Genomic DNA, 57,671 nt, shown 5'->3' on the forward strand with positions numbered 1-57,671 from the left:
GTATGCGTGCGCCCGGTGATCATCGAACGGGCGAGCGGATTCGAACGGTAGCCGAGCTGCTCGACCGCCTCCTTGAGCCGCGCCTCGACGGCCGGAGTGAAGCGCTGGGTCCCATTCATGTACTTCGAGACGGTCGCGACCGATACGCCTGCTGCAGCGGCGACGTCGCGAATGGTGGCACCCTTCTTCATCGGCGGAGCATGGCCTTTTTGAATGATCTGTCGATCATATCGGTTATCGCAATAGCGGTAAAGGCGAGCGCCTTGCGGGGCGTGTGAGCGGCGCTCAGTGCATGCCTCGCGGCAATCGTTTGCGCTTAGCGCAATTGCAGATGCATGTCGAAGGTCGCCGGCGTGTTCGGCAGCGCGATGTGATGAGCCGGGTCGAGTCGCCCCGCAAGGTGGGTGCACGGTTCGACGCACAGAAAGCGCTCGCCGGCGCGGTGATGAACCACCACGTGATCTGCTTGCGAGCTCGTCAGTGTGATTTGTCGACCTGTGTCCGGATAGTCGATCACTGCTCGCGCGGGCGCTTCGGTTTCGCAGAACCATGTGAAGGTTTCGCTCGGTAGCGCGTCGGGTTTCAGCTCGACGTGCAACTCGCCCGCGAGACTTTCGCGGTGTCGTGGCAGGCCATCGCTGGTTTCGTCCGCATGCCATCGCGCCGTGGCTCGCGTGGTTGCGCTGACGGTGCCGTTCAGCGCGAAGTACGGATGAAACCCGACGCCCAACGGCATCGGCTCGCACGATTCGTTGAGCACGGTGAGCGTCAACGCGATGCCGTCAGCGTGTAGATCGAACGTCAAATGCGCGCGATAGCGCCACGGCCAAGCGCTCGTGGCGTCGAACGCATGTGTCATCGTGCAACGCGTGGCCGATGCGCTTTCGACCTGCCATGCCGAGCGCAAACCCCAGCCATGCAGGAAAGCCGAGGTGTCGGGCGCGGCGAGTTCGAGCGCCGCATCGCGCCACGCGAGCGTATTGCGCGCGAACCTGTTCGTGAACGGCAGCATCGGAAAACAGCCCGCGCGTTGCCAGCGCTGCAACGCGAAGCCGCGCGGTTCGACGGGAACGAGGTAGTCGAATGGCGCGGCGTCGGCGCAGTGGCGGCGCAGACCGCCGATTCGCGCGCCGAGTGACGGAAGCAATTGGGCTTCGATTTCGCCGCAACGCAGCGTCACGACAGCGGTGTTGGCGCTGCCGAGCGACATCAATAACGCGGCTTCTTCGCGATCCATTCCGGACGCAGCTTGCGCATTTGCGCGGCGTCGTTGCGCTGCGTAATGCCGCATTCCAGGTAGCGCTCGTGCAGCGCGCGCAGCGCGTCGCGATCGAGTTCGACACCGAGCCCCGGCGCGTCGGTCACCGTCACGCAGCCGCCTTCGATGTTGATCTTGCCGCCCTTCAGCACCTCGTCGTCTTGCCACGGGTAGTGCGTGTCGCACGCGTACGTGAGGTTCGGCACCGCCGCCGCCAGATGCGACATCGCCATCAGACTGATGCCGAGGTGCGAGTTCGAATGCATCGACAGGCCGAGGCCGAATGTGTCGCACATCGCGGCGAGCGTTTGTGTCGCGCGCAAACCGCCCCAGTAGTGATGGTCCGACAGCACGATCTGTACGCCATTCAGCGCGACGTTGCGGCGGAACTCGTCCATGCCGGTGACGACCATGTTGGTCGCGAGCGGCAGGCCCGTCGCGCGGTGCAACTGGGCCATGCCTTCGAGGCCCGGCGTCGGATCTTCGTAGTATTCGAGATCGCCCTCGAGTTCCCTCGCAATTCTGATGGAGGTGTCGAGCGACCAGTTCGCGTTCGGATCGATTCGCAAAGGATGATTCGGGAATGCGCGCTTGAGCGCCTTCAGGCTCGCCACCTCGACATCCGGTTCGAGCGCGCCAGCCTTCAGCTTGATGCTGCCGAAGCCGTAACGATCGATCATCGTGCGTGCCTGCCCGACGATCTGCTCCGGCGTTAGCACCTCACCCCAACTGTCGGGACGATACGAAGGATCGACGTCGCTGGCGAACTTGAAGAACAGGTACGCCGAAAACGGCACCTGGCGACGTACGGCGCCGCCGAGCAACTCGTGCAGCGGTACGCCGAGCGAGCGGGCCTGCAGATCGAGCAGCGCGACTTCGAACGCGCCGAACAGCTTCTGCTCGGCCTTGTCGAGTTGCGAGCCCGGCGCGAGATCGATTTCGACCGCGTTGGCGGGCGCCGCGCCCGACGACTGCGCCGCGTGTACCGCGCGCGCCGCGCCGTTCAGATCGAACGGGCTGAGTCCGACGAGGTGGTCCTTCACCTGCAGCAGGCCGTCGAGCACCGGTTTGTCGCCGTAGGTTTCGCCGAGGCCGATCAGGCCGTTGTCGGCCTCGATCTCGATGATCGAGCGCAGCGCGAAGGGTTCGTGCACGCCGCTCGCGTTCAGAAGCGGCGGGTCGCTGATGGCGATGGGCGTGACGCGGACGGAAACGATCTTCATGGGTACGGGTTCCTTCATCGATGAGCGGCGCGAATGCTGTCGGCTGCTGGGAGGATAACGATTTCGCATTCTAGCGAAATGAGCGTGGCACGTAAATGCGGTCGAGCGGCTGCGGCGTGGGATCGGACGCGGGTGGGAAAAGCCACGGAGCGGCCTTGGGTTTTGGGTTTGTGAGCCGCTATGCACAAGGGCTCAGCCTGTTTCCCAGTATTTACCCTAAGCGCCCCATGACTGAAAGCTGTTTGACTTGTCGCGCTGTTATCCTTAAAGTTGAGTAAAACGTTTTCCTTCAGCCGCGTTTCTCACGCGGCAACTCAACGGACAGCACTATGCAGATTCAATTCGATTTCAGCGGCAAGGTCGTGGTGGTGACAGGCGCGAGCGGCGCCATCGGCATGGCGATCGCGAAGCGCTTTCATCGTGCCGGCGCGCACGTGATCGCGGCAGGACGCCGCGCCGACGCGCTCGATTCGCTCGCGGCACAACTCGGCGAACGCTGCGAGATCGTGATCGGCGATCTCGCGCTCGCCGAGCATCGGCAGGAGATCCTCGATCGCGCGCGGCGGCACGGCGGCATCGACATCCTGATCAACAATGCGGGCATGACCCAGACCAAGGTGCCGTCGCTCGATACGAGCCTCGACGACTTCGACCGCATTTTCAACGTCAACCTGCGCGCGACCTGGGCGCTGAGCCTCGAGGCGATTCGCGACTGGATTGCGCGCGAGTACCGGGGCGTGATCGTCAACGTGTCGTCGCCGGGGGCGCAGCGCGCGCATCGCAACAACGCGATCTACGACATGACGAAGGGCGGCATCGACGCGCTCACACGCTGCCTCGCGACCGACTTCGGCCGCCACGGCATTCGCGTCAACGCGATCGCGCCCGCGCAGATTCCGCATTCGCACGTGCGCGAGGTCGATCCCGCGGCCGCGCGCGGCTTGCCGCTGCCGCGTCACGCGGACCCCGACGAAGCGGCGAGTCCGGTGCTGTTCCTCGCATCGGACGCGGCGTCGTTCATCACGGGCCACGTGCTGCCCGTCGACGGCGGCCTGCTGGCGCAACTGCGCACGGTTGCCTGAGCATCGACGTAGGGGTCGTAGCAACAGTCAAGCGTCGGCGGCGCGCCGCAGGTGCAAGCGCGGCTCGCCGCCGCATTGCACTGGCTGGAACCGTACGCGGCTGGCAAACTGCCGCTCCAGGAATTCGTGCGCAGCACGGTGCGCTTCGATGCGCGGCGGGCAGCGGCGCACGTCGAAGGCTATGCGGGACCGTGGCGGCTCGACCCGGGTTGTGCGGCGCTGGCCGCCGCGCTCGAACCATAATCAACGACTCGCACGCTGTTCGCCTGAGCCGCGCACGAGGTAGGGAGACACGAGGAAACACATGACTATCAAGGTAAAAGGACTGCGTTGGTGGATGATCGGGCTGCTCACGCTCGGCACGATCACCAACTATCTCGCGCGCAGTTCGCTGAGCGTCGCGGCGCCGACGGTGCTGCACAACCTGAACATTTCGACGCACGAATACGGCTGGATCACCGGCGCGTTTCTCGTCATGTATCCGATCGGCGCGCCGCTGACCGGCTATCTGATGGATCGCGTGGGCTTGCGCATGGGCTTTCTGCTGTGCGGCGTCGCGTGGTCGCTGATCTGCATGGCGCATGGCTTCACCTCGGGCTGGGTCGGGCTGTTCCTGCTGCGCGGCCTGCTCGGGCTGGTGGAAGCCTCGTTCATTCCGGGCGGCATGCGCGCGGCCGCGTACTGGTTCCCGCCGCACGAGCGCGGTACGGCCGCCGGCGTGTTCAACCTCGGCACATCGACCGGCGCGATTCTGGCGCCGCCGCTGATCGCGTGGTCGATCCTGCACTACAGCTGGAACGTCGCGTTTCTGATCGTCGGCGGGCTCGGGCTCACGTGGGCCGTGCTGTGGCTGCTGCTGTATCGGCATCCGGATCGTCATCCGGCGTTGTCGCAGGAGGAGGCGAACTATATCGGCACGACCCGGGAAGCCGGCTTGCGCGTCGCGGACGGTTCGGGCCCGAAGGTGTTCGAGATCCTCAAGCAGCGCAATTTCTGGGGCATCGCGTTGCCGCGTTTCTGCGCCGATCCGGTGTGGGGCACGCTGGTCTACTGGATGCCGCTCTATCTGTACCAGGCGCGCGGCTTCGATCTGAAGGCGATCGCGCTGACCGCGTGGCTGCCGTTCGTCGCGGCCGACCTCGGCTGCATGGTCGGCGGTCCGCTGTCGGCGTGGCTCAAGCGCCGCTTCGACGTGCCGATCGTCAACGGCAAGCGCATCGCGTTCACGATGGCCGCGTTCCTGATGATCGGCATGGCCGGTGTCGGCTTCGTCCGCAGTCCGGCGTTGGCGGTGTTCCTGCTGTGCCTCGGCGGCTTCGCGCATCAGACGCTGTCGATCACCGTGATCTCGATGTCGGCCGATCTGTTCCCGCGCCGCGAAGTCGGCACGGTGACCGGACTGGCCGCGCTCGTCGCGGGGCTCGGCAACTTCGCGTTCACGATGACGATGGGCTGGTTCGTGAGCCGCGTCGGCTATACGCCGTTTTTCGTTGCGCTGGGTTTTGGCGATCTGATCGGCGCGACGCTGTTGTGGACGCTCGTGCGCCGTCCGTCGACGACGCCGGCGCAGGAGGTCGTGGCGCGCGAAGCGCGGGCGTGAGACGCCGGCGGCGGCTGAAGTGAGCGGGTGCCTGGCACCTGAGTGGCACCAGCAGTGGCCGCCTCGGCGCAATGTCGGGGCGGACCATCCTGTTCGGGCGGGACATCAGACACGGCGATTTGCGGCCAATCAATGCGAGCGATTCGCATTTGTCCAAAAATAATATTCCGCAAGTCATCTATAAGATATCTGTCTTAAGAGCCAGGCAATCGGCCGCAAAGCCTTGTCCGGCGGGACTCGACCCCTTTGAGCGGGGTCTCTGGACCTGTTTGTTTGGCCACATTTAGTGGAAAACGCGCATATACTCTCGGTCGTGTCGCAAAACGAAGGTCGCGGGGTTGCGTCGTGCCGAACCGACGCCGTCGCCGCCGCGCCACGATTTGCGCTGGCAATGACCGCCAACGCTCTGTCTACCACTTCCTAGCAAAGCATCAATCATGTCCACACCGCCGAAGATCATCTACACCCTGACCGACGAAGCGCCCGCACTGGCGACGTACTCGCTGCTGCCGATCGTCAAGGCGTTCACCCGCTCGTCCGACGTGCTCGTCGAAACGCGTGACATCTCGCTCGCCGGCCGGATCATTGCCGCATTTCCGGACTACCTGAGCCCGGAACAGAAGGCTTCCGACGATCTGGCGGAGCTCGGTGGACTCACCACGCGCCCGGAAGCGAACATCGTCAAGCTGCCGAACATCAGCGCTTCGGTGCCGCAACTGAAGGCCGCGATCGCCGAGCTGCGCGACCAGGGCTACAAGCTGCCGTCGTACCCGGACGTCGCGACGAATGACACCGAAAAGGACGTCAAGGCGCGCTACGACAAGATCAAGGGCAGCGCGGTGAACCCGGTGCTGCGTGAAGGCAACTCGGATCGCCGCGCGCCGCTGTCGGTGAAGAACTATGCGCGCAAGCATCCGCACAAGATGGGCGCATGGAGCGCGGACTCGAAGTCGCACGTGTCGCACATGAGCGCCGGCGATTTCTACGGCAGCGAGAAGTCGGCGCTGGTCGCGCAAGCCGGTAGCGTGAAGATCGAACTGGCCGCCGCCGACGGCACGACCACGGTCCTGAAGGCGAAGACGGCGGTGCAGGCGGGCGAGATCATCGACGCGTCGGTGCTGAGCAAGAACGCGCTGCGCAGCTTCATCGAAGCGCAGATCGCCGACGCGAAGGCGAACGGCCTGCTGTTCTCGGTGCACCTGAAGGCCACCATGATGAAGGTCTCGGACCCGATCATCTTCGGTCACGTGGTGTCGGTGTTCTACAAGGACGTGCTCGAGAAGCACGCTGAAGCGCTGGCCAAGGTCGGCTTCAACCCGAACAACGGCATCGGCGATCTGTACGCGCGCCTGAAGGATCTGCCGGCGGAAACCGCCGCGGCGATCGAAGCCGACATCAAGGCGCAGTACGAACAGCGTCCGCCGCTCGCGATGGTCAACTCGGACAAGGGCATCACGAGCCTGCACGTGCCGAGCGACGTGATCGTCGACGCCTCGATGCCGGCGATGATCCGCGAGTCGGGCAAGATGTGGGGCGCCGACGGCGCGCTGCACGACGCGAAGGCGGTGATTCCGGACCGTTGCTACGCGGGCGTCTACCAGGCGGTGATCGAGGACTGCAAGAAGCACGGCGCGTTCGATCCGGTCACGATGGGCACGGTGCCGAACGTCGGTCTGATGGCGCAAGCCGCCGAAGAATACGGTTCACACGACAAGACGTTCCAGATTGCGGCGAACGGCGTGGTGCGCGTGATCGACGAAGCCGGCGCGGTGCTGCTGGAGCAGCCGGTCGAGCAGGGCGACATCTTCCGTATGTGCCAGACCAAAGATGCGCCGATCCGCGACTGGGTCAAGCTCGCCGTGAACCGTGCCCGCGCGACCGGCACGCCGGCCGTGTTCTGGCTCGACGCGGCGCGCGCGCACGATGCGCAGATCATCAAGAAGGTCGAGCAGTACCTGAAGGATCACGACACGAACGGCCTCGACATCCGCGTGATGACGCCGGTCGAAGCGGCGAAGTTCTCGGTCGAGCGCATCCGCGCGGGCCAGGACACGATCTCGGTCACCGGCAACGTGCTGCGCGACTACCTGACCGACCTGTTCCCGATCATGGAACTGGGCACCAGCGCGAAGATGCTGTCGATCGTTCCGCTGATGGCCGGTGGCGGCATGTTCGAAACCGGCGCGGGCGGTTCGGCGCCGAAGCACGTGCAGCAGCTGGTCGAAGAAGGCTTCCTGCGCTGGGATTCGCTCGGTGAATTCCTCGCGCTGGCGGCGTCGCTCGAGCATCTGAGCACGGCGTACCACAACCCGAAGGCGCAGGTTCTGGCGAAAACGCTCGATCAGGCGACCGGCAAGTTCCTCGACAACGACAAGTCGCCGGCGCGCAAGGTCGGCGGCATCGACAATCGCGGCAGCCACTTCTACCTCGCGATGTACTGGGCCGAAGCACTGGCCGCGCAAACCGACGACGCGGCGCTGCAAGCGCAGTTCGCGGGCGTCGCCAAGGCGATGGCCGACAACGAGGCGAAGATCGTCGCGGAACTCGGCGCGGCGCAGGGCAAGCCGGTGGATATCGGCGGCTACTACCGTCCGAACGTCGAGCTGACCAGCAAGGCGATGCGCCCGAGCGCGACGCTGAACGCGATCGTCGATTCGGTGGCGTGAGGCCAGCACGTTTGCGATCGAAGCGGTGAGCGTTGCGACGAGTGCGGCGGCGGCCTTGAAAGCCACGCGGTAAACACGCAGCAGGACCGCAAATATGACAATGGCGCCCTCGGGCGCCATTGTCGTTTCTGCCGTCACCGTTACGTCGCCGTCGGTCATAGCCGTCCTTAAACGTGAACGATTTCCCAATCGGCGAGCTTCTCCGGAATCTCGAGCGTCGACGTGTCGAGCTCGGCCAGATGCTCGCAGCTCAGACCGCGCGCGAGGTCGTCGGCGGCCTGTTGCGGGCTCGAGAATTCTCCGAGCGTTTCGTTGCCGTAAGTGGCTTCCCAGCCGTCCTGACCCGGCAGAATGTAGAACGCTCCTTGCGTCGAACCAAAGCGAAAGCCTTTCATTTTTAGTCTCCCAGTTGCCAATCAAAAACCGCGGTTCGTGACGGCTTCTTCGCAATCTGTGGGATTTGGGTGGCCCGTGTCGTGGGGCCCCTCGAATCCGACTGCGTGAAGCGCGTGCTCTTGTAAAAGAGTCTACGTCAGCGAATCCGCGTGCAAGCGGGCGTCAAACGGTTCTTTATCTTAAAAATATCTCCGTAAAAACAAAGGATTGCACGTTTCATTTCGCGATGTGCAACGCCGCCGGACATCGTGAAACGGCGGGTTTGTGCCACGCACCATGATTTTTTACGAGACGCGGCATCGTTTCGTATCGTGAAAATTAGGGGCCGCGCGCGAGGCGCGAAACGATGCTGTGCGGCCCTATGCCGCGTCGAGCCGTTCGATCAGCATCGCGACGAAAGTCTCGGTGACGGGCGGCAGCGTCCTGCCGCGCTTTCTGATTAGCGCGATGGGCCGCGTGAAGGCCGCTTCGTCGATCGGCCGCGCAACCAGCTCGGGTTCCGCGCGCACCTCGCGCGCCGACGCCGGCAGGATCGTGATGCCGAGCCCGGCGCGCGCCATCGCGACCGCGCTCATCATGTAGGTCGGCTCGCAGGCGATGCGCGGCACGCATTGGGCGTCGGCGAAGGCGCTATCGACGACCGCGCGCACGCTCGTGCCTTGCGCGGTCAGCACGAGCGGTTCGTTCGCCAGATCGGCGAGCGTGACGGGCCGGCGCCGCCGCGCGAGTGCGTGCTGCTTCGGCAACACCGCGACGAGCCGGTCGATGCCCGCATGCAGCACCTCGAGCCCGCCGTCGTTCAGCTCGCCGCCCGTCAGCCCGATATCGGCTTCCTCATTGCGCACCAGCGTGTTGACCATGCTGGCGACGGCGTCGCGCACCTCGAAGCCGACGCGCGGCACGGCTTTTCTCAGCGCCTGCACGAGTTCGGGCAGCACACTGGCCGCGAACGTCGGCAGACACGCGATGCGCACCGTGCCGCTCGCGCCTTCGCCGAGCGCGCGCGCATCGAGCAGCACGTGCTCCATGTCGTTGAGCGATTTCTGCAGCACGGGCAGCAATTCGCGGCCGGTCGGCGTCAGCGCGACGTTGCGGCTGTTGCGGTCGAACAGGCGCAGGCCGACCGTTTCCTCGAGCCGGCGAATCTGCACCGTCAACGCCGGTTGCGATAGATGCAGCTTCGCGGCCGCGCGCGTGAAGCTGCCCGTTTGCGCGACCGCGATAAACGCGCGGATATCCCGTAGATTCAGATCCATGATGGTTTGTGATTGCTGCAATCAATTCATTTCAATTGTTTTATTGCTGCTCCGAACTTACGCTCGATCACACTAGAAAACAACCTGGAGACAAGCTCATGCTGCCATTGCTGGGGCTGGCTACCATCGTCGTGCTGCTCGGCGCGATCCTGTCGAAACGCATGTCACCGCTCGTCGCGCTGATCATCGTGCCGCTCGCGGCGTCGCTGATTGGCGGCTTCGGCTTGCAGACGAGCAAGTTCGTCGTCGACGGACTGAAGAGCCTCGCGCCCGTCGTCTGCATGTTCGTGTTCGCGATCCTGTACTTCGGCACGATCACCGACGCCGGCACGCTCGACCCGATCATCGAGCGCATCCTCCGCGCGGTCGGCACGCGACCCACGCGTATCGTGATGGGCACCACGCTGCTCGCGCTGCTGATCCACCTCGACGGTTCCGGCGCTGTCTGCTTCCTCGTCACGATTCCCGCGATGCTGCCGCTCTACGACCGCCTGAAGATGGACCGGCGCGTGCTCGCCGCGGCGGTCTCGATGGCGGCCGGCATCAACTTCCTGCCGTGGACGGGACCGATGATTCGCGCGTCGGCGTCTCTGCATCTGCCGATCTCGGCGCTGTTCAATCCGCTGATTCCCGTGCAGGCGATCGGTCTCGTGTTTGTGTTCTCGATGGCGTACTGGCTCGGGCGGCGCGAGGAAAAGCGCCTCGGCCTCACCGCCGCGAGCGGCGCCGTGCCGATGCCCCAACGCGAGCTGACGCCGGAAGAACAGGCGCTGCGCCGCCCGCAAAACTTCTGGTTCAACATCGTGTTGACGCTGATCGTGCTCGGCACGATGGTCGTGATGGGCGAGAAGATTCCGCCGGCCATCATGTTCATGGTGGGCTTGTGCATCGCGTTGATGGTCAACTATCCGAACGTCGACATGCAGCGCAAACGCATCGACGCGCATGCGCGCGCCGCGCTGATGATGGCCGGCATCCTGCTCGCGGCCGGCGTGTTCACGGGCGTCATGCAGGGCAGCGGCATGCTGAAAGCGATGGCGCAGGCGGCGGTCGGCTTCGTGCCGCCGGCGATGGCGAACCATATTCCGATCGTGCTCGGCCTGCTGTCGATGCCGCTCAGCATGCTGTTCGATCCCGACTCGTTTTATTTCGGTGTACTGCCGGTGATCGCCGAAGTCGCCGGTCAGCTCGGCGTGCCCGCGGTGCACGTCGGCCAGGCCGCGTTGCTTGGACAGATGACGACCGGCTTTCCGGTCAGCCCGCTCACGCCCGCGACGTTCCTCGTGGTCGGCCTGTGCGGTATCGATCTGGCCGATCATCAAAGATTCACGTTTCCCTTGTTGTTCGGCGCGTCGGTCGTGATGACGATCGCGTGCGTCGTGCTCGGGATCTTTCCACTGTGAGCCTCACTGAACGGACGGAAGCAATGACAGCCACTGAACCTCGACGCGTCGTGCGCATTGGCGCGGGCGCGGGCTATTCGGGCGACCGCATCGAACCCGCGCTCGAACTCGCCGAGCACGGCCAACTCGACTATCTCGTGTTCGAATGCCTCGCCGAACGCACGATCGCGATCGCGCAGCAGGCGCGCAGCAAGGACCCGGAGCTCGGCTACGACCCGCTGCTCGAAGCCCGTATGCGCGCGGTGCTGCCCGTCGCGGCGCGCAACGGCGTGCGCATCGTGTCGAACATGGGCGCGGCGAATCCGCTCGCGGCGGCGCGCAGGACCGCGCAGATCGCGCGCGAGCTGGGTCTCGGCGGGATCAGGATTGCCGCCGTCACCGGCGACGATGTGCTCGACGTCGTGCGTGCGGGCGACTTTCATTTCGTCGAGTCGGGCGAGGCCGTGGCCGCTTGCCAGGACCGGCTGATTTCGGCGAATGCGTATCTGGGCGCGAGCGGCATCGTCGAGGCGCTCGCGGCCGGCGCGCAGATCGTGCTGACCGGGCGGGTCGCCGATCCGTCGCTGTTCGTCGCGCCGCTGATCCATGAGTTCGGCTGGCGCATGGACGACTGGCCGATGCTCGGTCAGGCGACGGTGATCGGCCATCTGCTCGAATGCGCGGGGCAGATCACCGGCGGCTATTTCGCGGACCCTGGATTCAAGGACGTGCCGAATCTCGCGCGACTCGGCTTTCCGATCGCCGAAGTGGCGCGGGATGGTTCCGTGGTGATCACGAAGCTCGCGCAAAGCGGCGGGCTCGTGACGGAGGCGACCTGCAAGGAGCAATTGCTGTACGAGATCCACGATCCGTGTCGTTATCTGCAGCCCGACGTGGTGGCCGATTTTTCGCAGGTGCGCATCGCGCAGGAGGCGCCGGATCGCGTGCGCGTCACCGGCGGTAGCGGCACCGAGCGTACCGGGACGCTGAAAGTGTCGGTGGCGTATTTCGACGGCTATATCGGCGAAGGGCAGATTTCCTACGGCGGACCCGGCGCGCTCGCGCGGGCACGGCTCGCACTCGAGATCGTGCGCGAACGGCTCGCGCTGACCGGTGTACAGACGCGCGAGCTGCGCTTCGATCTGATCGGGGTGAACGCGCTCTATGGCGACACGCTGGCGGGCGGTCATGGCGAGCCGTACGAAGTGCGCGCGCGCGTGGCGGGGCGCACGGCATCGTTCGCGGAGGCGGTGCGCCTCGGCAATGAGGTCGAGACGCTGTATACGAACGGTCCCGCGGGCGGGGGCGGTGTGACGAAATCGGCGCGCGAGGTGGTCGCGGTGCAATCGGTGCTGCTGCCGCGCGAGCATGCGGCGCCGGCTTTCTCGCTGGTGGAGGTGTGAGATGAAACTACGTGAACTGGCCCATTCGCGCACCGGCGACAAGGGCAATACGCTCAATATCTCGGTGATCTGTCATGACGCCCGGCACTACGAGCAGCTGCGCGCTGTGCTGACGCCCGAGCGCGTCAAGGCGCATCTGCGCGATGTGGTGCGTGGCGACGTGGTGCGTCATGAGTTGCCGGGCCTCGCCGCGTTCAACTTCGTGCTCGGCGATGCGCTCGGCGGCGGTGTCACGCGTTCGCTCGCGCTCGATGCGCACGGCAAATCGCTGAGCTCGGCGTTGATGGATCTCGACCTGGATGAGTGAGCGGGTGCTCCGGGCGGCGGGTCGGGTCGTATTGTGTGTCGATTTGCGAGGCGCTCGCGCAGCCCCGCCTTCGGTCACACCCCAGCCTTCGTCAACTCGTGCGCGCGGCGCAGGCGCTCGCGGCTGTTGCTCAGATGCATGCGCATCGCGGCGCGCGCGTCGTCGGCGTCCTGACGCTCGATTGCGCGATAGATCAACAGATGTTCGCCGAGCACACTGCGCAACACCTCGATATGATCGAGCTCCGCGATCTCGGCCGAACCGAGCCGCGTGCGCGGGCTGACCGAGCGGCCGAGCTGGCTCAGCACGTCGAAGAAATAACGGTTGCCGCTCGCTCGCGCGATCTGCAGATGGAACTCGATGTCGTGCGCGAGCGTGTCCGTGCTGCCGCGCTCCAGTTCCGATTCGAAGCGATCGAGCGCGATGCGGATCTGCTTCAGATTCTGCTCGGTGCGCCGCGATGCCGCGAGCGCGGCCGCCGCTGCTTCGACGTCGATCCGGAACTCGATGATCGCCATCACGTCGAGCATGCTCGTGAGGTCGGCGGCGGGCAACTGCATCGGCTTCTCGGCGGCGGGCGCGAGCACGAACGTGCCGATGCCGTGGCGCGTCTCGACGATTTTGGCCGCCTGCAGACGTGAAATCGCCTCGCGAACCACGGAGCGGCTCACGGACAACTGCTTCATCATCGCGACTTCGGTGGGGATGCGGTCGCCTGGCCTCAACGCGCCGCGGCGAATTTCATCGGAGAGGGTGGCCACCACCTTTTCAGTTAGGCTGCTCATTTTTGTGGCTGGTTGACTGATCCTGCAAAGTATCGCACAGGACTTTACTTGATTCTGCTGCCTCTGGCGGCATCGGCGGGGGCTATTTTTACCGTGCAGGCGAGAGTTTGCATGGGGGTGAGACGCAGGATTGCGCATGTGCGCCAGCCGCAACCGGCGGTGGGTGCAATTAGAGACATCAGACGTCTTAGTTCGAATAAGGTCTCAAGTCGTGCAAGAAGGCAGCGAAGTCCCGGTGTGTCCTTGATTTAAAGGGATTTTGCCCGCTGATTCAGGGTAAACACCCAATTGGATTTGGTGGAAACAACGCGGTAGACTGTCGTCAGACAACATATCAGGTAACGTGGCCGACAAGGAGACCCGTCTTGACATCCGTTCTGACCAGCGCGCTCGACCCGCTTGAATCGGCGGTGGCGAAAGTGAAGCGCAACGTGCTGCCGCTTTTCCTGATCATGTTCATCGCGAACTATATCGACCGGGTGAACATCGGCTTCGTCAACGCGCACATGAAGACCGATCTCGGCATCGGCGCGGCCGCGTACGGGCTCGGTAGCGGTCTGTTCTTCATCGGCTATGCGCTGTTCGAAGTGCCGTCGAACGTGCTGATGCAGAAGTTCGGCGCGCGCGCGTGGCTCACTCGCATCATGGGCACGTGGGGCCTGGTGGCGGGCGCGATGGCGTTCGTCTGGAACGACACCTCGTTCTACGTGCTGCGTTTCCTGCTCGGCGTCGCCGAGGCGGGCTTCTTTCCCGGCGTCGTCTTTTACTTCACGCAGTGGCTGCCGCAAAAGGAACGCGGCAAGGCGGTGGCGATCTTTCTGTCCGGCTCGGCGCTCGCGTCGGTGCTCTCCGGTCCGATCACCGGCTCGCTGCTGTCGATTCGCGGCCTCGGCCTGCAAGGCTGGCAGTGGATGTTCCTGATCGAAGGCGCGTTTTCGATCGTGCTGTGCGTCGTGAGCTGGCTGATGCTGAAATCGCACATCCGCGACGCGCACTGGCTGACCGCCGAAGAACAGCGCGTGCTCGAACACTCGATCGCGGCCGAACAGGCCGAGCGCGAAGCGCACGGCGGCGCGCATCTGCCGACGATGAAGCTGCTGAAGGACCCGCAGATCGCGCTGTTCTGCTTCCTGTACTTCGCGATCCAGCTGACGATCTACGCGGCCACGTTCTGGCTGCCCACCATCATCCGCAAGATGGGCGGGCTGTCGGACTTCGAGGTCGGCATGTTCAACGCGATTCCGTGGCTGATCTCGATGGTGGCGATGTACGGCTTCGCGGTCGTGTCGGCGAAATGGCGTCATCAGCAGGGCTGGCTCGCGGTCGCGCTCGTCATTGCGGCGGTTGGCCTGTTCGCGTCGACGTCGGGCAACCCGGTGTTCTCGTTCGTCGCGATCTGTTTCTCGGCGATCGGCTTCAAGGCCGCGTCGTCGCTGTTCTGGCCGATTCCGCAGGGCTACCTCGATGCGCGTGTCGCGGCTGGCGTGCTCGCGCTGATCAACTCGCTCGGCAACCTCGGCGGCTTCTTCGCGCCGGCCACCTTCGGTTATCTGCAGCAGCACACGGGCTCGATTACGGGCGGGTTGTACGGTCTCGGCGTCGCGTCCCTGCTCGCGGCGGCGGCCGGCTTCCTGACGCGCAACAAGCCGGGTAATCGCGAGCCGTTGTCCGAGTCGTTGCACGGCAACGCGCATTGACTACACTGACGTCTCGCAGGCGGCCATCAATTTTTCTGGCTTCGAGTTTTCATCCGGTCCGATCGAACGCGCACGCAGCGCGCGGCGGCTTCCGCCGGCCGGCTTACTTCACACACAGGTGCTTTTCCCATGTCCACGAAACCTACTGAATCGAACGCGACACCGGTCGTGACCGAACTGCGCGTCGTGCCCGTCGCTGGCCGCGACAGCATGCTGATGAATCTGAGCGGCGCGCATGGTCCGTTCTTCACGCGCAACGTCGTGATCCTGCGCGACAGCGCGGGCCATACCGGCGTCGGCGAAGTGCCGGGCGGCGAGAACATCCGCAAGACGATCGACGACGCGCGGCCGTTCGTAGTCGGTCAGTCGATCGGCAATCTGCAGGCGATCCTGAACAAGGTACGCACGCAGTTCGCCGATCGCGACGCGGGCGGCCGCGGCCTGCAGACCTTCGACCTGCGCACGACGATTCACGCGGTGACCGCGCTCGAAGCCGCGCTGCTCGACCTGCTCGGCCAGCATCTCGGCGTGCCGGTCGCGGCACTGCTCGGCGAAGGCCAGCAGCGCGACGAAGTGGAAATGCTCGGCTACCTGTTCTATATCGGCGATCGCAACAAGACCGATCTGCCGTACGCGAACAACGCGGGCGCGCGTGACGACTGGGAGCGCGTGCGCACCGAGCAAGCGCTGACGCCGGAAACGGTCGTGCGTCTCGCCGAGGCCGCGCAGGCGCGCTACGGTTTCAACGACTTCAAGCTGAAGGGCGGCGTGCTGCAAGGCGACGCCGAGATCGAGGCGGTCACGGCGCTCGCCGAGCGCTTCCCTGAAGCGCGCGTGACGCTCGACCCGAATGGCGCATGGTCGCTCGCTGAAGCGGTGCGCCTGTGCCGTGACAAGCATGACGTACTCGCGTACGCGGAAGATCCGTGCGGCGCGGAGAACGGCTACTCGGGCCGCGAAGTGATGGCGGAGTTCCGTCGCGCCACCGGCCTGCCGACGGCGACCAACATGATCGCAACCGACTGGCGTCAGATGGGTCACGCCATCCAGTTGCAATCGGTCGACATTCCGCTCGCCGATCCGCATTTCTGGACCATGCAGGGTTCGGTCCGCGTTGCGCAGATGTGCAACGACTGGGGCCTCACGTGGGGTTCGCATTCGAATAACCACTTCGACATTTCGCTCGCGATGTTCACGCACGTCGCCGCAGCGGCGCCGGGCAAGATCACTGCGATCGACACGCACTGGATCTGGCAGGACGGTCAGTTCCTGACGCAGGATCCGTTGCAGATCGTCGGCGGCAAGGTCAAGGTGCCGCAGAAGCCGGGCCTCGGCGTCGAACTCGATATGGACGCGCTCGAAAAGGCGCACGCGCTGTATCAGCAGCATGGTCTCGGCGCGCGCGACGACGGCGTGGCGATGCAGTATCTGATTCCGAACTGGAAGTTCGATAACAAGCGTCCGAGTCTCGTGCGTTAATCGCGATTTGACTTGAATGGAAAGCCTGGTGGGTTGCACGACAGTGCGATCCGCCAGGCTTTCTGTTTTTCAATAGCAATGCGGACTCGCCCACGCCGAGTCAACGCTCAATAATGCAATTGCACTATGTGTGTATCGGAGCGCGCGCGGTAGCATCCAAAGAACAGAAGCTGCCAGATAGCGGAGATACCTGACATGGTGAGCAACGCGGCAGTGCTGTTTCTTCACGGCGGCCCAGGCCTGTCTGCGATTGCGGAACGCGACCTGTATGGACGGACGTTGCCGGTTTACTGGTGGGATCAACCACGTTCGGTCGTCCTCTACGCCGACGCGTTTGCTGCCCTTCTGGATGCCGCGGAAGAGGAGTTGCGCGCGCTTGCCGAGCGGACCGGGGCGCCGGTCAATCTGCTTGCCCATGCGTTCGGAACACACCTGGCATTGCGACTTGCCTCGCACCTGCCCGATCTGGTCAACGAAGTGATGTTGCTGGCGCCGGTACGCGACCTCGGCGATGCATTCATCCGGATCGGTGAACGGCTAAGGACTTTCTACCCGGCGGCTGCACCGCTCGTTGACGCGCTAGACGATTTCCGCCGGGAACGCGACTATGAACTCTTTGCGAAGCTCGCGGCTCAGGTTACATCGTTTGCAAACTTCATCGACGTCTATTGGGCCCAGGCCGCCAATGCCAGGCGATGCTGGTACATCGACCTGCTGGCGCACCATCCGATTCTGGACGCCAGTGCATTTGAAGTCCTCGTAAGAAGTTTCTGGACACACTCGACGCCTACTTATGCAGACATCCGTGCCCCGATCCACATCGTCTCAGGGGCTCTGGATTGCCTCGTTGACGCACGAGCCGAGACAGAATCGTGGAAGAACCAGCTCGACTGCGTGAGCAGCCAGATAATCGAGGCGGGCCACTTCATTCATCTTGAGCAGTCACCGTCTGTCTGGTGGCCTCGCAACTGGGCACACTCTTCGCGATGAGCCGAGGTTACAGGTTGTCGCGCTGAAGAAGTGCAACGAGCTCGGCATTGTTCCGGGCGCCAATCCGTCGATGAATCGCCTGCAGATGATTTCGTACCGTGGCGGGCGCGATGCTCATGCGGCGCGCAACCTCTTTATGCGTGAGTCCCGACGCTACGCATTCGGCGACTTCCCTTTCCCGCTCTGTCAGCAGGTCGACAGACGTGGCGAGGCGGGCTCGAACGAACGCGAACTTTGGGTGGCGTTCAAACCGGAAAACGGCATGGCGACCCCGATGACCGTCAGCGCCGGAGCCAAGTAGCTCGATCAGCACGGGCGGCAGAACGTGGCCGCCGTGGCCACCTGGCCACTCAGCGCGCAACAGGTCAAAGAAGGCAGGTTCACACAGGGTGATGAGACCTGGGGGCAGGCACATCGCGACCGACCAGATTCGCGAACGGTAACGCTCTATCTGCAATGACTGGTTGACCGCCCACGCCTCCATCAGGTGCGGGTAGAGAAACTCGACAAACTGGCGCTCCTGCTCGGAGTACTGCCGGTCCACGTGGGCCGCGAAGAGTCCGATTGTGAGCGTGTACCCCGTCGTGAAATCCTTGTGTGCGGTGATCAACGCGTTCGCATGCTTGACCTTGCGCGTGTAGTCGAGGAGGGCCGCGTTGTCTGGGCCGGTCAGGGAAGTGAGCGAATGGAAATTGCCGGTCGTGCCTGGATGCGTCAACATGAATCGGGCAGCCGTGTCTTTCGAGCGGATTTCGCCATAGCGGTTGTCCCAGTCAGGTACTTCGTTGACGAGATGCGGCGCATGAAACACAACGCCGGCAGGCGTCGCACTCGCGGTCGCCCAACGCGCCGAGTCGAACGGGACATACTTGCCCAGTACATCGAATGCAGTGTCGATAAACCTGTCGCCGCTGCATGCGCGTGCAACGCGATAGGTCTCCAGGATTGCCCTGTCCAGGTCGCTCATCGGTTTCCCCTTGCGCCGCTTCATTGCCGTTCTTGAATTTCGGGCGCGCACATCGCTGTCAACGGGTTCTAGCCGGTGACGGGCAATAAATCAACCTCATTCATGGTTCATCGCATGCTGGGCCACGCTCCGGTAAGGTGAGTTCTATGTTCATTAAGGAATCAGTACAACGGATTAATATTCTGTGCGTGTTTTCATTCGCAACGCTCGAAGTCCGCGCGCGAGTTTGCACGGTGAATGACGATCATCTATATGCAATCGGGATAAGAACATTCCGGCTATTTGAAGAGTGCTTTCACGCCAAATAGAATCGCCCTCTGCGAATTGCCGAGGGCGACGTGCGAGTTCAATGGCCGCCGTGAACCTAGTAGACGTAGACGTTGTAGCGGTGCACGCTGCCGGGATTGTTGTAGTCCAGCTCTAACCAGCGATACGACCCAGTGCCGGTCAATGCGGGGAACTGCGACGTTCCTGATGGTGGGTTCACCGTTGCGGACGTCGCGGTCGGAGTCAGGGCCGTGCTAGCCTGCACGCCAGTGGTGCCGTTGAAAGCCGTAAAGATGACGTCTGCGGCCTGGGCAGCGAAGGCCGGGGCCGTCCAGCTCAGACTGACACTGGATGCGGCTGGCGCGTTTGCTGCGAACAGGGCCATGGACGAGGACGAGAGTTCATCCCATACAAAGCCATTGCCATTCTGTGGCGAGACCGGTCCGTAGAGCAGCCGCTTGAGGACAGTTGCTGTGGTTCCGTCGGCGAAGTGAATCACGAACGTGTATTGCGGGTATCCCGTGAACTGGGTGAAGTCGGTGACCGGGGTCGCGAGCCAGTTGACCGCGTTGGCTGGATTTGCCGCCGGCGAAAGATTCCCGCTATCGCTCTGTTCCGATTGCGCGAAACCAAAAAAGGCATCGGTAATCGACGAACTCGTCGCAGCGGTTCCGGTCTGGTTTGCAATCGGCCAGTAAGCCATGCCAGTCACGCTGGGATTCGGAGCGAGAACGACGCCGGCTGTCGGCAGTCCCGGACCCGTGACCACCACATACTGGCTGTTAGCCGGATTGTTGGAGACCTTCGGGTCTCGATAAATCGGCACGAGCCCCGACGCGTATGACGTAGTCGGGCTACTCGTGGGATTGCCACCAAGAGAAATGCCGACAAGGTCACGTTGCAGCACGCCGGAAATCCGCACATCGTATTGTTGCTGGTTCCCGGTTATTTGCCATTGGCCGTTGATGAGCTCTGCGACCAGATTGGTGGTCTGCGCGTTGCCCGTGCTATCTACCAGTCCGAACCGAAGCAACACTTTGTCGGGGGATTCGGCGTAGAGCACTTGCGGGCCAATGAATGTCGGATTGACCAGATTGGTGCTCGACAGCCAGCCGGAGAATTCCTGCGCGAACGTGTAGCCGTTGTTCAGATAGGCCGGGCTCGTCGAAATCGCTGCCTGACAGGCGGAGCTGAGTGTGCCGCTGGAGCCGACGCGTGTGGCTGGACTCTGCGCAAAACAGACCTGCCACGCGCTGACGATTCCCGCGAAAGTCGACGGCGCAACGAGAGTACTTGGGAAGTCGATCGTAAAGGATGAGCCCAGGCTGTTGCTGGCTACAGTCGCTTGCGACACCGTCGCAACCTGCATGGCTCCGACCAGGTTCAGCTTGTTGGTGATCGTCACGCCGGCACCGATCGGCACGACAGTGACTTCATCGAGCACCTTGTCGAGGCCCGTGTGATCCGGTTTGAACGCGGTACCGACTACATCTGTGCCCGCGGCAACGCCGGCGTCAACAAAAAGCTTGGCGAGCAACGCATTCACAGCGGACTTCGCGCTTTGCACATTGGCGGCCGTGACCGCGGAGAGCGCCGCCGGTCTTGAGATTTCATACGGGCCACTGGACACCATCGAACCCGAGAGGGCGACCGGATTCGCGACGTCGTACGGACTGCTGGACGCCATCGAACCTGCGACAACAGCGGTCGTGAGCGGTGTGATGTTCACCACGGCGGTACTTGCTCCACTGGGAGGAGCGATGAGGATGGACGTCTGGTCTTCACTAGCGCCACTCGGATCGACCGCTCCGAAGCCGAAGGGGGCGACCATCTTCGTCAGATCGAGGGATATCGAGTAGCTCCCCTGTCCGTTTGCGGTCGCGGTAGCCGTCTGGCCTTTCGCGTCGTAGACCGTGACCTGCGCATTCGCGATCGGGGCGCCGCTTGAGACCACGCCAGAGACGCCTAGCGTGGTGGGGTCCTGCTGGGCTCCCGACTGTTGGGATCCTGGCGACGGGTCGCCACCACCGCCCCCGCCCCCGCTGCACCCACTCAAGATCACTCCAATGGCTATCACTGCGCTATGCGCGTAACGTCCCGCGAACTTTCGGGTCATGTTGTCACCTTTCGATAGCGATGCGCCTGGCGCCAGCCGCAGTCGAAATCTCGCGGTATGGGTCGGCCAGTCGCGGAACGGGAACAGTCGGAATGTCGGGCATCAGAACGGCAGCAGTCTGCGGGTACGAGTTAAGCCCCGCCATTAGTCGCAGTAAAGAGATGCAAATGAACCATTGCGCTTACCCGCGGTTCATGTCCTTAATCGAGATTTTTTTGCCGCAGGCGATCGCGGTAATCACGCGCGGCTCGCGCCCGTCCGATACCCGTTTAACGCCCGCCACGACTGGCCCCGACGCTGAAATTGTCAATTCCAGCTAACTCATCAGACGTCCGTGCATGTCTGTAAGTCGTTGTTTTTGTTGATGTCAGGTAAAACCCTAGTCGTCTGATGACGATTTAAGTCTTACGATGTCTTCACTGGAACGCGGATCGTCACCTGTGGCGACGACTCCCCGCCGGAGACGAAAATCTTTCATGGGATTTGAAGCAGGGGAAACAGCAGTCGTATTACTGGCAATTGATTGAATGGCAGTCCTTCACATTAGAACGACCGATGCGCGTCTCGCATTTGTGCATATAACAATTGAGGAAAGACAATGTCTGTGAAATTCATTCAGAGGAGAACGGCCGCCGCCGTGAGTCTCGTGTTCATTCTGGCGGCGTGCGGTGGCAGTGATAGTCCAAACACGACGGCGGCTTCAAATCCGGCCTCGACTCCATCCACGACGCAGCCATCCGCCATGCCATGGATGAACACGTCGCTTTCTCCCGAAGCACGCGCCGCACTGCTCGTCCCCGCCATGGCGCTGGCCGACAAGCAAGAGCAATTGACCGGTTCGAATCCAGGCATCCTGCCGGAACTGCCGCAGTGCTACGGCGCGCGCCACATTCTCGGGCTGGCGAAGTACGCTATTCCGACGCTGCGAATTACCAATGGGCCTGTCGGGATTGGCCAGAATGACTGCGTGTCTCCTTCGGTGACAGGCTTCGCCGCCTATACGGATTCCAGTTCCGCCAAGGCGACCGCCTTGCCGTCTGCGATTGCCATGGCGGCATCGTTCGATCCTTCCGTCGCGACCCAGTTTGGCAACGTGGTCGGCGTCGAGGGAGGCAATCTCGCGCTACACGTGTTCGAAGCGCCCGGTATGAACCTCGCAAGATTGCCCGTGGGCGGGCGCAACTTCGAGTACATGGGCGAGGATCCGTACCTTACCGGTACGATGGGTGTCGCTGAAATTCAGGCCGTGCAAGCGCACGGCATGATCGCGATGGCCAAGCACCTGGTGGCGAATGAGCAGGAAACGAATCGCATGACGATTCAGGAGAGCGTGGACGATCAAACGCTGCACGAACTCTATATGCTGCCGTTCGAGATGGCGGTGAAAGCAGGCAACGTCGGCGCCGTCATGTGTTCGTACAACTCGGTCAACGGTTTTTCGATGTGCGAGCAAAAGCACATCCTGTCCGATGTCCTGCGCGGACAATGGGGCTTCAAGGGCTACGTGCAGTCGGACTTCTTTGCTGCGCACAGCACCGCGCCGACCCTGCTGGCGGGCATGGACAACGAGATGCCGCTTCCGCAGAACTGGTCGCCGGCAAATCTGAATGCGGCTTTGGCCTCGGGGCAGATTCAGACCTCCGATATCGACAATGCGCTGCTGCGCCGATATACGCAGATGTTCCGTGCGGGTATCTTCGATCGGCCCATTGCACAGACCGCGATCGATGCTACGGCTGGCGGTACGGTCGCCAAGCAGATTGGCGAGCAGTCGGCCGTGCTGCTGCAGAACAACGGGACTTTGCCGCTGAAAAAGACGGTTCGAAACGTCCTCGTAGTTGGCAAAACGACACAGGTCTATGCTCAGCAAGCGGTTGCTGGCGGCAGTTCGGTCGGCAACCCGATGGGTTCAGGCGGTGGCAGTTCCGACGTTGTTGCCTTGTACACCGTTACACCGGTGCAGGGCATCAAGGACACGCTTGCCAACCTCGGCAATACCGGCGTTCAGGTCCATCTGGCTCTCGTGGACGACAACAATTCGACCGGCACGATTGACGGCGCGGCGGCAACCCTCTCCGACGTGAAGACAGCGGCGACCGGTGCCGACGCCGTCATCTTCATGGCCGGGTCGATGTCGGAAGAAGGCGCGGACCAGGCGACCTTCACGGACTCGACAGGCCTCACGCTCGACACCGGCAAATTCCTCAATACGCTCGACTGGTATGCGCCGAAGTCGAACTCGATCACGACCTCGAGTACCGCGAAGAACAGCAACACGCTCGCGTTGCTGCAAACCATCGTCGCGGCCAACAGCAATACCGTGCTCGTTCTGAAGGACAGTGCCGCCGAAGCGCTAGATTCTTCGATCCTGACCGGAGGGACCTCGGCCGCGAGCGCGATTCTCGAGACCTGGTTCCCTGGCGAGGAAGATGGGCACATCGTCGCGGATCTGCTGTGGGGCGTCGCGAATCCGTCCGGCAAGCTCCCTGTGACGTTCCCGCAGGTCGGCCAGGGCTTCATGGATTCGATTACGCCTTATCAATACCCGGGCGTGTCGATCAACGGAAGCGCGACGGTGACCTACTCCGAAGCGCTCAATGTCGGCTATCGCTGGTATGACGCGATGGGTAAAACGCCGGCATTCCCGTTCGGTTTCGGTCTTTCGTACACGACCTTCACGATTACCAACCCGACCGTCAGTACTGGAGCAAACGGTACTTACACGGTTAGCGCGGTCGTGAAAAACACCGGTTCGAATGCGGGCGCCGAAGTGCCACAGGTGTACATTGCGCTGCCGTCCTCCGCGGGCGAGCCGCCTAAGCGTCTGGTGGGGTTCCAGAAGGTCAGCCTGAATGCGGGCGGCTCGCAGACGGTATCGATCACGATCGATCCCGCCGCGCCGAATCATCCGCTCAGCACCTGGAACAAAGATTCGCAGCAGTGGACGACGCCGACCGGTTCCTACTCGGTGTATGTCGGCAACTCTTCACGCAGCCTGACGCTTGCGGGAACCATTACCCAATAAAGTCGTTTAGTTCGCCAGCGTCTGATCAAAACTGATGGCTGATCAGACCTGGCGAGATACCTGGACCTTTGGCGATCGTTTGCTAAAGTCCTCGAACCAACGCAAGTGATCCGCTCAATGAAAGCACTATCACGATGGACGTTCGCACTGGTGCTCGGTGCAACGCTCTCCCTGGCGACGAGTGCGACAGAGAAGCCCTTCGTCACGGTCAATGGCAAACCCGTTTCTCAGGCAGACGCCGATTTGTATATCGGACAGGCGCATGCCCAAGGTTTTTCCGACTCTCCTCAATTGTCGGATCATGTCCGGGACGAACTGATTCGCCGCGAAGTCCTTTTCCAGCAGGCGCAAAAGACCGGCTTCGACCGGAACCCGGAAATCGCGGCACGGGCCGAGGCCGCCCGGCAAAAGATTCTCGTGCAGGCGCAGGCGACGTGGGAGATCGAGATCGTCAGAGCGTACATGCAGGACTTCCTGAAGAAGAACCCTATTAGCGACGATCAATTGAGGGCGATGTACAACGAGATGAAGTCGAAAGGCGGCAGCACCGAATACAAGGTTCGCCATATCCTCGTCAAGGACGAAGGCGAGGCAAAAAGCCTCATTGCAAAGCTGAACAAGGGCGCGTCGTTCGGCGAGCTCGCGAAGGAATCGATCGATTCCGATTCAAGATACAACGGCGGGGATCTGGGCTGGATCACTTCCAGCAAGGTGGTCAAGCCGTTCGCTGACGCGGTTTCGCATTTGCACAAGGGCGAATATACGCAGACTCCGGTTAAAACCGGATACGGTTTTCATGTCATCGAAGTGGATGACACGCGCCCTTTGCAGGTTCCGTCTTTCGAAGAAATGAAGCCGATGCTGTACCAGCAGGCACAAGCAGATCTCGTCGACAGAATGGTGAAGAATCTCAGAGCGAAAGCAACCATTCAGTAAGCGGCCCAATTACGTCCGTCATCCTTGGGATGTGGCAAAGAGCCTTGATGTGACGGCATCAGGTCTCTTCGTCCAACCCATTTGCTCCCCGTTCTCTCATCCGGATCGGGGAGTTTTTTTATTTGCGAAACACCACGTGCGAGATTCGCTGCACCAGCAGCGCGGCCGCCAGCGACGCCACCGCCGTTAGCCACACGCCGATATGAATCGACTGCACGAGCGCGTCGCGCGCGGTATCGAGCAGCGCGAGCGTATTGAGTCCCGAGGTCTTCATATCCGCGATCAGCTGCGTACGCGACGCGTCGTCGATCAGAATGCGCAGATCGACGAAACGCGGCCGCCATTGCGACGCGGCCGGCTCGCCGAGCACGCTCATCGTGCGCGTGACGACGTTGCGATAATGATGCTGCACGACGGTGGCGACGATGCTGGTGCCGAGCATGCCGCCGACCATGCGTGTCGATTGCAATAACGCAGTAGTGATGCCGAAGCGTTCGCGTCCGGCGATCTCCTGGCCGAACACATTCAGATTGTTCAGGATGAAACCGAGACCGATGCCGACCGCCCCCATCGGCAACACGATGCGCAGGTGCGGCGTGTCCGGGTTCGCGAATGCAAGCGCGATCGACGCGAACATCAGCAGCCCGAAACCGATCGACAGAATGCGCGTCGGCTTCTTCATGTGAATCACGATGCGCGTGTTCAGCAGACTGCCGAGCGCGATACACGCGGCGATTGGCGTCGCGAGCAGGCCGGCCTGTTGCGGCGACAAACCGAAGCCGCCTTGCAGCAGCAACGGCGCGAAGAAGATCAGCGAGAACATCACGAAGCCGGACAGCATGCCGAGCGTGAATAGCGTGACGAGCCGCGCGTCCTTGAACAGATCGAGCGGAATGATCGGATGCGTCGCGCGCTTTTCGCACATGAAGAGCGCGACCGCGCCTGCGATCACGCACGCGCCGAGCACGAGGTTGGTGAGCGTGAGGCCATTCTTCGGCACCGCTTCGATAAACGCCTGCAGACCGCCGAGCACGGCCGCGACGAGCCCCGCGCCGAGCCAGTCGATTTTCACCTCGCCTTCGTGCGGCCGCCGGAAATTCGGCAGATGCATCCAGATGAAATAGAGCGCCGCCGCGCCGACCGGCAGATTGACGAGGAATGTGGAGCGCCAGCCGAGGTGCTCGCTCATCCAGCCGCCCAGCGACGGGCCGGCGGCGGTGCCGATGCCGTAAGCCGCGGCCAGCACGACCTGCCAGCGCACACGGGTGCGCGGGTCCGGGAACAGATCGGGGATCGACGCGAACGCGGTGCCGACCATCATGCCACCGCCGATGCCTTGCAGCCCGCGCGCCATCGCGAGAAACAGCATGCTGTTGGCGAGACCGCACAACACCGACGCGATCGTGAACGTGATCACCGCGGCGATCACGAAGCGCTTGCGGCCGAAGTAATCGCCGAGCCGCCCGAACACCGGCACCGTGACGACCGAGGCGAGCAGGTACGCGCTCGCGATCCACGCGAAGTATTCGAAGCCGTGCAGTTCGGCGACGATCGACGGCAGCGCCGTGCTGACGACGGTCTGGTCGAGCGCGACCAGCATGTTGACGAGGCCGATGCCGAGCATCGCGTACAACGCGTGGCGAAACGGCAGGGCGGGAGCGGCGGTACTGGCGGAGGCGGTGGAATTCACGGAGCGGGCAGAAAGCGGTTCGGAGTGGACGCTGCACGGCGGATCGCGGTCAGGATCATCGCGATTCTACGCAGGTTGTCTGACCTCTTGCGGATTATACGGGTTTTCCCTAGTCAAAACTATTCGTCGCGCGAAAAACCACATCGTTCACCTGTACGCCAGCGTACGGGACGGCTCGCACGGGTTCGCGCGGACATGGTAAGTTCGCTCGCGGAAGATCCGATCGATGTGCCTGGGGAGGACCTGATCCTGCGTCACGCCTCGGTTTGCTCGCTGAACACTGTCCGCGACGCTGCGTCGAGCTCGGCGCGCGCATGGAGCGCGGCGCGACTCGGCCGCGCGACGATCAGCGTTCGCGTGCGGGCCGGGTGGATCGGCGTCATGCTGCTGATCTACGCGCATGGCGCGGCCGCCGTCACCGACATCGATACAGGCGGGGATGTCTCCACGGGAATCCACAGCAGCTTCGTGTCGCTGTATGGCGTGATCGATACGAGCCTGGAAATCACCGACCCCGGGTCCGGCTGGACCCCGCGCCTCGACTCCGGCGCCTATCGCGGCTCGCGCGTCGGGTTGCATGGCGCGGAAGCGCTCGGTGACGGCAACGCAATCGTGTTCACGCTCGAAAACGGCTTCAGCTCGACCGACGGCACCCAGCAGGTGCCCGGCTCGATCTTCAATCGCCAGGCATGGATCGGCGCGAGCGGCAGGTGGGGAGAACTGCGCTTCGGCCGTCAGTATTCGCCGATCTATATCCCGTTCAAGGGCGATCTCGACGCGTTCGGCGCAGGCACGATCGCCTCGGGGCTCAACAACCTGTCGAAGATCACGCCTTATGCGAACAACGCGATCGCCTATCTGTCGCCGCGCATCGCCGGCTTCAGCACGACGCTGATGATGGCCACGCGCGATCCGTCCGAGGACGACGGCAACGGCATCGACGGCTACTACGTGACCACGTCGTATCGGCTCGGCGAATTGCGCCTGTCGTACGCGCATCAGCAGACGCACGGCGCCGGCGCGCTGCGGGCGAACCTCGGCGGCGCGAACTACGCGTTCGGCAAACTGCGCGTCTGGCTGTCCTTTTTCAATGGCGATGGCGGCACGCCGGTCTATCACGGCGCGGGCGGCTCGCTCTCGGCGCAGTACAGTTTGTCGGCGTACGCGCGCGCGTCGCTCGGCTATGCCCACGTGCGCGACTACACGACGGCCGGCGGCAGCGCGGACCAGTTCAGCGCGGCATTCGAATACAACATGTCGCCCACGCTGCTGCTGTACTTCAGCGCTGCGTATCTCGCGAATCACGACGACTCGACCTTCACGCTGCGCGGCGTCAACGTCACCGGGTTGCCGGTCGCTTACCCGGGCGCACCGGTCGCGGGTGTGCAATTCGGCGTGATAGAGCGCTTCTAGCGCGCATCGCAATACTTCAAGGCTTTGATCGTGTGTCGAATCAGGTATGGCGCTCTCTAATTCAATTGATAGATGGCGCGTACATTTTTCGATGTCGATTTACAGAATGATTACGTGATTGGAAATTGGAAAGCGTCGCGAATAAAAAAAGGCCGACACAATGTGTCGGCCTAAAAGATTCTGGCTTCCGAGGATGATTGCCAGAACCTGAGAGACTTGGGCGACAAATGGATCGACCCGTGTAGCACTTTAGCGATAGTTGATGCAGAACGCATGGCGGTGAGTATAACGTCGGCGATTGCTCTTGGGGGAATCGCTCATCAAGCAATTAATTAGTGAATATTTCATTTTGCTTATCCTCATATTGTTGGATTCGGATAAAGCGAATTTAGTGGAAGCGCACTCGCGCGGACGCCATCCGATCGAACAGAAAAGGAGGCAGTGGCGCTATGCTAGCGGTTTCGTCTACTCGAGGAGCGACCGATGACCCAACACGCAGGTTCGATGATCACGTTCAACCGTCCCGACGGCAAGCAGCTTCAGGGCTATCTCGCGAAGCCTGAAAAAACCGCGGGTGCGCCCGCGGTCGTCGTGATCCAGGAATGGTGGGGCTTGAACGACCAGATTCGCGGTGTCGCCGACCGACTCGCGAAGGCCGGCTACTTCGCGCTCGTGCCCGATCTGTATCGCGGCAAGTCGACCGTCGAAGAAGATGAGGCACATCATCTGATGAGCGGTCTCGATTTCGGCGACGCAGCGACGCAGGACGTGCGCGGCGCGGTCCAGTACCTGCAGCAGCACGCGGCGAAGGTCGGCATCGCCGGCTACTGCATGGGCGGCGCGCTGACGCTGCTCGCGCTGTGCAACGTGCCCGAAGCGGCAGCCGGCGTCGTCTGGTATGGCTTCCCGCCGCTCGACTATGTCGACGCGTCGAAGATCAAGGTGCCGGTGATAGGCCACTGGGGTCTGCAGGACGAGTTCTTCGCCGCCGACACCGTCGACGCGCTCGAAAAGAAACTCGCCGACGCGAAGGTCGACGTCGAGTTTCACCGCTATCTGGCGCATCACGCGTTCGCGAACGAAACGGCGGTTGGGCCGGGCCGCATCGCCAAGACGCAATACGATCCGGTCTGGGCGCAACAGGCGTGGGATCGTACGCTGACGTTCCTTGGCCGCACGCTGTGGAAGTGAGTGAATGAATGGTCGAAGCGGACCGCTGGTCCGCTTCGTGAATGCGCCCGCCATCGTGGCGCTTTCATGACACGGCCGCGCTGTTTTGGCAGCGCGGCCGTTTTCTTTGGCAGTCACAGCTTCGAGCCGCCATCGACGTGCAGCGTCTCGCCGGTGATCCAGCGCGCGGCGTCCGAAGCGAGGAAGACCGCCGCTCCGGCGATATCGTCCGGTTGCGCGACGCGCTTCAACGCCTGCATGCCGAGCGTCAGTTCGCGTCCCGCGTCGGTCTTCGCAAAGCTCGACATATCGGTCTCGACGACACCCGGTGCCACCGCATTGACACGAATGCCGCGCTCGCCGAGCGCCGCCGCGAAATGCTTGACGAGCGTATCGACCGCGCCCTTCGTCGCCGCATACGCGGGCAGCGTGCCGACGGCCGCGCGCGCCGCGAGCGAGGACAGCAGGATCACGCTGCTGTCCTTGTGCAGCACCGGCAGCAACTGCTGCACGAGAAAGTACGGCGCGCGCACGTTGACCGCGAACAGGTCGTCGAAATCGGCGACGCTGGTTTCTTCGATCGTGGCCGCTTTCGAAATGCCCGCATTCGCGATCAGAATATCGAGCCGTTCGCCGACCACCGCGCGCACCTGTTTCGCGAGCGCATGGGGGCCGTCCGCGTCGCGCAGATTCGCGGCGATCTTCCGCGCGTTGCCGCCGGCCGCGCGAATCTCGGCGACGACCCGCTCCGCTTCCTGTTCTGCGCTGCTGTAGTGAACGAGAACCTGCGCGCCCGCGTTGGCGAGTGCGAGGGCTGTGGCGCGGCCGATACCACGCGATGCGCCGGTGACGAGCGCGGTCTTTCCGGTGAGGCTGTTCATGGCAATGCTCCTTTATTTGAAGGCGATCAGTCGTGCGCGGCGAGGAACTCGCTCACGTGCGCGACGAATCGTTCGGGGTACTGATATAGCGAACCGTGGTTCGCGTCCGGGTAGATGATCAGCTGCGCGTTCGGCAGGTTCTGCTGCAGGATCCACGAGTTGATCGAGTAGATGATCACGTCGTGATCGCCATTGACGACGAGCGTCGGCTGCTTCAGCGCGCGCAGGTAGTCGAACGGATCGACGCGCGGCGCGCCCCATTTCGCGAGCGCGGCGAGCTGTGCCGGCGCGACCTTGTCGTTGGCCTCGGGGTCGCGTGCTTCGCTGCGCAGACGGAAGCGCTGCAGGAAGCGGCGCCCGGCCGCCTGGCTCGCCGCCGACGGCGCGAAGTGCACGCGCAGCCATAGATCGTCCGGCTGCGCATAGGTCGCGCCGAAAATGTCCTGCGCTTCGGGCGTCAGAGAGCTCATCGCCTCGCCGCTGCGCGGGCCGGTGCCGACCAGAATCACGCGGCGCACCAGCGTGGGTTCGGCGATTGCCAGCGTCTGTGCGATCAGGCCGCCCATCGAAAAGCCGAGCACGTCGACCGTCGTCAAGCCGAGCGCCTTGATGAACGCGGCGGCATTCGCGGCCATTTCCTCGATCGATTCCGGCACCGCGCCGGACGTGCTCGAAATGCCGGCGTTGTTGAACAGGATCACTTCGCGATCCGCGGCGAGGCCGTCGGTGACGGCCGGGTCCCAGTGATCCATCGTGCCGGTGAAGTGAATGTTGAACACGAGCGGCACGCCCGCCGGCCTGCCGAAGCGGCGATAGGCGAAGCGGATGCCGTTCGCTTCGACGTATTGGGTCGGGGCGTTCTGGTGCGTGTGACGGACGACTACGACGTCTTCTGAAACGGTCGGGGAGTTCATCTCGGGTTCCTTTGCGCTATATATGACAGGCATGGAGCGGTGATTTCGCAAGGCTGCTGCGCCACTGCATGAGTCGTAATGTAGTGATACCTTGCGCGAAGGAAAAAGACTTTGTAGGCTGAGCGGCATGCCTGTCAGGCATGACTCGCGAGGATCGATCCCATGCTCGGCTACAGCCGCGCGAACACCGCGCCGGTGCTGAAGCTTTTTTGCCCAGAGCAGAGGAATTGCTGGCGCCGCGTGCGCCGCGATGATGCAATGGCGCGAGACTCAGGCATGCTTAGGCGATGTCGCCGGGCGCTTCTCGCGCGACGGCATCGGCAATCCATTCAAGGAGATGACAACGTGGTGAAGATCGATCCGGACCGGCTGTTGGCCGACCTCAAACAGCTGCGCAGCTTCGGCGCGACCGGCCCCGGCGTGGTCCGGCTGGCGTTGTCGCCGGTCGATCTGGCGGCGCGCGAATGGCTGGTCGGCAGGATGACGGAGGCGGGGCTCGACGCGCGCATCGACGGTATCGGCACCGTGTTCGGACGCTCGCGCAACAGCGGTCCCGCACTCGTGATCGGCTCGCATACGGACACGCAGCCGACCGGCGGCTGGCTCGATGGCGCAATGGGCGTGATGTACGGGCTCGAAATCGCCCGTGCGCTTGCGGAGAACGACGCGACGCGGCATCTCGCCGTCGATGTCGCGTCGTGGATCGATGAGGAGGGCACGTTCTCGGGTCTGCTAGGCAGCCGCAGCTTCGTCGGCGAGGCGGTCGACGAATCGATTCGCGGCGCGACGAACCGGCAGGGCGAACGCCTCGCCGACGTGCTCGAGGCAGCGGGACTCGCTAGCCGGCCGCGCGCGCGTTTCGAGGCGGGACGCCAGGTCGCGTATCTGGAGCCGCATATCGAGCAGGGCGGCCGGCTCGAAGCGATCGGCAAGACGATCGGCGTCGTCACCACGATCGTCGGGCTGCGCGAAGCGCGGCTGCGCTTCACGGGTCAGCGCAATCACGCAGGCACGACGCCGATGGCGATCCGCCGCGACGCGGGCGCGGCGCTGGTCGCGTTTATTGCACGGATGAACGACGCGTTCACGCAGTTGGCTGACGCGGATACCGTCTGGACCGTGGGCCGCATCGATCTCGATCCGGGTTCGATGAGCGTCGTGCCCGGCGCGGCCGACATGTACCTGCAGTACCGCGACGCCAACCCGGCGCGGCTTCAGGCAATGGAACAGGCGCTAGCCGCACTGGTGCGCGACTTCAATGCGCACCACGCCGTGAGCGTCGAATTGCAGACGATCGACGAGCCGATCGAACCCGTCAGCATGGACGCCGGGCTCGCGGCGCACATCGCGCGAGCCGCCGAAGCGATCGCGCCGGGGCAGTGGCTGCGCATGCCGAGCGGCGCCGCGCATGACGCCCAGGTGATCGCGCGTTGCATGCCGGCGTGCATGATGTTCGTGCCGAGCATCGGCGGCGTGAGCCACGACTTTATCGAGGACACGGCCGAAGCGCATATCGTGCTCGGCTGCCAGGTGGCGGCGACGGCCGCGGCCTCGATGCTGTTGGAGCTATCGGCCAGGCCTTCCTGAGGGCCGCGTTACTTCCACTTGTCGCCGAGCGCATCGAGCCCGGCTTTCATCAGATCCTCGGGCAGCATCGCGATGCGCAGTTCGCAGTCGGCGTTGAGCTTCAGGAACCACGGCTCCGCCAGCGCGGGAATCGCCGAGGGGTCATCGATATTGACGACCGCCACGGCGCCCCGTTTGCCTTGCTGCTCGGTGAAGTAGATGGCTTCGGGTTTCATGTCGTCGAGGATTTGCCGCATCAGAGCGCCGACTCGGCCTTCGCGCACTAGTGTGTTGAACGGTTCGTTCGGTATTTGTATGTTGAGAAGCATGCGCATGTCATCCTCCTGTTCGATGCCCGCACGGGCATCTTAAGGATAGGTGTTGCATGCTGAGCCGATGGCGTTGATCGCGGACGAAGCTTCGGCGATTACGGCCGATGGGTGGCGCGTTGTGCCGGGTGTGCGTCGCCTCAGTTGCCGAACAGCGAACCCTGGGTTGCGCGATTCGGCAGACGATGCGCCGGTTTCGCGGGCGCCTCGACCTTGACTGCTGGCGCCGCATTCGTCGCTCGAGCTCCCGCTGCGTGGCGTGGCTCGTCGCCGGCCGCCGCTTCGAGCGACGTCTGCCCCGCCTCCAGCGAAAGCAGCAGCATCTTGTTTGCAAGGCCGCCCGCGAATCCCGTCAGCTCGCCCGATGCGCCGATCACGCGATGACACGGCGCGACGATCGAAATCAGATTCCGGCCGTTGGCCGCGCCGACCGCGCGCACCGCATTGACGTTGCCGATCTGCTGCGCGATCTCGGAGTAGCTGCGTGTCTGGCCGAACGGGATCGTCAGTAGCGCGTGCCACACCTGCTTCTGGAACTCGGTGCCCTGAAAGTCGAGCGGCAGATCGAAGGCCTGCCGCGTGCCCGCGAAGTACTCGCGCAATTGCCGCTCGGTTTCGACCAGCACCGCGAGTTCGTTCGCTTCGCTCATCTCGCCGAGTCGCACGCGGTTCGGCTTGTCGTGTTCCCACAGAATCGCGGCGAGGCGCTCGCCCTTCGCCACGAGCTTCAACTGACCGACCGGCGAATCGATCAACTTGTATGCGTATGTCACTTTCTCAGACTCCTGACAGGGTGGAGGCGCAAAGCTTTCGACACGGAGGGGTTCGAACGACCCGGCACGGAAAGTCGCATGATGGCTGCGCCGTTATCCGATAGTGTGTCGCTCGCGTCGCCTGAACGCGCTCCAGATATTGCTGTCTCATTCGCAATCGAGATGGCCGCGACGATCGTGACCATCGAGCCGCTTACGTCACTGTACCGCAGAGAACCCCAGATGGCCTTTGACTCAGTAAAATCGATAGCCTCGGTACGACGCGCTGCGGGCGCTCTCCGATTTTCTTTCCCACGACTGTGACCACGACTCTAGAACAACTGCGTGCCGGGCAACTGGCGGGCGCGCGCGAACTCAAACTCGCGTGCGGCCTGAGCGAATTTCCGCGCGAGATTTTCGATCTCGCCGACACGCTCGAAGTGCTCGACCTGTCGAACAATGCGCTGACGACATTGCCCGACGATTTGCCGCGTCTGCGCAAACTGCGCATCCTGTTCGCGTCCAGCAACCCGTTCACCGAACTGCCCGCCGTACTCGGCGAATGCGCGCAACTGAGCATGATCGGCTTCAAGGCGAATCGCATTCGTGAAGTGCCGGCGCGCGCGCTGCCGTCGCGGCTGCGTTGGCTGATCCTGACCGACAACGACATCGAGCGCTTGCCCGCGGAGATTGGCGGATGCACCCAACTGCAGAAGCTGATGCTCGCCGGCAACCGGCTCTCCGCGCTGCCCGAGGAGCTGGCCGCATGCACGCGGCTCGAACTGCTGCGCCTCGCGGTCAATCGTTTCGACATCTTGCCGCGTTGGCTGCTGCGTCTGCCGCGGCTTGCGTGGCTCGCGTATGCGGGCAATCCGTTCAACGCGGCGCTCGAACAGGCGGCGCTGAGCGACACGCCGATCGGCGGCATTCGCTGGGAGGCGTTGCGGCTCGAGCAGCCGTTGGGCGAGGGTGCCTCGGGCGTGATCTATCGCGCGACGCTGCGGCTGGCGAGCGAGCCTGCGCCGCGTCAGGTTGCCGTCAAGCTGTTCAAGGGCGCGGTGACGAGCGATGGTTTGCCCGACTGCGAAATGGCCGCTTGCATTCGCGGCGGCGAGCATGCGAACCTGATTCCCGTGCTCGGCAAGGTGATCGGCCATCCATCGGACACGCATGGCCTCGTGATGGGACTGGTCGAGCCGCGCTTCGCCAATCTCGCCGGTCCGCCGAGCCTCGCATCCTGCACGCGCGACATCTATCGCGACGACGCGCGCTTCGATCTCGCGACGGTGCTCGGTATCGCGAGCGGCATCGCGAATGTCGCGCGCCATCTGCATCGGCGCGGCGTGATGCATGGCGATCTATACGCGCACAATATCCTGCACGGCGGCGCGGGCCGCGCGTTGCTGGGCGATTTCGGCGCGGCATCGTTTTATGACGCCGGCGATCGCGAGCTGGGCGTCGCGTTGCAACGGCTCGAAGTGAGGGCGTATGGCTGTCTGCTCGAAGAGTTGCTCGAGCGCTGCGACACCCTCGATGCGCTCGATGCGCTCGACGCGCAACCGCACGCCGCCGCGCAACTCGCCGCATTGAAGACCCGTTGTCTGAGCGAGGACATCGACAGCCGGCCGCTTTTCGACGAAATCGCCGCCAACGTCGCGTCGCTCGTTCGGCACGTTCGCGAAGGAGACAAGCCATGACGCAGAACATGCGCCGCCGCGTGCTGCTCGCGGGCGCGCTGGCCGCAGCGGGTCTGAGCGGCGTCGCGCGGTTCGCCACCGACGCCCGCGCCGAAGTGCCGACCGGCGCGAAGCCGAAGATCGCGCTCGTGCTCAAATCGATGTCGGACCCATTCACGGTCGCGATGGTCAACGCCGCGCGCAATTACCAGGAGCACTTCTCGTCGCAGTTCAGCCTGACGATTCGCGGCACGGTCAAACAGACCGACACCGCCGCGCAGATCCGCATGGTCGACGAGATGATCAAGGCGAAGATGAACGCGATCGTGATCGCGCCGACCGACTCGAAAGCGCTGACCCCGGTACTCGCGCGCGCGGTCAAGGCCGGCATCATCACGATCGCGATCGACAACCCGCTCGACGACTCGGCGCAAACGGCGGCCGGCATTACGGTGCCGTTCGTCGGGCCGAACAATCGCAACGGCGCGAAGCAGGTCGGCGATTATCTGGCGAAGCAGCTGAAGCCCGGCGATCAGGTCGGCATCATCGAAGGCATTTCGGTGAGCACCAATGCGCAGCAGCGCACGGCCGGCAGCCGCGACGCGATGGACGCCGCGAGTGTGCAGGTCGTCGCGGTCGAGTCGGGCAACTGGGAGTACGGCAAGGGCCGCGACGTGGCCGCGAAAATGCTCGCCGAGTATGCGCAGCTTCGTGCGCTCCTATGCGGTAACGACAACATGGCGATGGGCGCGGTCGACGCGATTCGCGACGCGGGCCGTGGCGGCGATGTCTACGTCACCGGCTACAACGCGATCGATGCGATCAAGCCGCTGCTCGCCGATGGCCGCGTGCTCGCGACGATGAACCAGTTCGCCGACCGGCAGGCGGTCTTCGGTATCGACTTCGCGGTGAAAGCGGTGACCGAGCGGCGCAAGCAGCGCGAGTTGTCGCCGCTGATCGAGACGCCGCTGCAACTGGTGACGGCCGCGAAACGTTGAGGCGGTGCGCGCGGGATGGCGCGCTGCCTCAACGTTTCGCGGCCGCCTCATCGAATCACTGCATTACTCCGCCGCCACCTTGCGCGGCTTCGTCGCCTTCTCGAGCTTGTTGTACTCGAACTCCGGCACCGACTTCAGTGCCTCCTTCGTGGCGCCCGCGAGGAACAGATTGCCGTCGCGAATCTGGAAGTGATCGACCGGAATCGCGACGTAATGCTTGCCCATGCCGAGGAATCCGCCGACCTGCACGACGGCATAACTCGCCTTGCGATCCGGCGCGATGATCACGTCATAGATGCTGCCGATCTTGTCGTTCAAATCGTTGTAGACCGGTTCGTCGACGAGCGCGCGCCGCACGCTCCAGCCCTTGAGCAGCGCATTGGTCTGCTCGGCCGTCCCGCCGAGCGGCTGAAGTCCCGCGACCTGTGCCAACGCGCCTGGCGACGCGCCCATCGCGGCGAGCGTGGCCGCGCACAGCATCGCGACTGCGATCTTCTTCGCTTTCATTATCGATCTCCCTGGTTGCCTGTCGGAAACACGTTGACGTGCGTCGAAGTGGGGTAGCACGTGACGTGCCCAGCATGCGCCGCGGGGCGTGGCATCGGCGCTTCGCACGGCCCCTACTTGATGCGCTTTCGGAATGACGTGGTGCCGAATTGTCAATGGCAGGGGTTTCTGTAGTGACTTAAGATCGCGCCAACGTGGACCAGCCGCGTTCGAGTTCGAAAGCGCCTGGTACGCGAAACAGAACGCAAGAGCGATGCAAAAACCAACAACGGAGACACGCACCATGGCCAAGTCCATTCTGAACCGCCTGCTCGGTTTCACTCTCGGCGCCGGCATCGCTTTGACCGCCTTCGGCGCTCACGCGGGCGCCACGCTCGACCGCGTGATGAAAAACGGCACGATGATGGTCGCGACGAGCGGCAAGTGGCCGCCGCAAGCGTTCCTGAACGATAAGCACGAATTCGATGGCTTCGACATCGACGTCGCGAAAGAAATCGCACGTCGCCTCGGCGTGAAGGTCGCGTTCGATACGCCGCAGTTCAGCCTGATGACCGGCGGTCACTGGCACGGCCGCTGGGATCTGTCGGTGCTTTCCGTTACGCCGACCAAGTCGCGCGCCGAGTTGCTCGATTTCCCCGCGGTGTACTACTACAGCCCGTATGTATTCGTCGTGAACAAGGACTCGAGGGCGAAGACGCGCGCCGATCTGAACGGCAAGGTGATCGGCGTCGAGGCGGGCACCACGTCGGAAGACTATGTGCGCAACCGCCTCAATATCGCGGGCCCGGACGTGCCGGCGTTCCAGTACATGACGCAGCCGCCGAAGGAAATCAAGACCTACGCGGATTCGATGCTGCCCTACGACGATCTGCGTCTGGGTGACGGCAAGCGTGTCGACGGCATCGTAACGCCGGTGCAGACCGCGTTGAACGCAATCAAGAACGGCTATCCGGTGAAGATCGTTCCGGGCGATTATGCGTTCCGCGAGCCGCTCGCGATCGTCGCCGACAAGGGGGACCCGGACTGGGACAAGAAGGTCGGCGACATCGTCGCGCAGATGAAGCAGGACGGGACGCTGACCAAACTCAGTATGAAGTGGTTCGGCAACGACTATACGAAGTAAGCGCGATTCCAGGGCGCGGCGCTTCATGCCGCCGCCGCGCCTGCCGCGCCCAGTGCGCCGCAACCACGAACAGCCACCAACAACAAGACGGTACGCATCCAGCGATGGCTTCCTACCTCGATACGTATTACACCCGCACACTGCGCACGGTCGAGCCACGCGCAGCATTGACGGGTTCGCTGCAAGCCGATGTCTGCGTGGTCGGCGCAGGCATGGCCGGCATCACGACGGCGCTCGAATTGCTGCGCCGGGGCCGCTCGGTGATTCTTCTCGAAGCGCAGCGGGTGTCGTGGGGCGCGTCGGGCCGCAACGGCGGCGTGGTGAGCCCCGGCTATTCGACGAGCTTCGAACGGATCGCGCAACGCGTCGGCGTTGAAGACGCGAAGTCGATCTACCGTATGTCGATCGAGGGTGTCGATATCGTCGCGGACAATATCCGCCAAGTCGGTATCGAGGAAGCGCATCCGGTGCCCGGCGTGCTGCGCGTATCGCGTCACGAGAACACGGTCGACATGCAGGCGCAACAGGCGTGGCTTGCCAACGAGTTTCAGTACGACGTCAGATTCAAGACGCACGAGGAGATTCGCGAGTGGCTCGTGTCGGACAAGTATCGTCATGCGCTCTATAACGAACGTGGCTTCCATTTCCACCCATTGAATTACGCGCGTGCTCTGGTTGCGGAAGTCGAGCGTCTGGGCGGGCAGGTTTTCGAGGATTCCGAAGTCTTGTCGCTCGATTGCTCGTCGGCGGTGAAGCGGCTGAAGACCTCTCGCGGCACGGTGGCGGCGCGCGACGTGGTGTTTACGTGCGGCGGCTATACGGGCAACGTGGTGCCGCAACTCGCGCGCAGCTATCTGCCGATCTCGACCTACATGCTCGTCACCGAGCCCGCCCCGGACCTGATCGGGACCGCGATCCGCACACGCGCCTCGGTCGGCGACAGCCGCCGCGCGAGTGACTATTACCGCCTCGTCGACGACGGCGAGCGGATTCTGTGGGGCGGCATGATCACGACGCGCAAGTCCGAGCCGGACCGGCTTGCCGAGCTGCTGCGCAGGCGCATGGTCGATACCTATCCGCAGCTCTCCGCGCTGAAAGTGGATCTCTCGTGGTCCGGGCGCATGTCGTATGCAAGACACCTGATGCCGCTGATCGGTCGGCTCCATACGGGCGTCTGGTACTGCATGGGCTTCGGCGGCCACGGCATGAACACGACGGCGGTCGGCGGCCGGCTGATCGCGCAAGGCATCACGAACGAAACCGACCGCTATCGTCTGTTCGCGCCGTTCGGCCTCGAATGGAACGGTGGCCCGGCGGGCACGGCGGCCGTTCAACTGACCTACTGGTACTACCAGCTGATGGATTTCATGCGCGAGCGCGCGGCGTAAAACCGCCTGGCGTTCGTCGTGCGCGGCCGATCTACGGAGGAACACATGTTTGCAGAAGATGCTGACGGCGTCGATAAACGCAATCCGGGCCCGATTCTCGTCCTGCTCGGCGCGTTGCTGATCGGCGGATACTTCGCGGTGCAGCACGCGCCGGACTGGATCGCCGGCATCAACCACGGCGTGCCCGCGCTAGGCATCGACGCGACTCTGCTGCAAAAGCTGCTGGGCGGCGCGGTCGCGATTGCGGCGCTGGTCGCCAATGGCTATCTGCTGCTGCGGCTATCGTTGCGTTGGCAGATCATCGTCGTGTGGTGCGAGCTCGCGTTGCTGGTGGTGCTGTTCTTCTCGACCTTCAATCTGAGCTTCGAATTCATCGAGCGCAAGATCGGTTATCTGGTGCTGCAAGGGGCTACCACCACGCTCTATATCTCGGCGATTTCGATCGCTCTCGCGTTCGTGCTCGCGCTGATCGGAGCATTGGCGAAGCTGTCGTCGAACGGCATCGCGATCGGGATCGCGACGTTTTATACGTCGCTGTTTCGTGGTTTGCCGTTGCTGATGCAGATCTTCATTCTGTATCTGGGCTTGCCGCAGCTTGGCTATATCGTCAATCCCATTCCTGCCGGCGTGGCGGCTTTGTCGCTGTGCTATGGCGCGTATATGACCGAGATCTTTCGCGCCGGCATTCAAAGCATTCCAAAAGGACAATGGGATGCGGCGCGCGCGCTCGGTCTCAGCCACAGCATGATGATGCGGCTCGTGATTCTGCCGCAGGCGTTGCGCGTGATCATTCCGCCGACCGGCAACCAGTTCATCGCGATGCTGAAGGATAGTTCGCTAGTGTCCGTCGTCGGCGTGTGGGAGCTGACCTACGTCGCGACCACCGAAGGGCAGCGCGAATTTCGCCACATGGAGATGCTGATCAGCGCGTCGGTGATTTACTGGCTGATGTCGATGGTGCTCGAAGTGATTCAGTCGCGCATCGAACGCCGCTTCAGGAAGTCCGCGCGATGACCGCGGTCGCGGACAGTCATGGGAAGATCACGATGGAAGCCACGTTGAACATCGATCGGCCGGCGTGCGCGGCGACCCGGCCGGCCGTCACGCTGGAGCGCGTGAACAAATGGTACGGCTCGATCCACGTGCTGCGCGACGTCAGCATGAACGTCGCGCCGGGCGAGCGGGTCGTGATTCTCGGTCCATCGGGATCGGGCAAGTCGACGCTGATCCGCTGCATCAACCGGCTCGAACGGCATCAGCAGGGGCGCATCCTCGTCGACGACGTCGAAGTCACCGACCACGTGCGTACCTTGCACGCGATCCGTCGCAAGGTGGGCATGGTGTTTCAGTCGTTCAACCTGTTTCCGCATCTGACCGTGCTCGAAAACTGCATGCTCGCATCCACGCACGTGCGGCGCATGAGCAAAAGCGACGCCCAGGCGCTCGCGATGCACTATATCGAACGCGTGCGGATTCCCGAGCAGGTGCACAAGTATCCGACGCAACTGTCGGGCGGCCAGCAGCAGCGCGTCGCGATTGCGCGCGCGCTGTGCATGGAGCCGCAGATCATGCTGTTCGACGAACCCACGTCCGCGCTCGATCCCGAGATGATCAAGGAAGTGCTCGAAACGATGATCGGCCTCGCCGACTCCGGCATGACGATGATCTGCGTGACGCATGAAATGGGCTTCGCGCGCCAGGTCGCCGATCGGGTGGTGTTTATGGATCGCGGCGAGATCATCGAAACCGGCACGCCGCGGGAGGTGTTCGATCAGCCGCAAAGCGCGCGTTTGAAGCAGTTTTTGTGTCAGGTGGTGCGTTAGCGTCTGGCAAAAGTCGTAGCGATTTTTTCCGTGGCATCATGTTCGCTGTGTCGGAATACATTCACAACAACGAACCGCTGGGCCTGCCATGTCCTTTCATACCTGGTTGCTTTTCGCCGCTGCCTATCTGCTCACCACCATTTCGCCGGGACCGAACGTTCTGCTGGTGATCCGCAATTCGGTCCGCTACGGAAGCCGCGGCGCGGCGGCGAGCGTCGCCGGTAATCTGCTCGCGCAAGGCATCGTCGTCGCGCTGGTGGCGCTCGGCGTCGGCGCGGTGCTGGTAGCCTTGCCGCCGCTCTTCGTCGCCATGAAAGTGCTCGGTGCGGCCTATCTGATGTACCTCGGCATCCGGCAGTTGCGCAGCGCCCGCAAGACGCAGGCAAGCCAAACCGCGCAGCCCGCGTCCGCCGCATCGCCCGCCTATGCGTTCGACCGCAGGAAAGTATTCCGCGAAGCCTTGCTGGTGTCGGGCAGCAATCCGAAGACGATGATCTTTCTGTCCGCATTCATGCCGCAATTCATCGATCACGAGCGCGGCTTGCCGGAGCAGTTCATCGTGATGTATCTGACGATTGCGGTTACCGTCGCGCTCGTGCACACCGTTTATTCGCTCGGCGTGCGCGGTATCCATCAGCGCGTCGGCGCCAGTCGTTGGATCGCGGCGCTCAAGCGTGGCAGCGGGCTCGTCTTCGTCGCGCTCGGCATCAAGCTGCTGACCGCGCAGCGCGCCTAGTCCGTCACGACGCCTGCAAAAACATGAGCCGAATGCAAAGCGTCGTCGACGTGAACGTGCTGTTTCTGAACGGGCAGAACGAGTGCCTGTTCATCCAGCGCGCGAATACCGGTTTCAGGGACGGCCAGTACGCATTGATTGCCGGCCATCTCGAACCGGGTGAATCGATCGTGGAGTGCGCGATTCGCGAATCGAAAGAGGAAGCGGGCGTGACGATCGCGCCTGAAGCGCTCGAATTCAAGCTCGTCATGCGACGCGACTCGGATACCAATCGCATCAGTTTCTTTCTCGCGTGCCGTTCATGGCAAGGCGAACTCGCGAACATGGAGCCGCACAAGTGCTCGGGCTTCGTGTGGGCGAAACCGGACCATCCCCCAGCGCCGGTCGTCGACTATGTGGCGGCCGCCCTTGGGCATATCCGCGCGGGCGTGATGCTGGCCGATTTCAAGCCTTGATTGCCGTAGCGTCCGTCTTGCTTGCGCCCCGATTCGACCGCGAAATCCTTCCACATTGAACCAATAGCCGGGCATTTCGTGAATTTTGCTGACATTTTCATGAATGCGTGAAATGCGCAAAACCCGGCTGAATAAAGCGGCGAAGCAACGGTTAATGGATGTGAGTCGAATCCCGCTTGCGCGGAAATCTGTCGCTGGCGGCGATTTTGCGTTATCGTGCTGCACCAAAAATAGCGGACGAGGCGAATTGCCGGACGGGCCGTATTTCAATTCATCCGCAATGGATAAATGGCAATGTTTCAGCAGTGACAGGAATCCCCAACCATCCGGTTGGCAAGGTAAGTGAAGAGGAGATGTGTTGTATGTCGTTCAAGCTTCAGAAACTGCTGCCGATTAGCGCGGCAGTCGTCGCATTTGCAGGCATCGCCGGTACGGCGAACGCGGATCAGGTCGTCAAGATCGGTCACGTGGGTCCGTTGACGGGCGGCTCCGCCCACCTCGGCAAGGACAATGAAAACGGCGCGCGCCTCGCGATCGAGGAAATCAACGCGAAGGGCCTGACGATCAACGGTCAGAAGATCACGCTCGTTCTTGACGCGCAGGATGATGCGGGCGACCCGCGCCAGGCGACCCAGGTCGCGCAGAAGCTCGTCGACGACAAGGTCGTCGCGGTGGTCGGCCACCTGAACTCGGGCGCGTCGATTCCGGCGTCGAAGATCTATAGCGATGCGGGCATCGTGCAGATTTCGCCGTCGTCGACGAACCCGGCGTACACGCAACAGGGCTTCAAGACGACCTACCGTGTCGTCGCGACCGATGCGCAGCAAGGCCCGGCGCTCGCCGCCTTCGCCGCGAAGAATCTGAACGTGAAGACCGTCGCGGTGGTCGATGATTCGACCGCCTATGGCCAGGGTCTCGCGAACGAATTCGAAAAGACCGCGAAGTCGCTCGGCCTGAAGGTCGTGTCGCACGACGCGACCAACGACAAGGCCGTCGACTTCCGCGCGATCCTGACGAAGATCAAGGGTGAGAACCCCGACGCGATCATGTACGGCGGCATGGACGCGACCGGCGGTCCGTTCGCGAAGCAGGCGCGTCAACTGGGCTTGCGCGCGAAGATGCTGTCGGGCGACGGCGTGTGCACCGAAAGCCTCGCGGACCTCGCTGGTCCGGCGGCAGGCAACGTGGTGTGCTCGCAAGCCGGTATGGCGGTCGAGCGCATGAACGGCGGCGCGGAATTCGCGGCGAAGTACGCGAAGCGCTTTGGCCATGCGATCGAATTCGACGCACCGTTCACGTACGACGCGGTGTATATCGTCGTCGACGCGATGAAGCGCGCGAACTCGACCGACCCGGCGAAGGTTCTCGCGAAGGTCTCGGGCACCGACTACAAGGGCGTGACCGGCGAAACGACGTTCGACGCGAAGGGTGACCTTCAGCACGGCGTGATCTCGCTGTACGACTACAAGGACGGCAAGAAGACGCTGCTCGACGTCGTGAAGATGTAAGAGCGGTACCCGCGGTAAAAAGCAGAAGGGCCGATGAAGCATTGCTTCATCGGCCCTTTTCTTTGATGGTCATGGCCTCGTTCGACTCAGGCCGTTGCAATTACGGCACGAGCCACAACGCCGCCGCGTAAATCACCAGCGACACCGCAAACGTCACCGCCGTATAGCCCATGACGCGCTGAATCCGGATACCCGCGATCGCGACGATCGGCACGGCCCAGAACGGCTGCAGCATGTTCGATACGTTCTCGGCCATCGCGACGCCCATCGCGGTGCGCGGTACCGAGGCATGCAGACTGAGCGCCGCGGGCAGCACGAACGGACCCTGCACCGCCCAGTGACCGCCGGCGCTCGGCACCAGCAGCGTGATGATCAGCGAGCTCAGAAAGCTCCACAGCGGCAGCGTGACCGGCGAGGCGATCGTCACGAACGCCTTCGCGATCATCGACGCGAGACCCGTGCCCTTCATGATGCCCATGATCCCGCCGTACATCGGATATTGCAGCAGCATCGAGCCGGTCTGACGCGCGGCGCGGCGGATCGAGTTCGCGTACGCGATCGGCGTGCGTTGCAACGCGAGACCGATCATCAGGAAGATCAGGATCGTGTTGTTGATGTCGAGATCGAAACCTTCCTTGTGCCAGGTGATCGCCAGATAGCCGATGCCGAGCGCGAGCAGGAACAGCGTGCCGAGCATCGACTGTTCGAGGCGCGCCGCGAGCGAGGTGGCGCTGCTTGCGCGGGCGTGCGGGTCGTCGCTCGGCGCGTCGGCGGCTTCCTCGCCGCTCTGGCGAAACGCGATGACCCTGTCCGCCTTGGGATGCATCTTGATGAAGATCGCGGTCATCACGACGACGACCAGCACGGTCGGAATGAACACGAACGGCGCGAAGATGGTTTCGCTGAGCGGCACCACCTGGCCGGTCGCTTTCTCGACGAGATTCAGCGCGTTGCCGTGCGATGCCTGGGAAAGCGCGATCGAACTCGACAACCCGCTGTTGCAGATCGACCAGGCCGAATAGCTGCCCGCGACGAGCCACGCGAAATCGACATCGACGCGCCGCGCGATTTCGCGCGACAGCAATGCGCCGACGATCAGCCCGAGCCCCCAGTTCAGCCACGCGGCAACCGCGACGACCGGAAACACGAGCAGTGCGGCGCGCGTCGGCGAGTTCGCATGCGAGGCGAGCGCGCGCAGTCCGCGTTGCACGATCGGCGCTTCCGCGATCGCGTAGCCGGTCGCGAGGATCAGGATCATCTGCAGCGCGAAGCCCAGGATGCCGAACGTGCCGGTGTACCAGGAATCGAGCAGCGTCGGCAGGGTGCCGGTCGGCGCGATCAGCATCGCCAGCACGGCGACGAAGAACGTCAGGCAGATCGACAGGACGAACGGGTCGGGCATGACCTGCTCGAAAACATACACCAGACCTTCGACGATGCCGCGCGAAGCGGCAGGCCGGTCGGCGGCATTGGGGGAAGTGTCTCGCTTCATGGGATGACTCTGTGTAGTGCCCGGCTACGCGCAGGGCGGAGCGGGCGGGTACGGCGCACCGGCGTGGGGGCTGGCGCGTATCGGCGGCAAGCTTGCCTTGCCTGAGCTTGGTGACAGGAGACAGATTAGCGCGAATCCCGGAGCGTGGGACCAGGCTTCGGAGCGATTGGCCTCGAAGCCGTAGTTGCGCTGGAAAAAGACCGCTGTTTCCTTTTCAATGTTCTTACGGTGAACACTGCTTCGTTAAACGAACGCTGCATTATTCGTTTTCAGCGTGGGCGATGTCAAGGAAACCAGACGTTCGACGCGGCTCCGCGAATCGCCGACAATCACGCGCACCATCGACGACTGAGCACGGAGAGACAAGACTATGGCGACCCTCTATCGCGGCATGGATCGGCCCACGCTCGACAAGGCCTACAACAACACGCAGGCCATCCCGAACTTTCCGGAAGTCCTGAGGGACTTCCAGCAGCGCAGCGCGAAGCTGTATGAGCGCGTGCCGGGGCGGCGCGATCTGGGTTACGGCGAGCGTCCGCGCGAGCGTTTCGACTGGTTGTCGTGCGGCAAAGCCGGTGCGCCGACTTTCATCTTCATTCATGGCGGCTACTGGCAGAACTGCACGAAGGAAGACTTCGCGTTCATTGCCGCTGGGCCGCTCGCCAACGGCTTCAACGTCGTGCTGGCCGAATACACGCTGGCGCCCGACGCATCGATGACGCAGATCGTCGGCGAAATCACGCGCCTGCTCGATCATCTGCAAGCGGACCCGGATGGGCTCGGCACCGCGGGGCAGCCGGTGTGCCTGAGCGGCCACTCGGCCGGCGGTCATCTGACGGCGCTGCATCGCGCGCATCCGCTCGTCACGAACGCGCTGCCGATCAGCGCGCTGGTCGATCTCGAGCCGATCAGCCTGTCCTGGCTCAACGACAAGCTACGACTGAGCGAGCAGGAAATCGCAGCCTACAGTCCGATCCACCACGTCGGCCCCGGCGTGCCGGCCGTGGTCGCGGTCGGCGCCGCGGAACTGCCTGAACTGGTGCGGCAGTCGGACGAATATGCGGCGGCATGCGAGGCGGCGGGGCAGAAGGTCGCGCTAGTGCACGTGCCGGGCTGCACGCACTTTTCGGTGCTCGACGATCTCGCGCGCGCGGACGGCGTGCTGATGACGGCATTGGCGCAATTGGGCTGAGCAATCGCGGCCTCGATTAATATCTTTTTCGACCTAATTGAACCGAAAAAATATATTGGACGTCTTAGTGACGTTCTTGCACTATTCGTTCCCAGCGCGAAGTCCGCGCACCAACGCGATCCCCACGCCTTCGCGGGCGCTCATCAAAACCGATAACAGCAATACCTGAGGATACAGATGCCTAACTATCGCTCACGCACTTCGACTCATGGCCGCAACATGGCCGGCGCCCGCGCGCTGTGGCGCGCGACCGGCATGAAGGACGACGATTTCGGCAAGCCGATCATCGCGGTCGTGAACTCGTTCACTCAGTTCGTGCCGGGCCACGTGCATCTGCGCGACCTGGGCGCGCTGGTCGCGAAGCAGATCGAAGCGGCCGGCGGCGTGGCGAAGGAATTCAACACGATCGCCGTCGACGACGGCATCGCGATGGGCCACGGCGGCATGCTGTATTCGCTGCCGTCGCGCGAGCTGATCGCGGATTCGGTCGAGTACATGGTCAACGCGCATTGCGCGGACGCGATGGTTTGCATCTCCAACTGCGACAAGATCACCCCGGGCATGCTGATGGCCGCGATGCGCCTGAACATTCCGGTCGTGTTCGTGTCGGGCGGTCCGATGGAAGCGGGCAAGGTCAAGTCGCCGACCGACGGCCAGGTGATCGCGAAGATCGACCTGATCGACGCGATGATCAAGGCCGCCGATCCGAAGATCAGCGACGCCGAAGTCGCCGAGGTCGAGCGCAACGCGTGCCCGACCTGCGGTTCGTGCTCGGGCATGTTCACCGCGAACTCGATGAACTGCCTGACCGAGGCGATCGGCCTCGCGCTGCCGGGCAACGGCACGATCGTCGCGACGCACGCATGGCGCAAGGGCCTGTTCGAGCAGGCCGGCAGCCTCGTCGTCGAGCTGTGCCGTCGCTACTATCAGGAAGAAGACAGCTCGGTCCTGCCGCGCAGCATCGCCACGAAGCAGGCGTTCGAAAACGCGATGACGCTCGACGTCGCGATGGGCGGCTCGACCAACACCGTGCTGCACCTGCTGGCCGCCGCGCAGGAAGCGGGCGTCGATTTCACGATGTCGGACATCGACCGCATTTCGCGCAAGGTGCCGTGCCTGTGCAAGGCCGCGCCCATGACCGACAAGTACCACATCGAGGACGTGCATCGCGCGGGCGGCATCATCGGTATTCTCGGCGAGCTCGCGCGCGCGGATCTGCTCGATCTGTCGTGCGGCAACGTGCATAGCGGCACGCTCGGCAACGCGATCGCCAAATGGGACATCGCGGGCGGCGCGGGCGAGGAAGCGCAGAAGTTCTTCCGCGCGGCGCCGGGCGGCATTCCGACCACCGTCGCGTTCAGCCAGGAAGCGATCTACGCGACGCTCGACAGCGACCGCAAGAGCGGCTGCATCCGTAGCAAAGAGAACGCGTATTCGAAGGACGGCGGCCTCGCGGTGCTTTATGGCAACCTCGCGGAGAAGGGCTGCATCGTCAAGACCGCCGGTGTCGACGAATCGCAGTGGCTGTTCTCGGGCCGCGCGCGCGTGTTCGAAAGCCAGGACGACGCGGTCGACGCAATCCTCGGCGACAAGGTCGTGCCGGGCGATGTCGTGGTGATCCGTTACGAAGGTCCGAAGGGCGGTCCGGGCATGCAGGAAATGCTGTACCCGACGTCGTATCTGAAGTCGAAGGGCCTTGGCAAGAGCTGCGCGCTGTTTACCGATGGCCGTTTCTCGGGCGGCTCGTCGGGCCTCGTGATTGGCCATGCTTCGCCAGAAGCGGCTGAAGGCGGCACGATCGGTCTGGTCGAAGACGGCGACGTGATCGAAATCGACATTCCGCAGCGCAAGATGCATCTCGCGGTGTCGAATGAAGAACTCGCGCGCCGTCGCGCGGCGATGGAAGCGCGCGGCGAGAACGCATGGCAGCCGATCGATCGCGAGCGTGTGGTGTCGCAGGCATTGCAGGCGTATGCGGCGCTCGCGACTTCGGCCGATCGCGGCGCGGTGCGCGATATTTCGCAGTTGAAGCGCAAGTAAAGCGCAAATGAAGCGCAAATAAAGCGCGGATCACGTGGTGGCCCTGGTCGCGGTGACGCGAGCGGGGCCGACCAGGAACCGGTATGCGGGCAACCGCATGCCGGTTTTTTAGTTGGCAGATCGATTGCAGCAGTCCGCCGCTACGCGGAGCCTTCCCTAATCCGGAACACTGGCCACGACGTCATCGGAAGGCTGCGAGAGCCCGGCTAGCATTACGCAGTTTCTGCCGTTGGCTTTTGCGGCATAGAGCGCCGTGTCGGCTCTCGCCATCACCAGGGCGACGGTATCGCCAGCGCCGAATTCCTCGACACCCGCGCTGAGTGTGCAGGCGACCTCACCGGCCGGAACCCGCGAAACGGACGCCGCGACGATCGCGCGCAACCGGTTCGTAAGGCGGGCGGCCTCTTCTTTTCCGGTCATGGGCAGCAACAGCGCGAACTCCTCACCGCCGATGCGGCCAAGGACGTCGGTTTGCCGTATTTCGCGCGAAATCGTCAAAGCAACGTGCGCCAGGGCCTGGTCGCCGGCTGCGTGCCCGTATCTGTCGTTGATGCCCTTGAAGTTATCGATGTCCAGAATGGCGATGGACAGCTTCGACCTCGCAGCCTTGGCCAACTCGAACAGCGCCTCGGCTCGGGCGATGAATGCGCGCCGTCCGAACACGCCCGTCAGATCGTCGATGGTCGCGAGGCGTTCCATCCGCTCGGCCAGCCGGTCGTGCGCCAGCATGACCATGCCAACCGCGAGACAAGGCGCAGTCAGTGTGGCCATGCCGAGAAACGCGATGTTTAACGGCGTCTCCTCCAGAAAGGTCGTGGCGTGCGCCAGACCGAATCCGTATACGGCGCAACGGGCAGCGTGGACTACCCCACCCAGGACCGCGGAGATCGACACGAAGTGGTAGCTATATTTGGGTCTGCCCGCCGGTCGGTACCGTTGCACGACCCAGGCGATCGCAAACCGCACATAGCCGAGAAATCCCGAGACCATCGCAACCCGGGCATCGACGTCAGGCGATACGTAGATCCAATAGACGAGTCCGGCCAGGATCGCACCGAGCGCGCCGTACTCCCAGGCCGCCGATGACCGCAGGTCGAAGAATCGCCGGAAGCCCTGAAGCGCGAGGAAGGCGCCCACGACCAGCAAGATGCTCGCGCCTAGTACGACGATATCCCGCCTGGGTAACAGGAGCAACGCGGCCGTGACCGCCAGCAGGCCGCTCGCCACACACCAATGACGTATCCCGGGGACCTGTGCGCGAAACAGCGAGCCGAGAACGGCGACGCTCATCAGGCAGGACAGAATCGCAATGCCGATCAGCGCGGTCGGAATGGACATGGCAGCGGGACGAAGGGTGTAATCCATGAAGGCGCCCGACGCAACCCGAGGTGGCGCGGCTACTTGGGCTGCCTTCGTTCAAAGCGCATATCGTACCGGAAGAAATTTCTGCGCCAGTGCAATCCGAAGGTCAAATAACAACAACTTTCGCGTTGCAGGCGGCTTGCGTCTATCCTTGATTCACTTCTTTGGCTGCCAACAAGGCCGACGAGGTCTTCTGCACTGTTCGATAATCGCCCGCCCAACAAGGGCAAACCCAACAGGAGAAAACCAGATGTCACGATCAATCTCGCAGCGCGCTTTCATGGTATTCGGTGGTTTGGCCCTGGCGGGTACGCTGAGCTTCGCTCAAGCGGCGCCGGTCTCGTTCGAGGTGCCGTTGACGGGCGCCCAACAGGTCCCGCCGGTGCAGACGCCAGGCAGCGGCAACGCCAAGCTGACGTACGACGCCAGCACGCGAGTCGTAACCTGGAACATCAGCTTCAGCGGATTGACGAGTCCGGCCACGATGGCGCATTTCCACGGGCCCGCTGCGGCCGGTAAAAACGCCAGCCCGAAGGTCTGGATCACGCAGAAAGGCAACATGGAGGTGACGAGCCCGATCAGCGGTCAGGCCACGCTATCCCCGGACGACGCCAAGATGTTCGAAGCGGGTGACATGTACATCAACGTTCACACCAAGAACAATCCGAGCGGCGAAATTCGCGGCCAGGTGATGCCGCCGAAGGGCAACTGAAGCAGGCACGGCAGTCGCGGCCCGCCATCAGGGCCGCGGCAAGCTCAGAGATAAGCCGCGAGCAGCATCACCACGGCAGCGCCGATGCCGAGTGGCAGCAGCGCCAGCCACGCTGGCGCCTGCCGCGGCGCGCCGACGGACGAGGGCAGCCGTTTGTAGCCGGTCAGCATCGGACGCAGCAGGTTGTGTCCTTTGGCTAGCGCGTAGAGTGCGATCACGAGCACGTGCAGCGCCACCGCGGCGAGCAGCACGTACCAGACGAGACCGTGCAGCGCGGAGATCGCGTTGGCGAGCCAGGCGGGCACCAGTTCGCTCAACGGGCCTTCGTCGGCGATGTCGTTGTTGACGTAGAGCCCGCTCAGCGTCTCGGCGAGCAGCAATGCGAGCAGCAACAAAACCATCCAGCCGCCGGCCGCATTGTGCCCGACCTGCACATCCGGCTCGCGACGAAACAGGTGCCGCAAATGACGAAGCGCCGCCGCGGGTGACGCCACGAAACTGCGAAAGCGCGCGGTCTCACTGCCGAAGCAGCCCCATAACAACCGGGCAATCAGCAACGCAAGCAGCGTCTCGCCGATCCGCACGTGCCAGTCGATCCAGTTCAGCTTCAGGGTGACATAAGCCGCGGTGACCAGCACCACCACCAGCCAGTGAAACAGTCGCACCGGCGCGTCCCAGACCAACACCGGGCGGGTCGCTGGCCGGGTCGATCGTGTGACAGGTTCGTGAGCATCCATGTGTCGTGCCTACGTGCCCAATCCCTGAGCCGTTAAATCTGATTTCCGCCCGGAGAACAGGCGGCGGTGGAGAGCGCAGCCGCCGGCGACTGTTCAAGCCGATTACCGCCTAGCGACTTGGCTCGATATAACGCCTGGTCGGCCGCCGAGAGCAGGTCGGTAAGCGACGCCGTTTCGCGACTCGCCTCGGCGAGCCCAATGCTGACGGTGGCGCGAATCCGGTCACCCTCGGCGCTGTGGGACAGCGTGGCAAACTGGTCGGCAACGGTCTCGCCTACCTTTTTCGCGCTGTGGCTGTCGTGGCCCGGCAGCAGGGCGGCAAATTCTTCACCACCGATGCGCGCAAGAATCGCATCGGGACCCGTCACGAGTCGAACCGTTTGCGCGAACGACCTCAAAACCTCGTCGCCGGTCTTGTGCCCATAGCGGTCGTTGATTCTCTTGAAGTGATCGAGGTCGAACGCAAGCAGGGTGAGCGGTCGTCGATGTATGCCGTGCTCGCCGATCACCCGCTCCCCCTCTTCGAAAAACAGCTTTCGATTGCCCAGGCGAGTCAGATAATCCGTGCGCGACTCCTGCAAAAGCTCACCATGAATTTCTTCGCGGGTGAGCCGCAGTAAGGTCATCGGCATGATGACCGAGTAGAGAACCCCTTCGTACATCGTGATTTCGCTGGAAACAGACAGTGCGCGCGGCCCGAAGATCGGCACCAGCCATGGCAGGACGAAAGCCCGGACGGCGTAAAACAGCGCGTGAATGCCCGTTACCGCGGCCGCGACACGTCGGGATTGAACCGCCGGCATCCCCTCGCCTCGTATCAGTTCGAGCGATGTCATGGCGGATGCCAGCGCGATCGGGATGGCGCTGACATAAAGCCACACGGCAGCTTGCCAACGCGTGCCGGCTATCGCCCACGTGAGCCCCATCAGCACGAGCAACCCGATCGAGCTTGCGAGATAGCGCCGGCCGTTGAACATGGCCACACCATGCAGGACGAGCAGGTAGCCGCCGAGAATCACGAGATTACTGACCGCGGGGCCAGCGGCGCCCAGCAGGTCAACCCGAAATGCAGCCGCCGCGCAACCGATTCCCAGGGTGGCATATCCGGCCGCCAGCATTCGCAATTCCTTGCCGCGCTTTGGATGGGACAGGTGTTCCCAATACGTCATGGCGGAACTGGCAAATAAGGTTCCGATCACAAGAAGGTAAAGGGTGGCTAGATCGACTTTCATCGCTGACTTCAGAGCGCGTCCACGGCACAACGGAAAAGGTTAAAGACGATACACGAGATAACGGCAAATGCCGCGCAAGCTTGCGAAATGATAGCGGAATGGACAGCGGGAAGTCGCGCAACCTGGCGGATCACTGTCTGCGCAATCAAAATGGCCGTTCTGAATCTATGCAGTCGACTCTAACTGTTTGAATATAAGGTAGAAAATTCCGATTTCTCAGGTCGTGCCACGCGGGGTTGGTTTCCGTGGCCCTGATGAAAACACCTGCCACAAAAATGACATTCATCAATTTTGTAGCGCGGGTATTTCGGAATATCGGAAATGCCGCCTCGATAATGATCAGAATCGCCATTGGCCGCGACTGATGCACGCCGCTGCAACGGCCGCACGGATTTGTCCCGATCGCGGGCCCGAGGCGCTGATCGGGTAACACGCGAGGGTCGAATTGGCCAGGGCGAATCAGTTGGAAACGCAGCGGAGTGTCCCCGGTCCTTAACGCGGACGGTGCGGAACATCTGCGCGTCGAGAGTACTGGGAGGAGGAAAAGCGGTGAGTGGTTCGTCGCGCTCGTCACGGTGATGGCTATCGAGGCGAATGAGGCTGCGATCGACGATTTCATTTTCCTCACAGCCTATGTCGCCGAGCTAAGAGAAAAGCAGGGACAACTCGAAGCCGCCCACTTCTTCGTGACATGGCAGCTCACTGTCGTGCCGCCGTCTCGATTTGGACATGGCCCTGCTTGAAACGCGATTTAATAACCTTTGAGAAGATGCCTAATTTTGTGGTGAAGCCGACTCCGTAGAATCCTCGTGGATGTCATCGCTTCATGCTTGCGTGGACCAACGGCGCAGAGCGCACAGGTGCGCGCGGATTCAGGATAGCTCCGACCAATTCGTTGACGGGGAGGGAACTTGCCAATGCGTGGCGGTTCGAGATGGATGATCTGTAGGATGCCGCACTAAAGGCGGGTGCATCTCTGTCGTTCGTTTTGGGAAAAGTCGGATCTTTTGACGGCTTTAACGACACTAATATGTATCTTCAGTGCGGCGCGAGAATCTCGTTGGCAGCGGATGTATGCCACCGGCGGTGGTAGTTTTCACTAACTAACGCTAGGCCTGAACACATGGAATAGCCGTCGACGCATTCTTACTATTGCACCATTTGAACTACACGATATGGCACGCATCGTGAGGCACATCAGATCACATTAGTGTGCGGGTCTTTCGAGACACGGTCTCGATACGCCGTCGTGCGCTCATGTATTTTTGCCACAAGGCGTTGCGAGAAACTCGATGTTGATGACCCCCCTTACCGCAATCGAGGGCGTGATGGCATTGCCAAGGTTGCGCCCATTCGATAGTCTGCCGGCTTCGTTTGGACGTGAATGGACACCTCTGCCTCCACGCTTTAGCCTGCGTTCTGAGCTCCAGGCGTTTTACGCAGCATTCTCGCGAACGTTCTGTCTGAGTGCTGCCGCAATACGATCGATGTGCCAATGGGACCGGCCGCGCACCGAATTGGGCGTGCCGATTCATGCTGATGCTGATACTGATGCGCCTGAAGTTCCCGCTGCGCCAGCGGAAAATGCACGGAAAGCAGCGTCAGAATGGGTCGCGAGGTCACCCGCGCGTGCCCGTGTAGCAAGACACCATCTGTTTGCAGGAAGCGCAATTTCGGCGGGTAGTGTCGCGCTCCTGGCCTGGACGATGTCGAAGACGGTGCCCGATCGTCCAATGCAGACCATTGCAAGCGTTGACGCCACCGTTCCTCTGGCGGTACCGCCGTCGCCACGTTCAATGCCGGTAGAGATGTCGACACCGGTAAAAGCAAACTCAGGAACACCTTCGCGGAGCGACGAGGGCGAATCCGCAAGTACACCCGCAAAATCCGTCGGCAAACCGGTATCTCGGCACATGGGCGGCGTCACGGTTCGTCCAGGTAACGTCGTCCGCGGCCGCCGGATTGTTGCCCCGGCGGAGACGAAAGGTCGTCCCGCGACGAAGGCAGCAGCAGGGCATTTTTCACCGTCCGCGACGAAGTGGGCCGTGGAAGATGACTACGCATCCGTCAAAACGTGGGCGCGACTCCTCCCGAGTGAGAGCAGACCGTTCTCGCCAGGAACAGTCCGAGCGGACGACACCGGATGGATGGACAAAATGCAGCAGCGTCGTATCACCGAACTGCCTGAAAAGTTCACCCAGTAGCCATCGGTCATTGGGTTAGTGATGTGTACGAGTCCCACACAATAGTTCGATGATATCCAAGTACACCGGGTTTCATTCGCCTGGAGCATTGACGATGAAGTATCTCTTATCTCTACGGTGCGCGATCTTGCTCGCAGTGATGGGCGCGTCGCTGCACGGCGTGCCGGCGCTCGCTCAAGAGCGCGAGGTGCCGGTCGTCGGCAAACGGCCTGCGATGAATGCCATGACCGCGGAGCCCGCTGCATCAACGTCGCAGGCTGCGTCGGACACCGCTGCCAGCCGTGAGGCGCAGGGCCACATCGCCGAACTGATCCAGATGATTCACGACTCGAAGCTGGTAGAACTGCGTACTACTTACAACGGGAGCTTTGGCGCGAGTCTCTTTTTCCATCCCGACGAAATGACGTACTACGTAGCGTTGTTTCAGGATCGTCATATCTGGCGCGTGATCAAGACACAGGATGACACACGGGCGGAAGCAATCTATGCAGGGTTCGTTCAGCAGACGTCACAACTGGCGGACATCGAAGTCCATCGTACGCAGTTGCAGGCTCAGAACGTGTTTCTGGATCGCGTGATTGCCTCGCAGGCTGATCGCGCGAGACACCTGCAGGCTGATCTCGAGATTGGTCGCACGCAGCAGGCTCAGGTCAATGACCGTCAGCGGCTGATGCAGGCTGAAGCAGTCGCGCTGCGCACCGAAAAAGACAAGGCTCAGGCGGCGTTGCGCGCACTGCAAAAGCAGATTCAACTGTTGCAGCGCCAAACCGAGGCGGGTTTGCCCACGGGCATATAAGGGGGACATGCCGCCGCAGTGCGGCCTGGCAAGCGCTGGCGTCGCACGCCAGTAGTTCGACCGTCTTAAGACATGTCAACTCGCGTGCCGACCTCAAAAATATGGGTTCTTATATGAAGGCGCCCCGTCTTGCCAGATCTTGCGACTCATCTTTTGCTTCAACTTTCCCTATCCCGCACACACCGAAACCCCGCATACACATACTGATAATGCGGCTGAAACCAGTTGCGAAACTCCGGCCGCAGCATGCACAGCGCGGTACGCGCCGAGCCGCCCTTCAACACGTAATGCTGCCCATCGAAGAAGTTGGCCGAATAGCCGGGATAAAACGGAAACGCTTCGAAGCCCGGCAACGCTTCGAATAGCGTCGATGTCCATTCCCAGCCATTGCCGAATTGGCCTTCCGCGCCGAATGCGCTGACGTTGTCGGGATGCGCATCGACGGGCCGCGGGTCCCAGCTACGGAAATCGAAGTTGCCCGAAGCCGCATGCGGCGCACCCTGCGCCGCACGTTGCCATTGCGCTTCCGTCGGCAAGGCTTTGCCGGCCCAGCGCGAGTAGGCGCTCGCTTCGGCGTGGCTCACGTAGACAGGCCAATCGAGCGGCAGGGGCACGTCGTCGAACATCGTGCGCAGCATCCATGCGGCGTCGCCGTCTTTCGCCGGGCGCTGTGACCAGCCGGCGGGATGCGCGATATGCTCCGCTTCCTTCCACGCCCAGTCCTTCTCCGACCACCACTTCGGCTCGCGATAACCGCCGCTTTCGAGGAACTCGAGGAACGCACCATTCGTGACCATGTATCGGTCGATCTCGAACGCAGGCACATCCACGCCCATCTCACCGAATTCGTTGTCCCAGCCGAAACGGCCGGCTTCGCGCGGCATGCCGAGCACGGTCGTGCCCGCCGGCACGCGGACCATCGACGACAACGCGTCGCGCCGTTCCGTGCGCGTCACCACGGGCTCGCGCAAGGCGGTGTTCTTCTGAGCGAGCGGCAACTGATGCAGCATGTACGCGAGCGTTTCCGCATGCATCAACCGATGCTCGATCGCGACATTCAACAACTGCACGGCCGCCTCGTCGTGCGCCAGATTGCCGAGTTCGTCGAGCGCGGCGTCGATCTGACCGCGCGCGCGCGTTGCATACTCGCGCACCGTGTCGAGCGACGGCCAATCGCCGGGTTGATCAGTAGGAAAGCCGCCGTCTACCGGATCGATACCGAAGGCGAACAAGTGGTCGAGTTCCGGCGCGAAAGCCGGAAGTTCGAACAGACGCTGGTCGAGCAGATTGCGATCGAACGCTTCGAGATGGCCGATGTAGAACACGACGCGGTGACGCTCGCGGATCGGCCGTTCATAGAGGTAGTCGGGTTTGACGATCGCAAACAGGGCGTCGGTGACTTGACGTGCGTCGTTCAGGCGTTGCACTAGCGGGTGATGCGGGGCAGGATCGCGATTCATTTCGCCGGGTCTCCATGCAACACGGTTGCTGTGGGGGGACGGTCTGAAAACTTTACCCGCTCGCAGGCGGCGTGCCAAGGCGAACTGCGCGTCCCGTTCAGCCGGCCTGGCCGCTCAGACCTGCCGCAACCCTTCGAGATCGACGATCCGGATGTGCTTGCCCTGTGTGTCGATCAGGCCACGCTTTTGAAATCTTGACAGGGTCCGGCTGACCGTTTCGAGCGTCATGCCGAGGTAGCTGCCCATGTCCTCGCGCGTCATGCGCAGGTTGAATTCCGACCACGAGTAGCCGCGCTGCGCATTGCGTTGCGATACGTCGAGCAGGAAGGCGGCGACGCGCTCGTCGGCGGACAGCGAGCCGAGCACCATCAACTGCGCGGCCTCGTTGACGATCTGCGCGCCCAGCAGCTTGTGCATGCGCTCCTGCATTGAGCTGATTTCGCGGCACAGCACCTTCAACGCACTATAGGGGACGATGCAGACCGTGCTGTCTTCCAGTGCGACGGCGCTGCACGCGTGCACGTCCGCGCTGATGCCGTCGAGCCCGAGCGGCTCGCCGGCGAGACGCAAACCGGTGACCTGCTCGCGGCCGTCGCGGTGGATCATCACGGTTTTCATCGAGCCGGAACGCAGCGCATAGATACTGTCGAAGGGGTCGCCGCTGCGATACAACGCTTCGC

The 57,671-nt window shown here is 62.8% G+C and carries 49 protein-coding genes (2 of these 49 cut by a window edge); 29 read left to right on the plus strand and 20 right to left on the minus strand.

What is annotated here, in order from left to right:
• The 3 genes from CI15_RS22345 to CI15_RS22355 all read right to left on the minus strand — a co-directional run.
• A protein-coding gene (locus tag CI15_RS22345; RefSeq protein ID WP_062131176.1) for a LacI family DNA-binding transcriptional regulator crosses the window boundary here: on the minus strand, window positions 1–191 show its 5' portion. Its footprint begins 877 nt before the window's first position; the window shows 191 of its 1,068 coding nt (coding positions 1–191); it begins with the start codon at window positions 189–191; its stop codon lies off the left edge, out of view.
• Window positions 192–316: 125 nt separating this feature from the next.
• On the minus strand, window positions 317–1,237 hold the full coding sequence (locus CI15_RS22350) for an aldose epimerase family protein (protein WP_062131179.1): 921 nt from the start codon (window positions 1,235–1,237) through the stop codon (window positions 317–319).
• Complete coding sequence (locus CI15_RS22355) at window positions 1,210–2,481, minus strand: glucarate dehydratase family protein (protein ID WP_062131182.1); 1,272 nt, start codon at window positions 2,479–2,481, stop codon at window positions 1,210–1,212. The genes CI15_RS22350 and CI15_RS22355 overlap by 28 nt, the downstream gene beginning before the upstream one ends.
• A gap of 329 nt (window positions 2,482–2,810) precedes the next feature.
• On the opposite strand from CI15_RS22355, the gene CI15_RS22360 reads away from it, so the two are divergent.
• The 4 genes from CI15_RS22360 (at window position 2,811) to CI15_RS22375 (ending at window position 7,829) form a co-directional block, all read left to right on the plus strand.
• A complete protein-coding gene (locus tag CI15_RS22360; RefSeq protein WP_062131184.1) occupies window positions 2,811–3,563 on the plus strand; it encodes an SDR family NAD(P)-dependent oxidoreductase in 753 nt (250 codons plus the stop codon).
• A gap of 51 nt (window positions 3,564–3,614) precedes the next feature.
• A complete protein-coding gene (locus CI15_RS22365; protein ID WP_062131186.1) occupies window positions 3,615–3,806 on the plus strand; it encodes a hypothetical protein in 192 nt (63 codons plus the stop codon).
• A 61-nt stretch (window positions 3,807–3,867) separates the two neighbouring features.
• Window positions 3,868–5,163: an MFS transporter gene (locus tag CI15_RS22370; protein ID WP_062131189.1), complete on the plus strand. Its 1,296-nt coding sequence runs from the start codon at window positions 3,868–3,870 to the stop codon at window positions 5,161–5,163.
• A gap of 437 nt (window positions 5,164–5,600) precedes the next feature.
• On the plus strand, window positions 5,601–7,829 hold the full coding sequence (locus CI15_RS22375; protein ID WP_062131192.1) for an NADP-dependent isocitrate dehydrogenase: 2,229 nt from the start codon (window positions 5,601–5,603) through the stop codon (window positions 7,827–7,829).
• Between the two features lie 167 nt (window positions 7,830–7,996).
• Here CI15_RS22375 and CI15_RS22380 read toward each other — a convergent pair whose 3' ends face one another.
• A complete protein-coding gene (locus CI15_RS22380) occupies window positions 7,997–8,224 on the minus strand; it encodes a hypothetical protein (protein ID WP_008920027.1) in 228 nt (75 codons plus the stop codon).
• Window positions 8,225–8,584: 360 nt separating this feature from the next.
• Window positions 8,585–9,481 (minus strand): LysR family transcriptional regulator, encoded by an 897-nt coding sequence (locus tag CI15_RS22385; RefSeq protein WP_062131197.1) that lies wholly within the window; start codon window positions 9,479–9,481, stop codon window positions 8,585–8,587.
• 98 nt (window positions 9,482–9,579) lie between these two features.
• Here CI15_RS22385 and CI15_RS22390 point away from each other — a divergent pair, with 98 nt between their 5' ends.
• Genes CI15_RS22390 through CI15_RS22400 form a run of 3 tightly spaced genes read left to right on the plus strand, consistent with a single transcriptional unit; the run spans window position 9,580 to window position 12,573 of the window.
• Entirely contained in the window at window positions 9,580–10,884 is a 1,305-nt protein-coding gene (locus tag CI15_RS22390) for a CitMHS family transporter (RefSeq protein ID WP_062131200.1), read from the plus strand.
• 23 nt (window positions 10,885–10,907) lie between these two features.
• A complete protein-coding gene (locus CI15_RS22395; protein ID WP_062131203.1) occupies window positions 10,908–12,266 on the plus strand; it encodes an acyclic terpene utilization AtuA family protein in 1,359 nt (452 codons plus the stop codon).
• Between the two features lies 1 nt (window position 12,267).
• Window positions 12,268–12,573, plus strand: a complete 306-nt coding sequence (locus CI15_RS22400) for an AtuA-related protein (protein WP_062131205.1) — start codon at window positions 12,268–12,270, stop codon at window positions 12,571–12,573.
• A gap of 74 nt (window positions 12,574–12,647) precedes the next feature.
• Here CI15_RS22400 and CI15_RS22405 read toward each other — a convergent pair whose 3' ends face one another.
• Window positions 12,648–13,358 (minus strand): FadR/GntR family transcriptional regulator, encoded by a 711-nt coding sequence (locus CI15_RS22405; protein WP_062131208.1) that lies wholly within the window; start codon window positions 13,356–13,358, stop codon window positions 12,648–12,650.
• Between the two features lie 365 nt (window positions 13,359–13,723).
• Between CI15_RS22405 and CI15_RS22410 the strand changes: the two genes are divergently transcribed.
• From CI15_RS22410 to CI15_RS22420, 3 genes are all read left to right on the plus strand, one after another.
• The gene (locus CI15_RS22410; RefSeq protein WP_062131210.1) at window positions 13,724–15,055 is read left to right on the plus strand and encodes an MFS transporter; all 1,332 of its coding nucleotides are present in this window, start codon (window positions 13,724–13,726) and stop codon (window positions 15,053–15,055) included.
• A gap of 129 nt (window positions 15,056–15,184) precedes the next feature.
• Window positions 15,185–16,534 (plus strand): glucarate dehydratase, encoded by a 1,350-nt coding sequence (gene gudD / locus CI15_RS22415; RefSeq protein ID WP_062131213.1) that lies wholly within the window; start codon window positions 15,185–15,187, stop codon window positions 16,532–16,534.
• A 195-nt stretch (window positions 16,535–16,729) separates the two neighbouring features.
• Window positions 16,730–17,524 (plus strand): alpha/beta fold hydrolase, encoded by a 795-nt coding sequence (locus tag CI15_RS22420; protein WP_062131216.1) that lies wholly within the window; start codon window positions 16,730–16,732, stop codon window positions 17,522–17,524.
• Between the two features lie 7 nt (window positions 17,525–17,531).
• On the opposite strand, the gene CI15_RS22425 is transcribed toward CI15_RS22420, so the two are convergent.
• The gene (locus tag CI15_RS22425; RefSeq protein WP_062131218.1) at window positions 17,532–18,491 is read right to left on the minus strand and encodes a response regulator transcription factor; all 960 of its coding nucleotides are present in this window, start codon (window positions 18,489–18,491) and stop codon (window positions 17,532–17,534) included.
• Window positions 18,492–18,855: 364 nt separating this feature from the next.
• The gene (locus CI15_RS22430) at window positions 18,856–20,874 is read right to left on the minus strand and encodes a carboxypeptidase-like regulatory domain-containing protein (RefSeq protein ID WP_062131221.1); all 2,019 of its coding nucleotides are present in this window, start codon (window positions 20,872–20,874) and stop codon (window positions 18,856–18,858) included.
• Between the two features lie 742 nt (window positions 20,875–21,616).
• Here CI15_RS22430 and CI15_RS22440 point away from each other — a divergent pair.
• Window positions 21,617–23,899 carry a beta-glucosidase family protein gene (locus tag CI15_RS22440; RefSeq protein WP_241495893.1) on the plus strand — a complete coding sequence of 761 codons (2,283 nt, stop codon included), beginning with the start codon at window positions 21,617–21,619 and terminating at the stop codon, window positions 23,897–23,899.
• A 117-nt stretch (window positions 23,900–24,016) separates the two neighbouring features.
• Window positions 24,017–24,835 carry a peptidylprolyl isomerase gene (locus tag CI15_RS22445; RefSeq protein ID WP_062131230.1) on the plus strand — a complete coding sequence of 273 codons (819 nt, stop codon included), beginning with the start codon at window positions 24,017–24,019 and terminating at the stop codon, window positions 24,833–24,835.
• A 118-nt stretch (window positions 24,836–24,953) separates the two neighbouring features.
• On the opposite strand, the gene CI15_RS22450 is transcribed toward CI15_RS22445, so the two are convergent.
• Window positions 24,954–26,459 carry an MFS transporter gene (locus tag CI15_RS22450; protein WP_062131233.1) on the minus strand — a complete coding sequence of 502 codons (1,506 nt, stop codon included), beginning with the start codon at window positions 26,457–26,459 and terminating at the stop codon, window positions 24,954–24,956.
• Between the two features lie 261 nt (window positions 26,460–26,720).
• Here CI15_RS22450 and CI15_RS22455 point away from each other — a divergent pair, with 261 nt between their 5' ends.
• Together CI15_RS22455 and CI15_RS22460 are read left to right on the plus strand one after the other, a co-directional pair.
• Complete coding sequence (locus tag CI15_RS22455; protein WP_062131237.1) at window positions 26,721–27,938, plus strand: porin; 1,218 nt, start codon at window positions 26,721–26,723, stop codon at window positions 27,936–27,938.
• 483 nt (window positions 27,939–28,421) lie between these two features.
• Window positions 28,422–29,129: a dienelactone hydrolase family protein gene (locus tag CI15_RS22460; protein ID WP_062131240.1), complete on the plus strand. Its 708-nt coding sequence runs from the start codon at window positions 28,422–28,424 to the stop codon at window positions 29,127–29,129.
• 113 nt (window positions 29,130–29,242) lie between these two features.
• On the opposite strand, the gene CI15_RS22465 is transcribed toward CI15_RS22460, so the two are convergent.
• Both CI15_RS22465 and CI15_RS22470 read right to left on the minus strand, forming a co-directional pair.
• Complete coding sequence (locus CI15_RS22465; protein WP_062131243.1) at window positions 29,243–29,989, minus strand: SDR family NAD(P)-dependent oxidoreductase; 747 nt, start codon at window positions 29,987–29,989, stop codon at window positions 29,243–29,245.
• Between the two features lie 26 nt (window positions 29,990–30,015).
• Entirely contained in the window at window positions 30,016–30,903 is an 888-nt protein-coding gene (locus CI15_RS22470) for an alpha/beta fold hydrolase (protein ID WP_062131246.1), read from the minus strand.
• Window positions 30,904–31,248: 345 nt separating this feature from the next.
• Here CI15_RS22470 and CI15_RS22475 point away from each other — a divergent pair, with 345 nt between their 5' ends.
• A complete protein-coding gene (locus tag CI15_RS22475; RefSeq protein ID WP_062131249.1) occupies window positions 31,249–32,490 on the plus strand; it encodes a Zn-dependent hydrolase in 1,242 nt (413 codons plus the stop codon).
• Between the two features lie 8 nt (window positions 32,491–32,498).
• On the opposite strand, the gene CI15_RS22480 is transcribed toward CI15_RS22475, so the two are convergent.
• Both CI15_RS22480 and CI15_RS22485 read right to left on the minus strand, forming a co-directional pair.
• Window positions 32,499–32,804 carry a hypothetical protein gene (locus CI15_RS22480; RefSeq protein ID WP_062131253.1) on the minus strand — a complete coding sequence of 102 codons (306 nt, stop codon included), beginning with the start codon at window positions 32,802–32,804 and terminating at the stop codon, window positions 32,499–32,501.
• Window positions 32,805–32,938: 134 nt separating this feature from the next.
• Window positions 32,939–33,571, minus strand: a complete 633-nt coding sequence (locus CI15_RS22485; RefSeq protein ID WP_062131256.1) for a methylated-DNA--[protein]-cysteine S-methyltransferase — start codon at window positions 33,569–33,571, stop codon at window positions 32,939–32,941.
• A 299-nt stretch (window positions 33,572–33,870) separates the two neighbouring features.
• Between CI15_RS22485 and CI15_RS22490 the strand changes: the two genes are divergently transcribed.
• Window positions 33,871–35,247, plus strand: a complete 1,377-nt coding sequence (locus tag CI15_RS22490) for a leucine-rich repeat-containing protein kinase family protein (RefSeq protein WP_062131258.1) — start codon at window positions 33,871–33,873, stop codon at window positions 35,245–35,247.
• Window positions 35,244–36,224 (plus strand): substrate-binding domain-containing protein, encoded by a 981-nt coding sequence (locus CI15_RS22495; protein WP_062131261.1) that lies wholly within the window; start codon window positions 35,244–35,246, stop codon window positions 36,222–36,224. Before CI15_RS22490 ends, CI15_RS22495 begins: the two co-directional genes overlap by 4 nt.
• 63 nt (window positions 36,225–36,287) lie before the next feature.
• On the opposite strand, the gene CI15_RS22500 is transcribed toward CI15_RS22495, so the two are convergent.
• Window positions 36,288–36,731: a PRC-barrel domain-containing protein gene (locus CI15_RS22500; RefSeq protein WP_062131264.1), complete on the minus strand. Its 444-nt coding sequence runs from the start codon at window positions 36,729–36,731 to the stop codon at window positions 36,288–36,290.
• A gap of 283 nt (window positions 36,732–37,014) precedes the next feature.
• Here CI15_RS22500 and CI15_RS22505 point away from each other — a divergent pair, with 283 nt between their 5' ends.
• The 7 genes from CI15_RS22505 to CI15_RS22535 all read left to right on the plus strand — a co-directional run bounded on the left by CI15_RS22505 (window position 37,015) and on the right by CI15_RS22535 (window position 43,764).
• A complete protein-coding gene (locus CI15_RS22505; protein ID WP_062131267.1) occupies window positions 37,015–37,854 on the plus strand; it encodes a transporter substrate-binding domain-containing protein in 840 nt (279 codons plus the stop codon).
• A gap of 104 nt (window positions 37,855–37,958) precedes the next feature.
• Window positions 37,959–39,242 (plus strand): NAD(P)/FAD-dependent oxidoreductase, encoded by a 1,284-nt coding sequence (locus CI15_RS22510; RefSeq protein ID WP_062131270.1) that lies wholly within the window; start codon window positions 37,959–37,961, stop codon window positions 39,240–39,242.
• 45 nt (window positions 39,243–39,287) lie between these two features.
• Window positions 39,288–40,256, plus strand: a complete 969-nt coding sequence (locus CI15_RS22515; protein WP_062131273.1) for an amino acid ABC transporter permease — start codon at window positions 39,288–39,290, stop codon at window positions 40,254–40,256.
• Window positions 40,257–40,288: 32 nt separating this feature from the next.
• Entirely contained in the window at window positions 40,289–41,065 is a 777-nt protein-coding gene (locus CI15_RS22520) for an amino acid ABC transporter ATP-binding protein (RefSeq protein ID WP_062131664.1), read from the plus strand.
• An 88-nt stretch (window positions 41,066–41,153) separates the two neighbouring features.
• The gene (locus tag CI15_RS22525; protein ID WP_062131277.1) at window positions 41,154–41,801 is read left to right on the plus strand and encodes a LysE family translocator; all 648 of its coding nucleotides are present in this window, start codon (window positions 41,154–41,156) and stop codon (window positions 41,799–41,801) included.
• Between the two features lie 23 nt (window positions 41,802–41,824).
• Complete coding sequence (locus CI15_RS22530; RefSeq protein ID WP_062131280.1) at window positions 41,825–42,256, plus strand: NUDIX hydrolase; 432 nt, start codon at window positions 41,825–41,827, stop codon at window positions 42,254–42,256.
• A 362-nt stretch (window positions 42,257–42,618) separates the two neighbouring features.
• A complete protein-coding gene (locus tag CI15_RS22535) occupies window positions 42,619–43,764 on the plus strand; it encodes a branched-chain amino acid ABC transporter substrate-binding protein (RefSeq protein WP_062131283.1) in 1,146 nt (381 codons plus the stop codon).
• 100 nt (window positions 43,765–43,864) lie between these two features.
• On the opposite strand, the gene CI15_RS22540 is transcribed toward CI15_RS22535, so the two are convergent.
• Window positions 43,865–45,256: a short-chain fatty acid transporter gene (locus tag CI15_RS22540; protein WP_062131286.1), complete on the minus strand. Its 1,392-nt coding sequence runs from the start codon at window positions 45,254–45,256 to the stop codon at window positions 43,865–43,867.
• A gap of 370 nt (window positions 45,257–45,626) precedes the next feature.
• Between CI15_RS22540 and CI15_RS22545 the strand changes: the two genes are divergently transcribed.
• Together CI15_RS22545 and ilvD are read left to right on the plus strand one after the other, a co-directional pair.
• On the plus strand, window positions 45,627–46,448 hold the full coding sequence (locus tag CI15_RS22545) for an alpha/beta hydrolase (protein WP_062131289.1): 822 nt from the start codon (window positions 45,627–45,629) through the stop codon (window positions 46,446–46,448).
• Window positions 46,449–46,625: 177 nt separating this feature from the next.
• Window positions 46,626–48,488: a dihydroxy-acid dehydratase gene (ilvD, locus tag CI15_RS22550; protein WP_062131292.1), complete on the plus strand. Its 1,863-nt coding sequence runs from the start codon at window positions 46,626–46,628 to the stop codon at window positions 48,486–48,488.
• Between the two features lie 156 nt (window positions 48,489–48,644).
• Here the strand turns inward: ilvD and CI15_RS22555 are convergent, their stop codons facing one another.
• On the minus strand, window positions 48,645–49,853 hold the full coding sequence (locus CI15_RS22555) for a GGDEF domain-containing protein (RefSeq protein ID WP_062131294.1): 1,209 nt from the start codon (window positions 49,851–49,853) through the stop codon (window positions 48,645–48,647).
• A 247-nt stretch (window positions 49,854–50,100) separates the two neighbouring features.
• Here CI15_RS22555 and CI15_RS22560 point away from each other — a divergent pair, with 247 nt between their 5' ends.
• A complete protein-coding gene (locus CI15_RS22560; RefSeq protein ID WP_062131297.1) occupies window positions 50,101–50,562 on the plus strand; it encodes a CHRD domain-containing protein in 462 nt (153 codons plus the stop codon).
• A gap of 44 nt (window positions 50,563–50,606) precedes the next feature.
• On the opposite strand, the gene CI15_RS22565 is transcribed toward CI15_RS22560, so the two are convergent.
• Both CI15_RS22565 and CI15_RS22570 read right to left on the minus strand, forming a co-directional pair.
• Window positions 50,607–51,299 carry a cytochrome b/b6 domain-containing protein gene (locus CI15_RS22565; RefSeq protein WP_062131300.1) on the minus strand — a complete coding sequence of 231 codons (693 nt, stop codon included), beginning with the start codon at window positions 51,297–51,299 and terminating at the stop codon, window positions 50,607–50,609.
• 32 nt (window positions 51,300–51,331) lie between these two features.
• Window positions 51,332–52,531, minus strand: a complete 1,200-nt coding sequence (locus CI15_RS22570; RefSeq protein WP_062131303.1) for a GGDEF domain-containing protein — start codon at window positions 52,529–52,531, stop codon at window positions 51,332–51,334.
• Window positions 52,532–53,010: 479 nt separating this feature from the next.
• On the opposite strand from CI15_RS22570, the gene CI15_RS22575 reads away from it, so the two are divergent.
• Window positions 53,011–53,274, plus strand: coding sequence for a hypothetical protein (locus CI15_RS22575; RefSeq protein ID WP_062131306.1), 264 nt, complete (start codon window positions 53,011–53,013; stop codon window positions 53,272–53,274).
• 1,555 nt (window positions 53,275–54,829) lie between these two features.
• Window positions 54,830–55,531, plus strand: a complete 702-nt coding sequence (locus CI15_RS22580; protein ID WP_062131309.1) for a DUF2968 domain-containing protein — start codon at window positions 54,830–54,832, stop codon at window positions 55,529–55,531.
• 158 nt (window positions 55,532–55,689) lie between these two features.
• On the opposite strand, the gene CI15_RS22585 is transcribed toward CI15_RS22580, so the two are convergent.
• Both CI15_RS22585 and CI15_RS22590 read right to left on the minus strand, forming a co-directional pair.
• The gene (locus CI15_RS22585) at window positions 55,690–56,991 is read right to left on the minus strand and encodes an SUMF1/EgtB/PvdO family nonheme iron enzyme (protein ID WP_062131312.1); all 1,302 of its coding nucleotides are present in this window, start codon (window positions 56,989–56,991) and stop codon (window positions 55,690–55,692) included.
• A 114-nt stretch (window positions 56,992–57,105) separates the two neighbouring features.
• A protein-coding gene (locus tag CI15_RS22590) for a helix-turn-helix domain-containing protein (RefSeq protein ID WP_420915871.1) crosses the window boundary here: on the minus strand, window positions 57,106–57,671 show its 3' portion. The gene runs 217 nt beyond the window's last position; only the last 566 of its 783 coding nucleotides appear in the window; the start codon falls outside the window, past its right edge — the gene reads right to left on this strand; the stop codon is at window positions 57,106–57,108.

Source organism: Paraburkholderia monticola, assembly GCF_001580545.1.
Classification (GTDB): domain Bacteria; phylum Pseudomonadota; class Gammaproteobacteria; order Burkholderiales; family Burkholderiaceae; genus Paraburkholderia; species Paraburkholderia monticola.

Bases quoted from the DNA above. Each gene is read 5' to 3' on its own strand.
- CI15_RS22360 (WP_062131184.1), top strand. From the start codon at position 2,811: ATGCAGATTCAATTCGATTTCAGCGGCAAGGTCGTGGTGGTGACAGGC.
- CI15_RS22495 (WP_062131261.1), top strand. From the start codon at position 35,244: ATGACGCAGAACATGCGCCGCCGCGTGCTGCTCGCGGGCGCGCTGGCC.
- CI15_RS22480 (WP_062131253.1), bottom strand. From the start codon at position 32,804: ATGCGCATGCTTCTCAACATACAAATACCGAACGAACCGTTCAACACA.
- CI15_RS22460 (WP_062131240.1), top strand. From the start codon at position 28,422: ATGACCCAACACGCAGGTTCGATGATCACGTTCAACCGTCCCGACGGC.
- CI15_RS22430 (WP_062131221.1), bottom strand. From the start codon at position 20,874: ATGACCCGAAAGTTCGCGGGACGTTACGCGCATAGCGCAGTGATAGCC.
- CI15_RS22445 (WP_062131230.1), top strand. From the start codon at position 24,017: ATGAAAGCACTATCACGATGGACGTTCGCACTGGTGCTCGGTGCAACG.
- CI15_RS22515 (WP_062131273.1), top strand. From the start codon at position 39,288: ATGTTTGCAGAAGATGCTGACGGCGTCGATAAACGCAATCCGGGCCCG.
- CI15_RS22565 (WP_062131300.1), bottom strand. From the start codon at position 51,299: ATGGATGCTCACGAACCTGTCACACGATCGACCCGGCCAGCGACCCGC.
- CI15_RS22350 (WP_062131179.1), bottom strand. From the start codon at position 1,237: ATGGATCGCGAAGAAGCCGCGTTATTGATGTCGCTCGGCAGCGCCAAC.
- CI15_RS22505 (WP_062131267.1), top strand. From the start codon at position 37,015: ATGGCCAAGTCCATTCTGAACCGCCTGCTCGGTTTCACTCTCGGCGCC.
- CI15_RS22580 (WP_062131309.1), top strand. From the start codon at position 54,830: ATGAAGTATCTCTTATCTCTACGGTGCGCGATCTTGCTCGCAGTGATG.
- CI15_RS22560 (WP_062131297.1), top strand. From the start codon at position 50,101: ATGTCACGATCAATCTCGCAGCGCGCTTTCATGGTATTCGGTGGTTTG.
- CI15_RS22355 (WP_062131182.1), bottom strand. From the start codon at position 2,481: ATGAAGATCGTTTCCGTCCGCGTCACGCCCATCGCCATCAGCGACCCG.
- CI15_RS22530 (WP_062131280.1), top strand. From the start codon at position 41,825: ATGAGCCGAATGCAAAGCGTCGTCGACGTGAACGTGCTGTTTCTGAAC.
- CI15_RS22465 (WP_062131243.1), bottom strand. From the start codon at position 29,989: ATGAACAGCCTCACCGGAAAGACCGCGCTCGTCACCGGCGCATCGCGT.
- CI15_RS22545 (WP_062131289.1), top strand. From the start codon at position 45,627: ATGGCGACCCTCTATCGCGGCATGGATCGGCCCACGCTCGACAAGGCC.
- CI15_RS22585 (WP_062131312.1), bottom strand. From the start codon at position 56,991: ATGAATCGCGATCCTGCCCCGCATCACCCGCTAGTGCAACGCCTGAAC.
- CI15_RS22570 (WP_062131303.1), bottom strand. From the start codon at position 52,531: ATGAAAGTCGATCTAGCCACCCTTTACCTTCTTGTGATCGGAACCTTA.
- CI15_RS22420 (WP_062131216.1), top strand. From the start codon at position 16,730: ATGGTGAGCAACGCGGCAGTGCTGTTTCTTCACGGCGGCCCAGGCCTG.
- ilvD (WP_062131292.1), top strand. From the start codon at position 46,626: ATGCCTAACTATCGCTCACGCACTTCGACTCATGGCCGCAACATGGCC.
- CI15_RS22375 (WP_062131192.1), top strand. From the start codon at position 5,601: ATGTCCACACCGCCGAAGATCATCTACACCCTGACCGACGAAGCGCCC.
- CI15_RS22455 (WP_062131237.1), top strand. From the start codon at position 26,721: ATGGTAAGTTCGCTCGCGGAAGATCCGATCGATGTGCCTGGGGAGGAC.
- CI15_RS22370 (WP_062131189.1), top strand. From the start codon at position 3,868: ATGACTATCAAGGTAAAAGGACTGCGTTGGTGGATGATCGGGCTGCTC.
- CI15_RS22510 (WP_062131270.1), top strand. From the start codon at position 37,959: ATGGCTTCCTACCTCGATACGTATTACACCCGCACACTGCGCACGGTC.
- CI15_RS22400 (WP_062131205.1), top strand. From the start codon at position 12,268: ATGAAACTACGTGAACTGGCCCATTCGCGCACCGGCGACAAGGGCAAT.
- CI15_RS22425 (WP_062131218.1), bottom strand. From the start codon at position 18,491: ATGAGCGACCTGGACAGGGCAATCCTGGAGACCTATCGCGTTGCACGC.
- CI15_RS22440 (WP_241495893.1), top strand. From the start codon at position 21,617: ATGCCATGGATGAACACGTCGCTTTCTCCCGAAGCACGCGCCGCACTG.
- CI15_RS22470 (WP_062131246.1), bottom strand. From the start codon at position 30,903: ATGAACTCCCCGACCGTTTCAGAAGACGTCGTAGTCGTCCGTCACACG.
- CI15_RS22380 (WP_008920027.1), bottom strand. From the start codon at position 8,224: ATGAAAGGCTTTCGCTTTGGTTCGACGCAAGGAGCGTTCTACATTCTG.
- CI15_RS22540 (WP_062131286.1), bottom strand. From the start codon at position 45,256: ATGAAGCGAGACACTTCCCCCAATGCCGCCGACCGGCCTGCCGCTTCG.
- gudD (WP_062131213.1), top strand. From the start codon at position 15,185: ATGTCCACGAAACCTACTGAATCGAACGCGACACCGGTCGTGACCGAA.
- CI15_RS22385 (WP_062131197.1), bottom strand. From the start codon at position 9,481: ATGGATCTGAATCTACGGGATATCCGCGCGTTTATCGCGGTCGCGCAA.
- CI15_RS22450 (WP_062131233.1), bottom strand. From the start codon at position 26,459: ATGCTCGGCATCGGCCTCGTCAACATGCTGGTCGCGCTCGACCAGACC.
- CI15_RS22500 (WP_062131264.1), bottom strand. From the start codon at position 36,731: ATGAAAGCGAAGAAGATCGCAGTCGCGATGCTGTGCGCGGCCACGCTC.
- CI15_RS22405 (WP_062131208.1), bottom strand. From the start codon at position 13,358: ATGAGCAGCCTAACTGAAAAGGTGGTGGCCACCCTCTCCGATGAAATT.
- CI15_RS22395 (WP_062131203.1), top strand. From the start codon at position 10,908: ATGACAGCCACTGAACCTCGACGCGTCGTGCGCATTGGCGCGGGCGCG.
- CI15_RS22390 (WP_062131200.1), top strand. From the start codon at position 9,580: ATGCTGCCATTGCTGGGGCTGGCTACCATCGTCGTGCTGCTCGGCGCG.
- CI15_RS22520 (WP_062131664.1), top strand. From the start codon at position 40,289: ATGGAAGCCACGTTGAACATCGATCGGCCGGCGTGCGCGGCGACCCGG.
- CI15_RS22555 (WP_062131294.1), bottom strand. From the start codon at position 49,853: ATGGATTACACCCTTCGTCCCGCTGCCATGTCCATTCCGACCGCGCTG.
- CI15_RS22525 (WP_062131277.1), top strand. From the start codon at position 41,154: ATGTCCTTTCATACCTGGTTGCTTTTCGCCGCTGCCTATCTGCTCACC.
- CI15_RS22535 (WP_062131283.1), top strand. From the start codon at position 42,619: ATGTCGTTCAAGCTTCAGAAACTGCTGCCGATTAGCGCGGCAGTCGTC.